This is a genomic window from Acidovorax sp. MR-S7 (assembly GCF_000400995.2).
In the GTDB taxonomy this organism is placed as follows: domain Bacteria; phylum Pseudomonadota; class Gammaproteobacteria; order Burkholderiales; family Burkholderiaceae_C; genus MR-S7.
The window spans coordinates 55,887-111,462 of record NZ_DF238999.1 but is presented as its reverse complement, the minus strand read 5'-3'; the positions used below and the strand labels follow the sequence as shown (position 1 = coordinate 111,462).

58 protein-coding genes and 5 pseudogenes (2 of these 63 only partly in view) are annotated in these 55,576 nt (G+C 62.7%); 47 read left to right on the top strand and 16 right to left on the bottom strand.

Going from position 1 to position 55,576, the window contains the following annotated elements:
* The 17 genes and pseudogenes from AVS7_RS21520 to AVS7_RS21445 form a co-directional block, all read left to right on the top strand.
* Positions 1-527: the 3' portion of a TlpA disulfide reductase family protein gene (locus AVS7_RS21520; protein ID WP_020230118.1), read on the top strand. Its footprint begins 313 nt before the window's first position; the window shows 527 of its 840 coding nt (coding positions 314-840); its start codon lies beyond the left edge, outside the window; the stop codon is at positions 525-527.
* A gap of 2 nt (positions 528-529) precedes the next feature.
* The gene (gene dsbG, locus AVS7_RS21515) at positions 530-1,297 is read left to right on the top strand and encodes a thiol:disulfide interchange protein DsbG (RefSeq protein WP_020230117.1); all 768 of its coding nucleotides are present in this window, start codon (positions 530-532) and stop codon (positions 1,295-1,297) included.
* 61 nt (positions 1,298-1,358) lie between these two features.
* Entirely contained in the window at positions 1,359-2,162 is an 804-nt protein-coding gene (locus AVS7_RS21510) for a sulfite exporter TauE/SafE family protein (RefSeq protein WP_024002062.1), read from the top strand.
* A 245-nt stretch (positions 2,163-2,407) separates the two neighbouring features.
* A complete protein-coding gene (locus AVS7_RS24140; RefSeq protein ID WP_159402801.1) occupies positions 2,408-3,382 on the top strand; it encodes a tripartite tricarboxylate transporter substrate binding protein in 975 nt (324 codons plus the stop codon).
* Between the two features lie 204 nt (positions 3,383-3,586).
* Positions 3,587-4,954 (top strand): dihydrolipoyl dehydrogenase, encoded by a 1,368-nt coding sequence (locus AVS7_RS21505; protein WP_034691346.1) that lies wholly within the window; start codon positions 3,587-3,589, stop codon positions 4,952-4,954.
* Between the two features lie 26 nt (positions 4,955-4,980).
* Positions 4,981-5,304 (top strand): hypothetical protein, encoded by a 324-nt coding sequence (locus AVS7_RS21500; RefSeq protein WP_024002059.1) that lies wholly within the window; start codon positions 4,981-4,983, stop codon positions 5,302-5,304.
* Between the two features lie 445 nt (positions 5,305-5,749).
* The gene (locus AVS7_RS21495; protein ID WP_020230113.1) at positions 5,750-6,655 is read left to right on the top strand and encodes a DUF3577 domain-containing protein; all 906 of its coding nucleotides are present in this window, start codon (positions 5,750-5,752) and stop codon (positions 6,653-6,655) included.
* A gap of 56 nt (positions 6,656-6,711) precedes the next feature.
* Positions 6,712-7,398, top strand: a complete 687-nt coding sequence (locus AVS7_RS21490) for a DUF3275 family protein (protein WP_020230112.1) — start codon at positions 6,712-6,714, stop codon at positions 7,396-7,398.
* Between the two features lie 93 nt (positions 7,399-7,491).
* Positions 7,492-7,815 carry a hypothetical protein gene (locus tag AVS7_RS21485; RefSeq protein ID WP_024002058.1) on the top strand — a complete coding sequence of 108 codons (324 nt, stop codon included), beginning with the start codon at positions 7,492-7,494 and terminating at the stop codon, positions 7,813-7,815.
* A 99-nt stretch (positions 7,816-7,914) separates the two neighbouring features.
* Positions 7,915-8,304, top strand: a complete 390-nt coding sequence (locus tag AVS7_RS21480) for a hypothetical protein (RefSeq protein WP_020230110.1) — start codon at positions 7,915-7,917, stop codon at positions 8,302-8,304.
* A 76-nt stretch (positions 8,305-8,380) separates the two neighbouring features.
* Positions 8,381-8,722: a hypothetical protein gene (locus AVS7_RS21475; RefSeq protein WP_020230109.1), complete on the top strand. Its 342-nt coding sequence runs from the start codon at positions 8,381-8,383 to the stop codon at positions 8,720-8,722.
* Between the two features lie 109 nt (positions 8,723-8,831).
* On the top strand, positions 8,832-9,482 hold the full coding sequence (locus AVS7_RS21470) for a hypothetical protein (RefSeq protein WP_020230108.1): 651 nt from the start codon (positions 8,832-8,834) through the stop codon (positions 9,480-9,482).
* Positions 9,483-9,522: 40 nt separating this feature from the next.
* Positions 9,523-10,656, top strand: a complete 1,134-nt coding sequence (locus AVS7_RS21465; RefSeq protein WP_255352408.1) for a DUF6094 domain-containing protein — start codon at positions 9,523-9,525, stop codon at positions 10,654-10,656.
* 51 nt (positions 10,657-10,707) lie between these two features.
* Entirely contained in the window at positions 10,708-11,025 is a 318-nt protein-coding gene (locus AVS7_RS21460; protein ID WP_020230106.1) for a hypothetical protein, read from the top strand.
* A 100-nt stretch (positions 11,026-11,125) separates the two neighbouring features.
* Entirely contained in the window at positions 11,126-11,425 is a 300-nt protein-coding gene (locus AVS7_RS21455) for a hypothetical protein (RefSeq protein WP_020230105.1), read from the top strand.
* Between the two features lie 27 nt (positions 11,426-11,452).
* Positions 11,453-11,758 (top strand): hypothetical protein, encoded by a 306-nt coding sequence (locus AVS7_RS21450; protein ID WP_020230104.1) that lies wholly within the window; start codon positions 11,453-11,455, stop codon positions 11,756-11,758.
* A 111-nt stretch (positions 11,759-11,869) separates the two neighbouring features.
* Positions 11,870-13,000 (top strand): annotated as a pseudogene (locus AVS7_RS21445) (DEAD/DEAH box helicase family protein); the annotation flags it as partial.
* A gap of 72 nt (positions 13,001-13,072) precedes the next feature.
* Here AVS7_RS21445 and AVS7_RS25500 read toward each other — a convergent pair.
* From AVS7_RS25500 to AVS7_RS21410, 8 genes are all read right to left on the bottom strand, one after another.
* Positions 13,073-13,462: a DUF6527 family protein gene (locus tag AVS7_RS25500; protein WP_369799134.1), complete on the bottom strand. Its 390-nt coding sequence runs from the start codon at positions 13,460-13,462 to the stop codon at positions 13,073-13,075.
* A 77-nt stretch (positions 13,463-13,539) separates the two neighbouring features.
* Complete coding sequence (locus AVS7_RS21440; RefSeq protein WP_020230102.1) at positions 13,540-14,721, bottom strand: ThiF family adenylyltransferase; 1,182 nt, start codon at positions 14,719-14,721, stop codon at positions 13,540-13,542.
* A complete protein-coding gene (locus AVS7_RS21435) occupies positions 14,696-15,445 on the bottom strand; it encodes a multiubiquitin domain-containing protein (protein WP_020230101.1) in 750 nt (249 codons plus the stop codon). Before AVS7_RS21435 ends, AVS7_RS21440 begins: the two co-directional genes overlap by 26 nt.
* 84 nt (positions 15,446-15,529) lie before the next feature.
* Positions 15,530-18,928: a UvrD-helicase domain-containing protein gene (locus AVS7_RS21430; RefSeq protein WP_034691343.1), complete on the bottom strand. Its 3,399-nt coding sequence runs from the start codon at positions 18,926-18,928 to the stop codon at positions 15,530-15,532.
* A 2-nt stretch (positions 18,929-18,930) separates the two neighbouring features.
* Entirely contained in the window at positions 18,931-19,494 is a 564-nt protein-coding gene (locus AVS7_RS21425; RefSeq protein ID WP_020230098.1) for a hypothetical protein, read from the bottom strand.
* Complete coding sequence (locus tag AVS7_RS21420; protein ID WP_024002054.1) at positions 19,494-20,267, bottom strand: RNA polymerase sigma factor; 774 nt, start codon at positions 20,265-20,267, stop codon at positions 19,494-19,496. The genes AVS7_RS21425 and AVS7_RS21420 overlap by 1 nt, the downstream gene beginning before the upstream one ends.
* A gap of 172 nt (positions 20,268-20,439) precedes the next feature.
* Positions 20,440-20,811, bottom strand: coding sequence for a hypothetical protein (locus tag AVS7_RS24125; protein WP_024002053.1), 372 nt, complete (start codon positions 20,809-20,811; stop codon positions 20,440-20,442).
* On the bottom strand, positions 20,808-22,625 hold the full coding sequence (locus tag AVS7_RS21410) for a site-specific integrase (protein ID WP_024002052.1): 1,818 nt from the start codon (positions 22,623-22,625) through the stop codon (positions 20,808-20,810). The genes AVS7_RS24125 and AVS7_RS21410 overlap by 4 nt, the downstream gene beginning before the upstream one ends.
* On the opposite strand from AVS7_RS21410, the gene AVS7_RS24640 reads away from it, so the two are divergent.
* From AVS7_RS24640 to AVS7_RS21390, 4 genes are all read left to right on the top strand, one after another.
* A complete protein-coding gene (locus tag AVS7_RS24640; RefSeq protein WP_144425163.1) occupies positions 22,583-23,233 on the top strand; it encodes a hypothetical protein in 651 nt (216 codons plus the stop codon). The two genes, AVS7_RS21410 and AVS7_RS24640, sit on opposite strands and share 43 nt — an antisense overlap.
* Positions 23,234-23,643: 410 nt before the next feature.
* Positions 23,644-24,393 (top strand): electron transfer flavoprotein subunit beta/FixA family protein, encoded by a 750-nt coding sequence (locus tag AVS7_RS21400; RefSeq protein WP_020230094.1) that lies wholly within the window; start codon positions 23,644-23,646, stop codon positions 24,391-24,393.
* Between the two features lie 28 nt (positions 24,394-24,421).
* Positions 24,422-25,354 carry an electron transfer flavoprotein subunit alpha/FixB family protein gene (locus tag AVS7_RS21395; protein ID WP_020230093.1) on the top strand — a complete coding sequence of 311 codons (933 nt, stop codon included), beginning with the start codon at positions 24,422-24,424 and terminating at the stop codon, positions 25,352-25,354.
* Between the two features lie 129 nt (positions 25,355-25,483).
* Positions 25,484-26,374 (top strand): LysR substrate-binding domain-containing protein, encoded by an 891-nt coding sequence (locus AVS7_RS21390; protein WP_034691390.1) that lies wholly within the window; start codon positions 25,484-25,486, stop codon positions 26,372-26,374.
* Here the strand turns inward: AVS7_RS21390 and AVS7_RS24115 are convergent.
* From AVS7_RS24115 to AVS7_RS24110, 3 genes are all read right to left on the bottom strand, one after another.
* Positions 26,364-27,194, bottom strand: a complete 831-nt coding sequence (locus AVS7_RS24115) for an IclR family transcriptional regulator (RefSeq protein WP_024002049.1) — start codon at positions 27,192-27,194, stop codon at positions 26,364-26,366. The genes AVS7_RS21390 and AVS7_RS24115 overlap by 11 nt on opposite strands.
* A gap of 43 nt (positions 27,195-27,237) precedes the next feature.
* Positions 27,238-28,206, bottom strand: coding sequence for an NADPH:quinone oxidoreductase family protein (locus AVS7_RS21385; protein ID WP_159402800.1), 969 nt, complete (start codon positions 28,204-28,206; stop codon positions 27,238-27,240).
* Positions 28,207-28,404: 198 nt separating this feature from the next.
* A complete protein-coding gene (locus AVS7_RS24110; RefSeq protein WP_024002047.1) occupies positions 28,405-29,559 on the bottom strand; it encodes an acyl-CoA dehydrogenase family protein in 1,155 nt (384 codons plus the stop codon).
* 419 nt (positions 29,560-29,978) lie between these two features.
* Here AVS7_RS24110 and AVS7_RS21375 point away from each other — a divergent pair, with 419 nt between their 5' ends.
* From AVS7_RS21375 to AVS7_RS24100, 7 genes are all read left to right on the top strand, one after another.
* Positions 29,979-30,986, top strand: a complete 1,008-nt coding sequence (locus AVS7_RS21375; RefSeq protein WP_034691340.1) for an acryloyl-CoA reductase — start codon at positions 29,979-29,981, stop codon at positions 30,984-30,986.
* Between the two features lie 427 nt (positions 30,987-31,413).
* Positions 31,414-32,373, top strand: a complete 960-nt coding sequence (locus tag AVS7_RS21370) for a tripartite tricarboxylate transporter substrate binding protein (RefSeq protein ID WP_082176608.1) — start codon at positions 31,414-31,416, stop codon at positions 32,371-32,373.
* Positions 32,374-32,443: 70 nt separating this feature from the next.
* Positions 32,444-33,466, top strand: coding sequence for a D-cysteine desulfhydrase (locus AVS7_RS21365; protein WP_024002044.1), 1,023 nt, complete (start codon positions 32,444-32,446; stop codon positions 33,464-33,466).
* Positions 33,467-33,564: 98 nt separating this feature from the next.
* Positions 33,565-34,794: a MalY/PatB family protein gene (locus AVS7_RS21360; RefSeq protein ID WP_034691338.1), complete on the top strand. Its 1,230-nt coding sequence runs from the start codon at positions 33,565-33,567 to the stop codon at positions 34,792-34,794.
* A 124-nt stretch (positions 34,795-34,918) separates the two neighbouring features.
* On the top strand, positions 34,919-35,692 hold the full coding sequence (locus AVS7_RS24105) for a sulfite exporter TauE/SafE family protein (RefSeq protein ID WP_082176607.1): 774 nt from the start codon (positions 34,919-34,921) through the stop codon (positions 35,690-35,692).
* A gap of 105 nt (positions 35,693-35,797) precedes the next feature.
* The gene (locus AVS7_RS21355) at positions 35,798-36,049 is read left to right on the top strand and encodes a hypothetical protein (protein ID WP_159402799.1); all 252 of its coding nucleotides are present in this window, start codon (positions 35,798-35,800) and stop codon (positions 36,047-36,049) included.
* Positions 36,050-36,453: 404 nt separating this feature from the next.
* The gene (locus tag AVS7_RS24100; RefSeq protein ID WP_024002041.1) at positions 36,454-37,425 is read left to right on the top strand and encodes a tripartite tricarboxylate transporter substrate binding protein; all 972 of its coding nucleotides are present in this window, start codon (positions 36,454-36,456) and stop codon (positions 37,423-37,425) included.
* 301 nt (positions 37,426-37,726) lie between these two features.
* On the opposite strand, the gene AVS7_RS24635 is transcribed toward AVS7_RS24100, so the two are convergent.
* Both AVS7_RS24635 and AVS7_RS21345 read right to left on the bottom strand, forming a co-directional pair.
* Positions 37,727-37,897 carry a hypothetical protein gene (locus tag AVS7_RS24635; protein WP_020230083.1) on the bottom strand — a complete coding sequence of 57 codons (171 nt, stop codon included), beginning with the start codon at positions 37,895-37,897 and terminating at the stop codon, positions 37,727-37,729.
* A gap of 156 nt (positions 37,898-38,053) precedes the next feature.
* Positions 38,054-38,932, bottom strand: a complete 879-nt coding sequence (locus AVS7_RS21345; RefSeq protein WP_020230082.1) for a LysR family transcriptional regulator — start codon at positions 38,930-38,932, stop codon at positions 38,054-38,056.
* Positions 38,933-39,007: 75 nt separating this feature from the next.
* Here AVS7_RS21345 and AVS7_RS21340 point away from each other — a divergent pair, with 75 nt between their 5' ends.
* From AVS7_RS21340 to AVS7_RS21300, 9 genes and pseudogenes are all read left to right on the top strand, one after another.
* Positions 39,008-40,039 (top strand): YeiH family protein, encoded by a 1,032-nt coding sequence (locus AVS7_RS21340; RefSeq protein WP_024002040.1) that lies wholly within the window; start codon positions 39,008-39,010, stop codon positions 40,037-40,039.
* A gap of 36 nt (positions 40,040-40,075) precedes the next feature.
* A pseudogene (locus AVS7_RS24630) lies at positions 40,076-40,233 on the top strand (IS630 family transposase); the annotation flags it as partial.
* A 212-nt stretch (positions 40,234-40,445) separates the two neighbouring features.
* Positions 40,446-41,024 (top strand): PilL N-terminal domain-containing protein, encoded by a 579-nt coding sequence (locus tag AVS7_RS21330; RefSeq protein ID WP_024002039.1) that lies wholly within the window; start codon positions 40,446-40,448, stop codon positions 41,022-41,024.
* The gene (locus AVS7_RS21325) at positions 41,021-41,662 is read left to right on the top strand and encodes a hypothetical protein (protein WP_024002038.1); all 642 of its coding nucleotides are present in this window, start codon (positions 41,021-41,023) and stop codon (positions 41,660-41,662) included. The genes AVS7_RS21330 and AVS7_RS21325 overlap by 4 nt, the downstream gene beginning before the upstream one ends.
* A 14-nt stretch (positions 41,663-41,676) precedes the next feature.
* On the top strand, positions 41,677-42,402 hold the full coding sequence (locus AVS7_RS21320; protein ID WP_020230077.1) for a TIGR03759 family integrating conjugative element protein: 726 nt from the start codon (positions 41,677-41,679) through the stop codon (positions 42,400-42,402).
* Positions 42,384-42,974, top strand: a complete 591-nt coding sequence (locus AVS7_RS21315; RefSeq protein ID WP_020230076.1) for a transglycosylase SLT domain-containing protein — start codon at positions 42,384-42,386, stop codon at positions 42,972-42,974. Before AVS7_RS21320 ends, AVS7_RS21315 begins: the two co-directional genes overlap by 19 nt.
* Positions 42,971-43,510 carry an integrating conjugative element protein gene (locus AVS7_RS21310; RefSeq protein ID WP_020230075.1) on the top strand — a complete coding sequence of 180 codons (540 nt, stop codon included), beginning with the start codon at positions 42,971-42,973 and terminating at the stop codon, positions 43,508-43,510. Before AVS7_RS21315 ends, AVS7_RS21310 begins: the two co-directional genes overlap by 4 nt.
* Before the next feature lie 4 nt (positions 43,511-43,514).
* The gene (gene traD / locus AVS7_RS21305; protein WP_024002037.1) at positions 43,515-45,707 is read left to right on the top strand and encodes a type IV conjugative transfer system coupling protein TraD; all 2,193 of its coding nucleotides are present in this window, start codon (positions 43,515-43,517) and stop codon (positions 45,705-45,707) included.
* Complete coding sequence (locus tag AVS7_RS21300) at positions 45,704-46,465, top strand: TIGR03747 family integrating conjugative element membrane protein (protein WP_020230073.1); 762 nt, start codon at positions 45,704-45,706, stop codon at positions 46,463-46,465. Before traD ends, AVS7_RS21300 begins: the two co-directional genes overlap by 4 nt.
* A 232-nt stretch (positions 46,466-46,697) precedes the next feature.
* On the opposite strand, the gene AVS7_RS24095 is transcribed toward AVS7_RS21300, so the two are convergent.
* Both AVS7_RS24095 and AVS7_RS21285 read right to left on the bottom strand, forming a co-directional pair.
* A protein-coding gene (locus AVS7_RS24095) for an IS5 family transposase (protein ID WP_200405946.1) occupies positions 46,698-47,509 on the bottom strand; the annotation gives its coding sequence in 2 pieces (ribosomal slippage) (positions 46,698-47,179 and positions 47,179-47,509; 813 coding nt in all).
* A gap of 74 nt (positions 47,510-47,583) precedes the next feature.
* A pseudogene (locus AVS7_RS21285) lies at positions 47,584-48,015 on the bottom strand (transposase); the annotation flags it as partial.
* Between the two features lie 67 nt (positions 48,016-48,082).
* Here AVS7_RS21285 and AVS7_RS21280 point away from each other — a divergent pair.
* The 3 genes and pseudogenes from AVS7_RS21280 to AVS7_RS21270 all read left to right on the top strand — a co-directional run.
* Positions 48,083-48,364: pseudogene (locus AVS7_RS21280) on the top strand (transposase); the annotation flags it as partial.
* Between the two features lie 62 nt (positions 48,365-48,426).
* Positions 48,427-49,587, top strand: a complete 1,161-nt coding sequence (locus AVS7_RS21275; RefSeq protein ID WP_034691335.1) for an IS30 family transposase — start codon at positions 48,427-48,429, stop codon at positions 49,585-49,587.
* 9 nt (positions 49,588-49,596) lie between these two features.
* Positions 49,597-50,514, top strand: a pseudogene (locus AVS7_RS21270) (IS3 family transposase); the annotation flags it as partial.
* 36 nt (positions 50,515-50,550) lie between these two features.
* On the opposite strand, the gene AVS7_RS24090 reads toward AVS7_RS21270, so the two are convergent.
* Complete coding sequence (locus AVS7_RS24090; protein WP_020230065.1) at positions 50,551-51,288, bottom strand: transposase; 738 nt, start codon at positions 51,286-51,288, stop codon at positions 50,551-50,553.
* A gap of 449 nt (positions 51,289-51,737) precedes the next feature.
* Here AVS7_RS24090 and AVS7_RS21260 point away from each other — a divergent pair, with 449 nt between their 5' ends.
* The 7 genes in view from AVS7_RS21260 to AVS7_RS21230 are tightly spaced (at most 12 nt apart) and all read left to right on the top strand, a layout consistent with a single transcriptional unit that may run on beyond the window.
* Positions 51,738-52,133, top strand: coding sequence for an RAQPRD family integrative conjugative element protein (locus tag AVS7_RS21260; protein WP_020230064.1), 396 nt, complete (start codon positions 51,738-51,740; stop codon positions 52,131-52,133).
* Positions 52,130-52,363, top strand: a complete 234-nt coding sequence (locus AVS7_RS21255; RefSeq protein ID WP_020230063.1) for a TIGR03758 family integrating conjugative element protein — start codon at positions 52,130-52,132, stop codon at positions 52,361-52,363. Before AVS7_RS21260 ends, AVS7_RS21255 begins: the two co-directional genes overlap by 4 nt.
* An 11-nt stretch (positions 52,364-52,374) precedes the next feature.
* Complete coding sequence (locus AVS7_RS21250; protein ID WP_020230062.1) at positions 52,375-52,734, top strand: TIGR03745 family integrating conjugative element membrane protein; 360 nt, start codon at positions 52,375-52,377, stop codon at positions 52,732-52,734.
* Positions 52,735-52,746: 12 nt separating this feature from the next.
* Complete coding sequence (locus AVS7_RS21245) at positions 52,747-53,145, top strand: TIGR03750 family conjugal transfer protein (protein ID WP_020230061.1); 399 nt, start codon at positions 52,747-52,749, stop codon at positions 53,143-53,145.
* On the top strand, positions 53,142-53,834 hold the full coding sequence (locus AVS7_RS21240) for a PFL_4703 family integrating conjugative element protein (protein ID WP_020230060.1): 693 nt from the start codon (positions 53,142-53,144) through the stop codon (positions 53,832-53,834). Before AVS7_RS21245 ends, AVS7_RS21240 begins: the two co-directional genes overlap by 4 nt.
* Positions 53,831-54,757: a TIGR03749 family integrating conjugative element protein gene (locus tag AVS7_RS21235; RefSeq protein ID WP_020230059.1), complete on the top strand. Its 927-nt coding sequence runs from the start codon at positions 53,831-53,833 to the stop codon at positions 54,755-54,757. Before AVS7_RS21240 ends, AVS7_RS21235 begins: the two co-directional genes overlap by 4 nt.
* Positions 54,747-55,576 carry the 5' portion of a TIGR03752 family integrating conjugative element protein gene (locus AVS7_RS21230; RefSeq protein ID WP_020230058.1) on the top strand. 601 nt of this gene lie beyond the right edge of the window, so the window shows 830 of its 1,431 coding nt (coding positions 1-830); it begins with the start codon at positions 54,747-54,749; its stop codon lies off the right edge, out of view. The genes AVS7_RS21235 and AVS7_RS21230 overlap by 11 nt, the downstream gene beginning before the upstream one ends.

Sequence of the window (55,576 nt, the reverse complement as noted above, 5' to 3'; positions counted from 1 at the left end):
AGCGCGCGCCCGTGCTGGCAGGTGCCACCGTGGGCGTGCTGATCTGGCTAGCTGCGGGCAGCACGCTCACGCTGATGCAGCGCTCCGCGCCACCCCTGCCTGCACTGGAGCTGTCCACACTGGACGAGCGTCCTATCACCCTGAACGCCGCTTACGCCGGCCGGCCCGTGGTGCTCAATCTTTGGGCCAGCTGGTGCCCGCCATGCCGCCGCGAGATGCCCGTTCTCCATCAGGCGCAGACAGAGTTCCCCGACGTCGCATTCGTCATGGTCAATCAGGGGGAGCGCGCGCAGCAGGCACGCACGTTCCTGGAACGGGAGGATCTGACGTTCAAAGACGTGCTGGTGGACCCTTCATCCAAGGCCATGCAGACGCTGGGCACCCGCGGTTTGCCGACCACCTTGTTCTTCGATGACCAAGGGCGGCTTGTGGACACCCATCTGGGGGAACTTACCAAAGCCAGCCTCAAGCACACCCTCTTGCGCAACGTCCTCTCTTCGCACCGAACCAACACCGACACGGAGTAGCCATGTTTCCACAGCGTTCACGCTTTTCCTTTGCCGCGGCCAGCTTCATGCTATTGGCCACCGTCAGCCAGGCACAAGCCGCCGACTACCCGCCCGCGGTCAAGGCGCTGGAGAAGCAGGGCCTGACCGTCATGCAGGAGTTCAAGGTGGGGGGCGGCCTGCGCGCGTTCGCCGCCGTCGCAGGCGACCGGCCGATCGCCGTCTACGTGACGAGCGATGGCAATGCCATCCTCGGCACACGCTTGGACAGCAAGGGCGAGCCGCTCGACGAGGCGTCCCTGGAGAAACTGGCCGCCAAGCCGATAAGCGACAAGACCTGGGCACGGCTCGAATCGTCGAAGTGGGTGCGGGACGGCAAGGCCGATGCGCCCCGCGTCGTCTACACCTTCAGTGACGCGAACTGCCCCTATTGCCACCGCTTCTGGGAGGCCGCGCGCCCCTGGGTCGATGCCGGCAAGGTGCAGTTGCGGCACATCATGGTCGGGATCATCAAGGAGGACAGCCCGACCAAGGCGGCAGCGATCCTGGGCGCGTCTGACCCGGCAGCCGCGCTTCTCGAAAACGAAAGGAACTTCGACAAGGGCGGCATCAAGTCCGCCAAGAGCGTTCCCGCTGATGTGCGAAAGATTCTCGATGAGCACCAGGTGCTGATGCTGGAGACTGGCTTTCGGGGTACGCCGGGCATCGTGGTGCGAGAGGGCGACGTACTCAAGAAATACAACGGCATGCCCCAGGGCACCGCCATGAACGAAGTGCTCGGACCGCGCTGATGAGCCTGTCGAAGCAGCTTCCACCCCCCCGCAGCGCAATGGCCGCGGTTGCCAAGGACACATGATGCTCATAGGGGCGTTGCTGGGCCTGGTGATTGGCGCCGTGCTAGGCCTGACCGGCGCGGGCGGCGGCATCTTCGCGGTGCCGGCGTTGGTGTTCGGCCTGGGAATGGGCATGCGCCAGGCCGCGCCCGTGGCGCTGGTGGCCGTGGGCGCTGCGGCGCTTGTGGGCGCGCTGCAGGGCTTGCGCGAGGGCATCGTCCGGTACAAGGCAGCGATGCTGCTCGCGGGCGCCGGCGCGCTGACGGCGCCACTGGGCATCCGGCTGGCCCACTGGATGCCTTCGCGGGAGTTGAACCATGTGTTCGTCGCCGTCATGCTGGTGGTCGCCTACCGCATGTTCCTGTCCTCGCGGCGCACGCCGGAAAACGGCGGGCCGCCCATGGAGCCCGCCCGGGCATGCAGGATCTCCCGGGAAACGGGGCGCTTCGTGTGGAACCTGCGGACCGCCGCCACGCTCGGCAGCGTTGGCGTCGTCTCGGGCCTGGCCACCGGGATGCTGGGGGTCGGCGGCGGCTTCATCATCGTGCCGGCCCTGGCGCACTTCACCGAACTGAAGATGCACAGCATCGTGGCCACTTCCCTGATGGTGATTGCGCTGCTGTCCGCCGTGACAGTCTCCATCGCCTGGAGCCAGGGCCTGGCCCTCGGCGCACCGGCATGGGCCTTTGTCCTCGCCGCGCTGGCGGGCATGACGGGTGGTCGCGTCCTGGCGCCCAGGATTCCCGCCCGGATGCTGCAGCGGATTTTCTCCATCACCTGTGTCGCCGTGGCGGCACTGATGCTCATGCGCGGCGGAAAGTAGCGAGCGCTGGAAATATCAAATATTAATAGACAGCTTGGTCAACCCATGCGTTAGCGAGCCGTACTTCAATGACAAATTGATCAGATGAAACTCCCACCGCGCCTTCGGTATTTCCAAACGACGCGTTCGGAAAAAATCGATTCAACAACCGTTGCTTGCATTGTAGATTGCATCGCGCGAGCGTTCGCACCTTCGCGTCCTCAAGAGGGCGAGATGTTGTCAATATATACGAAATGGAGACGGTCTTGAAAATATTTTCTAGTTTGGTGGCGCCGTTATTGGTACTTTCTGCACTTGCCAGTCATCCGTCAAGAGCTGAAGAAGTGTTTCCAACGAGGCCTATCCATGTAATTAATCCATATGCTGCTGGTGGCATAGTTGACAATATATCTAGATTACTAACCAATAAACTCAGTAAGCAAATGGGGGTTCCTTTTGTTGTCGAGCCCAAGCCGGGAGGTGGTAGCAGTATAGGAACGGAGTACGTTGCGCGTGCGCCGGCGGACGGATACACATGGTTAATAGCGACGACAAGTAATGCGGCCAACATGGCTCTCATGCCTGCTATTCGCACAGATCTTAAGAAGGATTTTGTCCCTGTCGCTCAATTTGCGGTATCTCCCAATTATCTGGTGGTTCCAGCATCGTCGCCAATTTCCAGTGTCGATGAATATGTGAAATTGGCAAAATCAAAGCCCGATGAACTAAGTTACGGCCATGCGGGAGTTGGTTCTACGCCGCACTTAGGGTTTGAGCTTTTCAAGCATGTCGCAGGCATAAGAGTTGTTGCTGTTCCATATAAGGGCGCCCCGCCAATTATTCCCGATCTGCTTTCTGGTCAGTTGTCTGCAGCTTATATGCCTTCCTCCTTGGCAATTTCATTGGCCAAGTCAAAGAAAATCAAAGTGTTGGCAGTTGTTGGAGAGACTCGTACGCAAGAATTCCCGAGTGTGCCGACCATGGGAGAAGCGGGATATCCCAAGGCAGTAGTTACGCCTTGGTATGCAATTCTGGTGCCGACGGGAACACCCTTGGTAGTTGTAAAGAGGATTGAAACTGAGATTCGCTTGGCTCTCGAGTCGCCTGAGGTGTCGACTGGCATAGCCTTTGCCGGAGCGATGCCAAGGTTCAGAAACGGTATTGATACCGAACGAATGATTGATGCAGAAATAGAGAGTTGGCGTACTCTTGTAAAAGCGGCTGGACTCAACATGGAGTAAGTGCATCGAATTGTCGATTTATCAAGCGCTGTGCACGTGAGAGTTTTATCTAAGTCAGTTCGACTGACTATGAATGAGAATTTTTTGGATCAGGGCTATCGCATGCGATCTTGAAAATTCATGCGAGATTGCATGACGGTCGTGCTAGCCTTCTCAAAAACTCGGTTGGTATTTTTTCCATTGGAAGTCGTTTGGAGAGGTTAAATGCAGAAAATGAACGTTGATGCTGTAGTAATCGGCGCAGGGACCGCAGGAATTAGAGCTTTTCAAGAGTTGAAGAATGCCGGCCAGCAGGTAATATTGATCGATCGCGGGCCTTTAGGAACGACATGTGCGCGTGTAGGTTGTATGCCGTCGAAGGCAGCACTGCACGCTGGTATGCGGTGGCGAACTGCGATGCAACTGCCAGCAGGGGCTGTACTCTCCTCTGAAGGACCTCAGGCCCTTTGGGCGCACGCACGCCAAACGCGCGATGTGCTGGCCGGAGCGGCAGCGCAACGCACGCGCGATGCGGCCAGTGGCAACTTGATCATGGCGGAGGCGCGCTTCATCGCCCCAGGCGTAGTGGAGGCCGGCGGCCACCGCATTGAGGCTGGCGCGTTTATCGTGGCAACAGGCTCTCACCCGGTTGTACCTAAGGCGCTCGATGCGATAGCCTCGCACATCCTGACCACCGACAGCCTTTTCGAGCTGGCGGAGCTGCCGCAAACCCTGGGCATACTGGGCCTGGGCGCGATCGGTTTGGAGCTTGGGCTCGCGTTGTCGCGGCTGGGTGTACAGGTGGTCGCGGCCGATCAGAGGGGCGTCATTGGCGGCATCCAGGATCCCGAGATTCAGAAGCGTGCATTTTCACGGTTCGTTGAAGAGTTTCCGATGTGGCTAGGTACCTCCGTCGATATCGGCCTGGAGAGTGGCAAGGTGAGCATGCGCGCTGGCGAGCGGCAGGCTTTCGTGGATCGCCTGCTGGTCGTCACGGGGCGGCAGCCCAACACCGAGGCGCTGGATCTGGCGGCGGCCGGCATTCCATTGGACGGATCCGGCAGGCCTGTCATCGACACCGTCACCATGCGGGCATCGGATGCGCCAGTGTTCTTTGCGGGGGACGTGCAGCCTGATCGTCCCTTGATGCACGAGGCGGCGGACGAAGGCCAGATGGCCGCACAGGCCGCTCTGGCATGCCTGCGCGGCCAAGCATGGCAGGCACCAGCGCGGAGCGTCCCGATCTCGATTCTGTTCACCGACCCGGACGTGTGTGCGGTGGGCCTGCAGCACGACGCCGCGACACAGCAGGGCGCCGTTGTCGGCATCGCCGAGGGCAGTGGCAACGGTCGCTCCAAGGTGCTCGGCGCACCGGAGAACCTGCTGCGGGTCTATGCCGCGCGCGACACGGGCCTGGTGCTGGGTGCCAGCATGCTGCTCACGAAGGGTGAGCATTTGGCGCATCAGCTCGCTTGGGCGATCCATGCGAAGCAGACCGTGAGCGACTTGCTGGCGATGCCCTTCTACCACCCCTCCATCGAGGAGATGCTGCAAAGTGCGCTGAAGTCGGCAGCGCAGCAGCTTCGTACCTGAACCAGACTCCAACGGATTTTGCGACCATGAACCAAAACAACCGTCCTCTGGTGTTGAAAGTGATCCTCCACGCGCCTACCGCGACAGCGCTGGAGCGCGCTCGCAACAACGCGGCGAACCTCAGGCGCGGCGCGCCGGATGCCGACGTGCGCATCGTCGTCAACGCCCAGGCCGTCGCCGCCGCCCTGGATACCGCGCACGGGGAGCTTGACTCGATCACCTGGGTATGTCCCAACACCCTGGCGCGGACCAAGAGGGAAAACCGGGAGCCGCTGCAGGTGCTGAGCGGCCCAGCCGTGCTGGAGATCGCCCTCATGCAGCAAGCGGGGTGGACATACATACGAGCGTAGCCAGGCACTGATCCGGAGATCAGTACGATCGATTTCCGAAGTCTCACCCGCCACGCCGAACGTCTGCAACTGCTCTGCGGTGTCATCAGGAAGGCCGTCAGCAACAGGCTGCTCACACCTTGTCACCCACGCCGACTCCGGGAGGTGCTGCACAGACAAACGGAAATGCCCGGATGCGGATTGATTGCTGCCGCACGCGCGAGCCCCGCCCATGCTGCCCCCATGCCTTGCTGACAGCCGTCAGCAGCATCCCAGGTAGCCACGATCTTCGAGGCTACGGCGCGGTTCCGCCGCGTTGATCACCCAGCTCGCTCCGCATCCGTCCGCGAGCGGCCACCAGTCCTGGTGGCGGATGCTTTCGCCTTATCAACCCACCGCGGGGTTACGCACCTTTCCCCGCATGCGTGGGCCGGTGTGTCTCCGCTCGTTCCAATGGAGACTCACCATGAGCACTACGTCCAACGAGAAATCGTATTTCGACATCCATACCGCGGGCATCGGCTACATCCACCGTGCCCGCAATGTTCCGCCCAAGCCCGGTCGGCGGGGGCAGCCTTTCCTGGCATGCAAGATCGCCGCATTGGTGGGTTCCGCCAAGGATCCCAAGTACCGCTACTTCGATGTCAAGGTCTCGGGTGCCGAGGCCAAGAAGCTGGTCGAACGCTACATCGGCGTTGACGATCCCAAGCAGCGCCCGCTGGTGCGCTTCCGCCTCGGAGACCTCTGGGGCGACGCATACATCGGTGACAAAGGCGAGTACGCCGGCAAGCCGGCCGCTGGCCTCAAGGCGCGCCTGCTCAAGGTCGAGTTGATCGACCGGGCCGAACTGGCTTCGATCGAGCAACACGAGTTGATCACCCGTGGCATCGGCTACCTCAGCCGCGCGAAGGACGTCAGTCCCCCGGACGGTGACCCGTTCCTCGCATGCAAGATCGCTGCACTGTCCGGGCCTGTCGGGGAGCCGGAATATCGGTACTTCGACACCATCGTCGCTACCCCTGAGGCCGAGCACCTGGTTCGCCGGTGCGTACAGGCCATCGAAGGGGACCGCAAAGTGTTGATCGGCTTCAAGCTGAACGACATGAAGGTGGATCCGTACATCCGTACCAAGGGCGAGGATGCGGGAAAACCAGCCGCGGACCTGAAATCCAACCTGATCCACATCGGCCTGATCAAGATCGATGGCAAGAAGGTCTATCCGCTCACTCCCGATACCGGCGAAGCGCAGCAGCCCGACGACGCACCCGCGTCCGAAGCGGAAGCTACCGCCGGCACCGCGGCCGATCCCATCGAGCGCGAGCCCGCAGGCGACATCGAAGAGCACGAGCCGGCGATGGCCGAGTCGTTCTGATCCGGCATGGCCCCTCACGGGGCCTTGCCTCATTCCTATTCCCAAGGAGAACCATCATGGACGCCACATCGGCACCTACGAGATCCGTCCTGCCCATCGTCGTCCCGGGCCAGCTCACGTTGCGGACCATCCGCGGCAAGAACGGCCCGTTCACCGTTGGTCGCCTGACCACTCCCATCGGCGAGTTCGCCGTCAAGGACGCGGAGCTGGAGCAGTACCCCGAAGGCAAGTATGAGGGGGATTTCGTCATCCGCTACATCTTCGCGAAGTCCTACCCGGTCGCGGGCGGCGCACGGTTTGAAGTCCGGGCCAGCCTCGACGGCATGACGCTGAATGGCATCGACAAACTGAGCCGCGACGAGGCCCGCAGCTTCGCCCCGCAGGAAGTCGATCCGCTCGATGAAGAGCAAGGGGCGCAGCCAGCGGCAACGCCGGCCAAGCCGGCCAAAGCATCCAGGCCTGCCAAGTCCGCACCCGTGCAGGCGTCCACGGACCCACTGGTCGATACCACGCCCTTCGGCGTGGATGCGCCGACGCCCGCTGCGGCCGCTGCCCCCGGCAGCGCCGAAGAAGGCGACGCCGCGCTGTTCGGCATCCTGTGGCCGCTGGGCGAGTCCGTGCGGCTCGATTCAACGATCGACCGTCGCGCCCTGCGCGCGCAGATCGCCCGCCTGGGCGAGCTGGGCTACACGCTGGACTTCAAGACGCAGGAGTGGAGCCAGTCCGAGCCGCAACCTGCGTGATTGCGGCCGCCGCATCCGCGGCGCCCTTCATCCACCCGCCGGGGTTCTTCACCCATGCGGGGAGACCCTGGCCTTTTTTTGGAGGTCTCCATCATGTCCACCGTCGCTTGCGACCCATTCCATTCCGCGCTGGACGAGCCCGCCTGGCAGGCTGTCTGCGAGACGGCCGCCGAGCACGCCCAGCGCGGTTGCGGCCTGTCCTGGGACCACTGGGTCACGCTTTTCAGCTCGGAGATCGACGCGCAAGCCAGTCGGTTGCCAGCAAGCCAGCGCGGTCGCGCCCTGGAAATCGCTGCCCAGGAATGGGACTACGCAACACCTGCCGAACGGCAGGAAACCCGGGAGTGGCTCGCCGACAACGGCTGCTGCTCACACGGAATCACCCTCGGCTGTTGCCCAGCCGGTTGCGGTTCCTAGTCCGCACTGAGTTCCATCGCCGCACACGCGGCATTCCATCACCCGCCGGGGGCCTTCCCCACGGGGAGGCCTCCGGCTCCACTTTCCAGGAGGCCTCTCATGGGCTGGTACTTCTCGTCCCAACCGCGATCCGAACTGATCGCGGAACTCGTCGCACCCCAGGAGACCGAGCGCGTCAGCGCGACGGTCATCGCCCACACCCTGCGCGGTAACGTGCTGTGGTCCGTGGTCGAAATGACCGCCAAGGTCGAAGGCGTGCATTGTGATCTCTCGCCGGGCCAGTCCCTGCGCTACATCCGCTGCGACCTGCTCGAATGCAGCGGCGGCCAGTGGGGCTACAAGCCGCTGGACGAATCCATGCACCCGTACTACTACTCGTGCCCGCTGTCCTATCTGGATCTCACACCAGAGCAGTCCGCAGCCTGGCGTGAAGGCGTTCGCACCTACCACGCACATCGGCGTCTGAACCCGGCATCCGCCGAGGCCTGAGCCTATTCCTTCCACCCGCCAGGGCAGCACTGGCCCACGCGGGCGGTGCTGTTCCAGCTCATCCAAGGACACCTCCATGAGCCAGCACTACTTTGAGACCCATCACAAGGGATTTCCCATCACCGTCATGCTCGGCTGGGATCGGCCGCTGCGCTATTTCTTCATGACGATCCGCAAGCCTGCCGAGCTGATCGACAACACCATGAAGGTCGAGGACGAGGATTTCCTCTACAGCAACCTGCACGAGGAAGACCCGTTCGGCCACGGCCTGGACTACTACCGTGCAGTACTGGGCCATTTCCACATCGACGTGCCGAGCAGCATGTTCACCGAAGCCCAGAAGGACTACGCGGGGAACGTCGGCAATCGCGTCGTCAAGCACAAGGCCGATGGTTCGTTCGCAGAACTGGGAGCCTGACGTCACCAGCGGCGCAGCCGGGCATTCGCCTTTGGTACTGCGCTTTTCATCCCTAACGGGGCATTCACTGCCCCTGCGGGCGGTGCGCCCCCACATCGAGGAAACCACCATGCCTGCCATCTCATCCGACCAGCCCCTGTACCGCATCGACGAATGCCCCGACCTCATGTCCGATGCCTGCGTCTGCAGTGATCAGGGCGACCTGATCTTTCTGTCCGTGTGGGCCCGCGATACTGCCGTCCAGCAGTTCATCGGCCGGCTCAGCCTGGGCCGCAGCGAAGACGGCCTGGACCAGTTCCACGTCATCACCGACCAGGGCGGCTCGCTGCCCGTGTTCGTCGGCTCGGTCGAGCGCCTGGAAAAGCGCCTGACCCGCAGCTACCGCCGCACGCTGTTCGGCTCGATGGTCAACCTCTGGCTGTTCGACCGGCGCTGCATCCGGCCCGACAAGAGTTCGGCCAGCGCCTTGGCGCTGCTGCCGCGCTCCGCGGCCGATCCCACGTCACGCCTGTGGCAACTGGTCAAGGACACGTGCCCGCTGCCATTGCTGGACCACTGGCAAACGCCAGTCCTGTCGCTGCTGCGGGAACGCCAGATGCTGTGCTCCTCGCCCGTGGCCCTCGGGCCGCTGCAGGGGTTCCGCCTCTCCATCGACGTTCCGGCGCTCACCGAGGCGCTGGGCGACCTCATCCGCCAGGGCGTGCTCCCCGCCTATCCCTATCCGGCCCGGATCTGGACGCCGGAAGTGGCAGCGGCCTGACGCCACCCCGGAGGCACGCCTTGGCGTGTTTCCGCCCTTCATCCCCGCCAACCAGGAGATTCCCATGGCACTCATGTTTCCCAGGCTCGCTCGGAATTTCGCCAAGAACGGCTACTACCCGACCGACGAAGCCACCCTCGAAAGAACCCTCGGCGCACTGGCACCCGATGCCGGGCCGATGTGCATCCTTGATCCCTGCGCTGGCGAAGGCGTTGCCATCGCCGAGGCCGCCCACGCCCTCGGGCCTGAGCGGGCCATCGCCTATGCCGTCGAGTTCGACCAGGAGCGGGCGGCTCACGCCCGGCTGCTGGTCGATCACTACATCCACGGTGACCTGATGGAAACCATGATCTCGCGGCAGGCCTTCGGCCTCCTGTGGCTCAACCCGCCGTATGGCGATCTCGCAAGGGACACCAGCGGCAACATGGGCTACGAAGGCAAGGGCCGCGCCCGCCTCGAAAAGCTCTTCTACCAGCGCACGCTGCCCCTGCTGCAGTACGGCGGCATCCTGGTCTTCATCCTGCCGTCCTACGTGTTGGATCAGGAGATGGTCGGCTGGCTGACACGCCATTTCACGGATCTGTCTGTGTTCCAGGCGGTGGACAAGCAGTTCAAGCAGGTCGTGGTGTTCGGGCGCCGTGTCCGGCAACGCGACCAGGAGGGCGACGATGCGAAAGCGTCCCGCGCCCGGCTGCTGCAAATCGGCTTGGCCGAGTTGGAGCCGGACGAGCTGCCGTCCGAATGGACGCTGCTGCCGTATGTGGTCCCCACGGCCCTGGCCGAGCCGGAGTATTTCTACCGGGTCAGCATGGAGCCGGAGCAGTTCGCCGACGAAGTGCGGCGCCTCAAAGGCCTGTGGCCCGCGTTCGAGACCCACCTGGGCGCGACCCAGCAGACCTTGCGTGCTCCGGCACGCGCCTTGTCCCAATGGCACCTGGCACTGGCCCTCGCGGCCGGTGCGATCTCGGGTGTCGTGCAGTCACCCTGCGGCCGCACCCTGGCCGTGAAGGGCGACACGTTCAAGAAGAAGGCCTCCGCCGTGGAGTACCGCCAGCGCGACGACGGCTCCCACGCCGAGATCCGCATCCTCACGGACAAGTTCGTACCGGTGATCCGGGCCTGGGACCTCACACCGAGTTCTCCCACGCTGGGCCAGGTTCTCACCATCCACTGATCCCGAAGGCGGCTTGCCGCCTGCGCTTCATCACCCGCAAGGAGTATCCCCATGCTGTCCATCTTCCAGGGGCGCAAGCCCCAGGTTCCGCCGCTCTTCGCACCAGGCACGCTCAAGCTGAGCGAGAAGGTGCATTGGCTGGCGAGCAAGAGCCTCATCGACCCCTTGCCCTACGTGCAGCGCCATGTGCGCGGCGACTGGGGAGAGGCCAGTGAGGCCGAGCGCCAGATGAACGACGTCGCGCTGGAGCAAGGCGCTCCCATGACGTCGCGCTTCCAGATCACGCCGCGGCTGTTCCTGATCGTCACCACCAGTGACGACCAGGGCACCACGGTCGTGCAACTGCCCGAGGAAGGGGCGGTGACCTGATCGACCAACGTCCGCAGCCGCGGCGCTCTTTTCTGTCCACCCACCGGGGTTTCTCGCCCCGATGGGGCGAGGTGCCTCTTTTCCTGAAGGAGTTACCTCCATGTCCACCGTTGTCCAACACGCTTTTCCCAGGTTCAGCCCCGGCCAGGTCGTCATGACCTCGGGCATCGCCAGCCTGGTGCAACAAGGCCAGCTCAATCCCCGTCCGTACCTGCTGCGGCATCTGTCCGCCGACTGGGGCGACCTCGACGACAGCGACCGGCGCCAGAACGACGCCGCGCTGAAGTCGGGCGAGGATCGCCTGTTCTCGGCCTACGAGGTCGGCCCGGACCTCAAGGTCTGGGTCATCACCGAATGGGATCGCAGCGTCACCACGGTGCTGCTACCCAGCGAGTACTGATCTTTTCCAACCAGCGAAGGAATCGCCATGTCATCGCCTCCGCAAGGCTGGCACCGTCGCAAGCGGCTATTCGAGATCGGAGCGCTGGAGTTCAGCGAAGGCGTCGAGCGCCTCATGGACGAAGGCTGGCTTGATCCCATGCCCAGTTTCGAGCGCCACATGCGCGGCGACTGGGGCGACGTCGAGGATCGCCGATGGGTGCAGAACAACGCTGCACTGAAGTCCGGCGGACGCCTCGACTCGTTCTACGTCATCACCCGTGACCTGAGCATCCACATCTTCACCGCGGCTGATCGCAGCGTCACCCGTATCGAACTGCCACACGAGCACTGACCTCACGGTCTCACGGCGGGCCGCCAGTGCCCGCATTGTCCAACCACGGTCGGCCGCGCGCCGACCTTTTCTCCCACCTGGGGCATGTCACCGCCCCTTGGGGAGTGGTGCATGCCCCGTTTCTTTTGGAGCATCACCATGAACACGCAAGCCACCGAAGCGGCCCCGGCCGCCGATACCTCGTCTCCCGAGGGGGATCTGCTCGAACAGGAACCGTCCGAGCTGTCCATGAGCCTCCAGGATTTCGTCTCCGAGTTCGGGGACGAACTGCTGGAATCCCTCAACCGGGCGAACCCGCCTGTCTACGACGGCACGCCGCGCCCGCACCGGCAACTGGTGCTGGCCGGGCTCAAACGCCAGTTGTTCCCCGCCCAGGCCGAGGTCGTGCATGCGGCCTCGGAACTGCTCGTCAACCAGGGCGAGCGGGCCGTCTTCGTCAACGGCGAGATGGGCACCGGCAAGACCACGATCGGCATTGCGCTGGCCGCGGTCCTGCATGCCGAAGGCTACCGCCGCACGCTGGTTCTCTCACCGCCGCACCTGGTCTACAAGTGGCGCCGGGAGATTCTCGACACTGTCGCGGGCGCGAAGGTCTGGGTGCTCAATGGCCCGGACACGCTGCTCAAGCTGATCAAGCTGCGCGAACAGCTCGGCGTGCCTTCGTCGGCGCAGGAGTTTTTCGTCCTCGGTCGTGTCCGCATGAGGATGGGGTTCCACTGGAAACCCGCCTTCGTCCACAAGCGCACCCGTCTCGGCACCGTGGGGGCCTGTCCGCACTGCGGGGAGGTCGTCACCAACCTGGATGGTGAGCCGCTCAGTGCTCAAGAGCTGGAGGCGGAAGAGTTCCGCCGCAAGTGCAGCGGCTGCGGCGGCGCGCTGTGGACGCTGATGCGCCCGCGAGCGCTGTCGGGCAGCGATCAATCCTCGGCCGTGCTGCGCGCCCTGAAGCGCATTCCGACCATCGGCGAGGCCACCGCGCAGCGCCTGATGAAGACCTTCGGGGACGGCTTTCTGGCCTCGATGCTCGGCGACAAGCTGCACAACTTCATCAACCTGATGGACGGGAGCGGGAAGCTGGTCTTCTCCGACCGCCAGGCGCACCGCATGGAGCGGGCCATGGCGAACATGGAGTTCGGCTTCGGTGAAGGCGGCTACCAACCCTCGGAATACGTGAAGCGGTATCTGCCGCGCGGCACGTTCGACTTGCTCATCGCAGACGAGGGACACGTTAGGCGTGAAGGGACTGTATGTCCGCGTGCCCGATATACGCAACTTCACCTTCACGAACGGCGGCAACACCGCTGTCGTTGGCTGTTATCCCGTCAGCCACGATTTCAGGCGCAACCAGAGGCTGAGCGGATGGCGAGCCTTCGCCTGAGTCGCGGTGTTGGTCACGGGCTCCTCCGCTGGCAACGTAGCCTCAGGCTGGTCACTCCTCGGCTTGCTGTAGTGCGCAGCTTTGGCCTTCTTGTCTCGGCGGCGCTCCGCTTCGACCTGTGCCTCCGACCAAGGGCCGGCCTCCAAAACCCGGCTATGCTGGATCACGTAATGGGACCGGCACTTCTGGTTCCAGTTGCCCACGGACGGTTTAAGCGAGATGGATTCGCCGTCAAACGTCATGCGCCAGTCGGTGGGTGTGAACGGCGTCACCACGCGGTCGCCGCAACCACAGCAGCACGAGTGAACCGCAGTCGCGTAGTCCATCGAGATGTACAACACGCCCGGGTCCAGCTCGCGCGGAACGTTGCGGACGAAGCGATGCTCTAGGGTCTGGTGGCGCATCATGACTGGTCTCCATTGAGCAGCATGCCGCCATCGGTCGTGTACGTGCTGTGGTGCTCGTTCTCCAGATCGCGGTAGAACTCGCGGAGCTTCTTCCACCTCACGACCGCCAAACAGGCATTCAGGGCGTTCAGGTCCGCCACCTGGATGTTGGACGCGTAGACGTCCTGACCGCCACCGCCCTCAAAGGAGATGCGACCGGCGTGGATATGATCGCGCTTCGCCGGCGTGCTCGTCGTCACCCGCAGGATGCCCCCAAGGCTGCCATTGGACGACAGTTCCAGCCCCATCCCGACGTCGATGAACGACACGCCCAGGGCTTCCAGCTTCGCAACTACGGCCCGCTTTTCCTCACCGGCGTCCATGCTGATGAACGCAAACGTGATGCCATCAAGCAGACCCAGCGTCTCCGCCTTCAGCTTCACCGGGTGCGCCACGATGCCGCGGTGCATCCGCTCGTAGATGCCCCTCAGGTAGTGCACCTTCTTTGGGGCGTCACGCAACTCTTCCAGCGACGGCGCTCCGGGTGCGCGGAACGCGTTGTGCAACAGGAACTCATCGTCGTCGAACAAGCGGATTTCCTTCACCGGCGTCTTGGCCACCAGGTCAAGGATGTAGCCTCCAGTGCCGCCGGCGCCCAGGATACCCACCACCTCGTTTTCCAGCTTGCTGGCAAGCGCGCCCAGGCCAACCCGGCTCGAGGCGGTGTCGAGGTAGTTGAACACGCTGAATTCGTCTTCATCATCAGCACCACGGATCAACCGAGGGCTGATGCCGGGCTGCAGGACGGCGGCAGGCCCCGCCAAGATGGTCGCGTAGGTAGACATCTTGGCGTAGTAGTCCGCATAGCCCTCGGGAGGCTTGTTGGAGAAGCTGTGCCGTGCCGTGAGTCCGTGGCCCAGGTCAGTGTTGGGTGACTGATGCGAAATCGCAGGCAAGGGGGTCCCATCCGCGTTGCACGGAAAGTCACCGTCCCAATGGATCACGTGATTTTCCGGCTTGCGGGTACGATCTCCGGCCAGGTCCAAGGGAGACACCAGCGTGCCGGTACGCACGCGGCGCTGAGCATCGACGTAGGGGACCTCCCGCATCACCAGGAGGCTGCCCTGGATGCGGACGAAATACCCCTCGGACCGCAGGCGGGCCAGGTCGGGATTAAGACTGAACAGTTCGCGTGACATTGAAGATGGTCCCATGCTTCTTGACTTCCACAGAGCCGCCCTCCCCGAGTTCACCGGCGTGGGGGTGCGAGGCCGCATTGCGATACGTCATGGAGAACTTGACGTTGGTCTCAGCCGGAGCGTTCGGATGAGACAGCTTCACGACCTGTTCGAAGGTGACATGCTTGTCCGGCACCGTTTCATCGACGGCATTGACCGTGATGACGTACCCCTTGTGCGGCCGCAGGGCAGTGATGAAGCGCTCGATGCCGGGCTCATCGAGGTTGATCCGATCGTCCGGCTCGATGAGACGGTCCTCGCCCCCCCGCACTTCGAGGAAGACAGCCTCCTCGGGAGAAGGGTCTGCCAAGTCGTACAGTACGCTACCCCGCAGTTCTGCATGGCCCCAGGCCATCTGGCGGTCGTTCAGCTTGAACTTGAAGTCGCGGTCGGACTTGAACGCGATGAAGCGCTCAGCGCCCTTGCCGCGCAAGTCCACCGTCTCGTCGAGCCGGATGTCCTCGAAATCGCCCGAGTCCAGGAGTGCAAAGAGCAGGTAGTCCGCGCGGCGGTCGAGGCCCGCGCTATCGAGAATCTGCCGACCGGTGGGAACCGGGTCCGGCACATCAATGTTGCGGAAGGTCAGACCTTCCAGGCCGAAGCGGATGCGGTAAGCAGCGGCTGCCTTCAGGGGGCGGCCCTCACGGATCGCCTCGCCAACGTCGTCGAAATCAGGGGGGGTCATATGGTCCTTTCGGTTGTTGAGGCGAGGTTTTTCTCGCCTACAACTCCCTAATCGAACCCACCAGCCTTCGCCGGTAAAATTTTTTCAAAAATTTTTCGACAGCGTGCCTGACGGCACAGCGCCGCATACGAAAAAGGCCGGGCAGTTGGGGCAGACGGCGGGGTCCGACACGTCTGCTCTGAACTGGCCGGCCCGAATGCTACGGAAGATGTCACTCAGTTTGCCCTGGCGGTTGCTCAGCACCCTGGCAGAGATGGTCAGCGGTTTGGATTCGGCATCAGCCAGATACACGAGTTCGACGCGAGCGTCTGGAAAGGCGGCCTGAGATGCCAGCAGGAACGCGGCCACTCCTACATCGTTACCGTCGTCGCGGGGCGCGTGGCCGGTTTTCACCCTGCGCAATGTGCGAACGCCATCTCGAACAAGGACTTCGTCCGGCCTGACCTCCACCACATGGTTGTCGAACGAAATGCGGAGCGCGGTCGGTGCCTCGATCACTGCACCGGCTCTGGACTCCAGGAAGTACCGGAGCATGTCCATGGCAATCGACCGATAGTCGTCGACGTAGCCGTGGTCGTTCAAACCATGGGTCACGAATGCCCTCGAGAGCAAGCCGTCAAGCTCGCCAGTGGGCGCACTACCTTGCGCTACGACCGCACGGTAGACCTCTCGAATGGCCTCATGCATCTGTATGAAAGAGCTCATCCGGCGACGGCCGCCTACCTGAAGCAGATGGGTGTAGAGAAACCGCCGAGCACAGGACTCGTAAAGTGCGACCTGGTCAGAGCTAAACCGGGGTGTGCCGACGAAAACGACGGGAATGACCGCGTCGTCCGGAGCCGGTGGTAGCACTGTCGCTGGCGTCACCGCGCGCCGGTCAAGCGGTCCGATTCGCTCCAGGAACGGCGAAAGCGGTCTGGCCCGACCGTTCGTCGTGGCCGTTGCCGTCGCCCCATAGAACGCCAAGCGATTCCGAGCGCGAGACATTGCGACGTAGAACAGACACTCCTGCTCCTCGTTATGTGCCGCCCGCGCTACTTCCTCAGCACTACCCTGTCCTCCGGTGACCATGCCAGCAGGCGGAGGACACTTTGGCATCCGCAGAGACCCTGGGATAGAGTCCTTGTTGACGCCGGCAATGTGCACCACCGGGAACTCCAGCCCCTTCGAGCCGTGGATCGTCATGAGGCGGACTGCGTCGATACCTTGGGCTGCCGCGGGCAGTTGCCTCAAGTCTCTGTCGTCTCGGAGGCGCAGCAGCCTCCTGACCCTGTCGGCAAGTCTTTGGATGGGGAGGCCTTGCCCTTTTGGCTGTACCCTTACGAAGTTCATGAACTGCCAAATCGCGATGCCTTGGGCCTGCTCAGCCACACTCGTTGCCGAGGCAATGCGGGCGGCCTGTCGGGTGCGATCCAGCAGCAGGGTCGCCAGCACAGTCCATGGCTGCGAAGTTGCATCGAAACCAATGAGTGCGGCATGGAGCGCCGACAGCGCGGCCTGGCCACCATCTGTCATGTCAGTTGGTGGACCAATGCCCCAGGCGCCCGGCTCCGCGTTGGTGCCCCGTAGATGCTCGAAGACACGAACGGCGTCCTCCAAGCCCATGGCAAATTCCGGCCAGCAGGCGGTTCGAATCAACCCCATCGCGCGACGGTCGATGAGGAGCGTCAGCACCGCCACCAGGTCCTTCACCTCTGGCCGCTCGAATAGGCTCCCCAGGAAGAGCACCGGGATGCCTGCGCGTTCGAGTTCTTGCCCGATAGAAGACAGACGGTCGTTTCCACGGCAGAGGATCGCTTGGTCGCAATACCGATAGCCGTCGTCCAGCATCTTTTTGATGCCGTCGGCGATTGCTGGCGTGACCAAAGCAGTGCCGCCCACCGTGATGAGCTCTGGCAAGCTGCCACTCGGCCCTCGATCCGCCTCAAGCGCCTTCTTGTCGTCGTCGGCAGCGGACATACCCTTCGCAAAAGTCGAGAAAGCAGTGACCACTTCCGAAGTGGAGCGGTAGTTGACTTCTAGGCCGTCGCGTACCGCGCCAGGAAAATCTTCCCGGCCGAAGCGGGACATGTTGAACGAGGAGGCTCCGCGAAACCGGTAGATGGACTGCTTGGCGTCTCCAACTACCCACAAGTTGATGCCCGTGGGCTTCAATGCCGCCAGGAGCCGCACGCTGCTGCGGTTCACGTCCTGGTACTCGTCGACCAGGATGTGGTCATAGTCACTCTGCAGTTGAACTCGAACTGCTTCGTCGCTTTCCAGGAGCAGCACAGGGCGCATGACCAAATCACCGAAGTCCACACGCTGGGTGGCTGCCTTCAGTTCTTCATAGCGCGCATAGACCTTGGCGACCTCTGCAGCCTTCTCTGCAGCCTCCACAGCGCTTTGGTCAGTTGCCGCCGCGCGCATCGCACCGGCCAGAGCCTGATACCCGGCAGCATCGACGACCTCGTCTTTGGCGCGTGACACCACAGCGAGGATGTCAGCGACCGTCTGCGAAGGGTCGTAAACGTTGCGGTAGTGGGTCAGGCCGAGCCGCGGGAACTCGTTCTCGAGAAGCTCGACAGCTTCGGTCCTGTCCATCAGATGGGGATCGGCCGGCAATCCACACCGATCGTTGAAGCGTCGGAGGATGTCCAAGCCAAAGCTGTGGAAGGTGCCGATGCACAGTGCGGCAGCGTCGGCAGGACGTTTCTGCGCAATTCGCTCCGCCATCTCTCCCGCCGCCTTGTTCGAGAAGGTCAGAAGGAGGATGCGCCTTGGGTCAACCCCCTCGTCGAGTAGGCTTTCGACGCGGGCTACCAGCGTGCGCGTCTTGCCAGTACCAGGCCCGGCTTGAAGGAGAAACGCAGACCCTCGGTGTAGGGCGGCGGTTCGCTGCTTCTCGTTCAGCGGAATCTCAACGGGGGCGGCGGCAGCGGCGGTGGGTATAGCGGGAAGCAGCAAGGCATCGAGCATCTGCTGAGCAACGACCTCAAACGGCGCCCCTAGGCGTTGTGCAATCGCGGAGCATGTCTGACCCTGATCCACATGGAGCTCCACAACCACGGGTCGAGGAACGAGAAGCTCACGCGCAAACAGGTCCATCTGGACCTCACGTCGCTGCCTGCGGCTATAGTCGACGACACGATCCATCCCGACGGGCGCAGCTTCCGCTGTTCGCGCAGGGTCGACGTTAACCGCTGGCTCGACGTCCTCTTCACCGTCGCCAAGCTGGGAATGCCCGATTTCATGGGCTACCAGAAACGCTTGGTCGAATGCGGTTCCTGCTGTTTCATGGAGGATGGCAGGGATGTCAGGGTCAAAGAATGCTCGACCGCCATCAAGCATGGCGGCACCTGACACGCAGGGCTGCACGCGGATGCCAAGGTCTTTAGCGATCCCGACTACGAACTGATATGGGGACCACCGGTGCTGTCCCCGCTGAACTGCTTCATCATGCAACCGCCTTGCATGTTGCCGAGCCAGTTCTATGGGGTCCATCGCTACTCGTCGCGGAGGAGGTTCGATATGAACTGCTCATCCACACCGGCATCTCGCAGGACCTGTTCGAATGACACCTTCTCAGGTGCTGTGGGCTTGACGTTCGACTTCCTCGCACGAAGCGGGGATGCTTGCGGAGCCAGTTCAAGGTACGACACAAGCGTTTCAATTGACGCACGCAGTTCGCCAGCCAACCTCACAACTAGACGCCGAGGCAAGGAGGCGACATCTATCCGGCGCTCTCGGAAGGCAATGCCGACAAGCATCGGCAGCGACAGAGCCTCTGCCGCGTGAATGAACTGGGTTGCCGGAGCGGCTTGAAGGGACTCCAAAGATACCGTGTCCTCACGCAACCGTGACATCCGCGAGGTCACCAGGGCAAGGTCTGCGGCGCTTGGCGTCTCATCGTCAACCTCTCGGGACAGTTCCCTCGACAGGTCCACGAGCTTGGTCGCATGCTCAGGGTACTGAGCAAGGTACCGCTTCAGGGTGCCGGCGCCCGGCTCGAAATCCATAGCAAAGGCTTTCAAGACGTCCCCGGCCGCGATTTCAGGATGCTTGACCATCACACTCTCTCCTTGCCTTCAAGGCGCCGTCTAAGAGACTCAAAGGCAATGTCGCGATACTTGGCAATGGTCTTCGGAGTTTTACCCAGCACCTCGCTGATGGATCTCACGGAGGGGTTACTTGATTCAATGGGAATTTCTTCGCGCCACATGACAACGATCCTTCTTTGCAACTCAGGTAGGCTGTCAATCGCATCATCGAGAAGCAACCGGTAAACTTTTTTGTCGAGTTCTTCCGGGTCGAATGGGTCGGCGCTGCCGACGGCCGCCTCGACCTGCTCCGAAACCTCAGCGTCTTCGGTGCCCAGTTCCTCGGTCCTATTTTCGTGCTTCCAATGACGTCTGCTGGCGTCTAGCCGATCACTTGCAATAGCGTTGTTGAAGTTGACCTCGTAGTAGTCGAGCCCTACTACATACTCCTTCCGGTCGGCGAGCACCAAGTCGATGAAGTGGTCGACAACATCCTCCTGGATGTTCATCTGCGTCAGCGATGAACTTGTGCTCCCCGCTGAGGTGGGCCGTGCTTGGCGGGAAACGCGATTGAGAAGCAGCTCTGTAAGCTTATTCCGTTGGGCTTCATCAGCAGTGTTGCGAACGAAGTACAACAGTGCTTCTGGCGAAATATACCCAGGCGAGCAGCTTGTCCATACGGCGGCCCGGGCCTCCAGCTCGGCAGCGCCGATTAATGAGAGAGCGTGAATCTCGGCGGTAACCGCATCCCGCCTGGTATAGGTGGTGCCCTCAGGCCTAGTCTTGCGAAGGGAACGTAACACGGCATTCCTCGTTCTAGTGTGCGTGTAACCCATGTTATAGATTGCGCCAAAATGTAGCATGAGGAGGCGGTATGTGCCATACCGAAAACCTGCTGCCCGCGCCGCCATCTTGGATGCAACATGCGAGGTTCAAGACCTACTTGAGTGCCAAGCCGTAAGACTTTGCGCCGACTCAGCGCTGCCTAGGCCGTTTCATGGGTGCCAAATGCGCACGTCGCGCATACTTGCGCTGCAGTTCTGCGCGAAGTTCAGTCAGCAGATAGACTAGAGCGCGGTTTTTGCGTACTTCTGCTGCCAGTTCTTCACGTAGCTTTTTCATGACAGTCGGCACGGACGCAGGTTGTGCGTGTGGGGAAGCAGCAGGTACTTCCCGGCGCAGGCTTTCAACTACATCTTGGTGCGATGTGTACAGATTCGCTCGACTGACGCCCGCAATCCGGCACAGTTCACTAACCGTGATTCTCGCGCGCGGGTTATCCCGGCGCAGCAGGATCAGGGCAGCATCCACGCGTTCGCGTACTGAAAGTGTGTAACTCTTCTTCATGATGGGCTCACACGTCGGCCACTGTTGTCCGCTACCAGGTCCCGCAAGATCCTCCGGGAATCCTCCAACCTTTTCTCCACCAGTTCCTTGGCCTGCGCCGACAGCCCCTTCTGTGCCAGGAAGGCCCCCTCACGCCGGACGCGGTCGTTCCACCACGCAAGGTGCTCTGAGGTGACAGCCAAGTTGGCGCACGTTGCGCACACGTCGGGGGCTCTGAGGATTTCATTTGGGCCAATGGCATCGCCTTGGCAGGCCGAGTGGCTTTCCGAGTAGACGCAGTACCCCCAACTGCACGGAGCCATCTTGATGCCCTTGGCGATCAAGCTTTCCACCAGTGTGCGGAGTCCGGCCTTTCCTGCGAAGGATGGATCGCTTGAATGCGTTTGTCTGTATTCTTCGATGCGCACGGCCGCCTTGCCAGCCGTGCGCGAGCTGCTCAGCAAGTTCGTCAGCGTCCGCGCCAGGTCCTCGCGATCCTCCTCTTCCAGTAATTGCATTAGCTCGAAGTCCGTGCCGACGTAGACGCCGTCCGTGAATTCGCGGTAGGCATGGCCGTAGTGAGCAGAGAGCGCCTCCAAGGCTTTCTTGTCCCTCTTCACGACGAACTTCGCGAACGTCTTGCGTGCGGCATGAGGGTGTAGCCTCACCGCAACCGGCCTGCCCGCGCGGAATGGCGCTTGAGCAAACGCCTGCATCAGGATGATCGGCATCGTTCTCCCCAGGCGCCGGGCTGTGGTCGTGGGATCGGGCACCATCGAACCTTGGGAACGGGTCAACAACAGCGCAACGCTGTTGCTCTCTGTTCTTGCGAGGTGGAATACTGATCGAAGCCACGCGATGACCGATGGCAAGGGCTCGCCCGCCACCCAGCGACGCTTGCGCCCGGATGCCTTGGCTGCCACGCCCTTGATGTAGGTGATCGGAAGCCCTATGGGGCTCTCCTGCTCCTCCAGGCAGTCCACATCAAGTCGGACCAGTTCCCCCACCCGTAGGCCGACCATGAACAACAGCACGGTGACCGCGGCGCCGAGCGTGATAGTCATGGCCCGGCAAAGTTGGCGATAGTCGACTGGGCCCGGCATGTTGCACAGCGCACTTGCCAGCTCGCTGGCTTCGGGCGTGCTGCACAACCGTTCGTAGACCGCTCGGATGCGTTGGGTGCGCACCCGCGGCGCCAGGGGTGCGGCAAGCCGCTTCTCCTGCCACAGTTCCTCGGCAGCTCGGGCCATGAAGGGACCCATCCGCTGAAGCCATTCAATGGCGTCGTTGATCAGCGGCAGAGCGACCTCCTCAGGGATCGCCTTGAACGGACGGGCCGCTCGCCCCCGAAGTAATTCGGCATCCGCCTCGATCAAGCCCGGATTGACACTCAGCGGCAAACTGTACTTGCCGCGAAGCTCCCACATCCGTCGGTACAGCAGGATGTACGCGTGCCACGTCGCGCCGCTCGGCGCACCTTGGCCGTGCCGCTCGCGACGGGTCATCAGAAACTTCAACAGGTGGTCGGGCCTGAGCTTGTCGAAGCTCCAGATGTCCTGCGTCGCCATCCAGCGCACCAGGTAGCGAAGCTGCCGACACCACAGCAGCACGGTGGAATGGGCCAGGCGTGCCCGGCCCTTCGTGACGGGATATTCGATCAGCGCGACGACAAGTTCCTTAAGGCTCTTGAGCAGCGCCGAGCGCTCGGCAGGCGTCCCGTCCAAAGGCAGTATCTCGCGCCAGTCGATGACCGCTTCCCCGTCTTCATAGAAGTCCGACGTGGCCAAATACCATGCGTACCGCGTCCTGCGGCGAATCAGCGTGGACATCGGCATGGCTATTCGATCCACGCCAGGCGTTTTACATCGACCAGCAGCGCGGCTTTCTCCCGCACGGCGCTGGACACCAGCGGGCGGTTGGCCGCGAAACGCTGGAAGCCGAGATCGCCGCCTTCATGCAACAGCGCATCAAGGACGGCAACCTCGGTGCAGAGGATATTCCATTGCGCCTGGCGCGCTATGGCCTGATGGCCCCCGAGGCATTCGCCGACGAGATGCGCGAGCGCATGGGCATGGACGACGACGCCCCCATGGGCCAAGCCGTCATCCCCTCGACCGAACCTGCCGACGGCAGCGAGATCGAGATACAAGTCGCGGTTGCGTGCATCGGTGCCTCCGGCAGCTGGAGGCCAACACGCGCCCGTTCGATGACCGTCGCTCACTACACGAGCGCATCGCCGGTGAAGGCCTGGGGCTCGGCATGGCCGCGCTCACCTAGGCACTCAGCAGTCCAGTGGCGCTGGCCTGCCTGCGTGCGTGCCAGAGTACTCAACTGCGTTCGCTGGCCACTGACCGAAGTGCTGGATATCCTGCCGATGGGCACGCTGTTGGCTGAACATCGGTATTCATGGCGCCTTCGGTGTGTCGGTCTTGGCAGGCGCTAGGTAGGTAGCGCATGCATCATGCAGCGACGATGGTTTTGCCGGGGACAGAAGTCTGTAAGGTGGCGGCTCGCTGGTCCGCTTGCGTGCATGCAATGCAGGACGCAAAAATGTCTATTGCTAGGCCGGTCTTGACAGCGCTAGAGTCATAGAGGCGTCAGGCTCGTCCTTAGCTGTGCTGCGTTTAGTCAGCGGTCCGTCGCATCAAGGTGCGTACCGGATGCTCTCGTCCGTTCTGTTTGGGAAAACGATTGAGCAAGTCGGACGTCAAAGCGGTCTGAAGTTGCACCGCCTGCCTCACGTCGCTCCGATCTCTTCTGAAGCTCAGGCTGCTGAGGCAGTTGCTTTATGCCCGTGTGAATGAGCCGTCAGATTTAACCACGTGTTCACCCTTGGATTGAGGAGTTTTGTGTATGAAGATTCTGGTCGCCGTCAAGAGGACGATCGACGCCAACGTTAAGCCCCGCGTGAAGAGCGACGGGGCCGGCGTCGACATTGCCAACGTCAAGATGAGCATGAATCCTTTCGATGAAATCGCGATCGAGGAAGCAGTGCGATTAAGAGAGAAGGGCGCCGTGGCGGAGGTGGTCGCTGTGTCTTGTGGCGACGCAAAATGTCAGGAAACCCTGCGCACGGCCCTGGCTATCGGCGCGGACCGCGCGGTCTTGGTCGAAACCGACGTCGAGTTGCAACCCCTCGCAGTCGCCAAGCTACTCAAGGCTATGGTGGACAGGGAACAGCCTCAACTCGTCATCTTGGGTAAGCAGGCCATTGACGACGATGCGAACCAGACCGGCCAGATGCTTGCGGCACTCGCCGACCTGCCCCAGGCCACATTCGCTAGCAAAGTCGAGGTGGCTGATGGCAAGGCCAGCGTCACCCGCGAGGTAGACGGCGGTCTGGAAACCCTCTCACTCACGCTCCCCGCAGTCATCACCACCGACCTGCGCCTCAATGAGCCTCGCTATGTGACGCTGCCCAACATCATGAAGGCCAAGAAGAAGCAGCTCGACACCGTCAAGCCCGACGAGCTGGGTGTGGACGTGGCCCCGCGCCTGAAGACTCTGAAGGTCAGCGAGCCCCCGAAGCGCAGCGCCGGAGTCAAGGTGCCCGATGTGGCCACCCTGGTGGACAAACTGCGCAACGAAGCCAAGGTCATCTGAGGCCGGCGAACAAAGGAAGACACAGACCATGACCGCACTCGTCATTGCCGAACACGACAACCAATCGCTCAAGGGAGCCACCCTCAACACCGTCACGGCCGCTGCGGCCTGCGGCGGGGACGTGCACGTGCTGGTGGCCGGCCACAACGCCGGCGAAGTGGCCAAGGCGGCCAGCCAGATCGCGGGCGTCGCCAAGGTGATCCACGCCGACGGCGCGAGCCTGGCCGACGGGCTGGCCGAGAACCTGGCGGCCCAGGTGCTGGGCCTGGCCGGCGACTACAGCCACATCCTGTTCCCCTCGACGGCCGGCGGCAAGAACGTGGCCCCGCGAGTAGCGGCCAAGCTCGACGTCGCGCAGGTCAGCGACATCACCAAGGTGGTGAGCGCCGACACCTTCGAGCGCCCGATCTACGCGGGCAACGCCATCGCCACGGTGCAGTCGGGCGACGCGAAGAAGGTGCTGACGGTGCGCACCACGGGCTTCGACGCGGCGCCGGCCACGGGCGGCAGCGCTGCCATCGAAACCAAGGACGCGGTGGCCGACAGCGGCAAGAGCGCCTTCGTGGGCCGGGAGGTGAGCAAGAGCGACCGCCCCGAACTGACGGCGGCCAAGATCATCGTCTCAGGCGGGCGGGCGCTGGGCAGCAGCGAGAAATTCCAGGAAGTGCTCACGCCGCTGGCCGACAAGCTGGGCGCGGCCATCGGCGCCAGCCGCGCGGCGGTTGACGCGGGCTACGCGCCCAACGATCTGCAGGTGGGCCAGACGGGCAAGATCGTGGCGCCACAGCTGTACGTCGCGCTGGGCATCTCAGGGGCCATCCAGCACTTGGCGGGCATGAAGGACTCCAAGGTGATCGTGGCGATCAACAAGGATCCGGAGGCGCCGATCTTCAGCGTGGCCGACTACGGCCTTGAAGCCGACCTGTTCGTATCGGTTGCTGAGATGCTTGAATTACTGTGAAGAAGACTCCGTACGACTTGGCTAAGTGAGACGCGAAAAATTGAAGATGTTGAGTTCGCCATGAATCCCGAAAATTAAGGGGGGTAATAAGGGTACTCTCTCGTCTGCGTCACAAATCGGGAGATCGTGTTGCATTTCGAACTGGCTGATCTTAGATTGGTTTCTCACATTGCGGAGATGGAGAATCTCACGCGAGGGGCAAATAAGGCTGCGTTATCCCCTGCCGCGGCAAGCGCGCGCTTGAAGGCGCTGGAAAATCAGCTTGGAAGTCGGCTTTTTTATCGAAGTTCGAAGGGGCTGACGTTAACGTCAGCTGGCGAGACCTTGATGCGACACGCTCGAATCATTCTTCAGCAGGTCGATTATATTAAGTCAGAATTCACAGACCAGTCCGGTGGACAAGCGGGACATTTGAGAATTTACGCCAACACGACGGCAGTCATATCGGTATTGCCGACGGTGTTGGCGGAATTCATGAGTTCCAGGCCTCACGTGACTGTGGACTTGCAAGAAAAAAGTACCAGGGAGGCCGTGCGTGGGATTTTGGACAGTGCTGCCGATTTTGCCATCGTGGCCGGACCTGTAGAGGCGGACGAACTTCAATCCATTTGTTTCAGCACCGATAGATTGGTGCTTGTTACACCTCTCGGTCATCCTCTCGCCAACAGCCAATCCCTAGAGTTCGTCGAAACATTGGAGTTTCCACATATCGGTTTGAAGGATAGCACTCTGCACGCTTTTTTGAATCAGATAGTCGCGAGGCTCGAAAAGTCCATGCGTATTCGCGTTCTGATGTCCGGATTCGAGGCCATGTGTAAAATGGTAGAGGCCGGAGTAGGGATAGGAATCGTGCCGGAGTCTACAGCTAGAGGCTATCAGAAGACGATGCAATTCGCTATTATCCCACTGAGAGACGAATTCATGCAAAGAGAGCGAAGAGTATTATTCAGGGAAATGGAAGCCCTCCCGGCAGCAGCTCGCGCATTCATTGAGTTGCTTCTCGGGCATTCTATGCAATAAATTGCTGAACTTGGCCTGGAGTGCCATCCCAGTTCTTGATCGGTGTTTTGCCAGAAAATCCCATTCGCTGCGATATGTCCGCCGCAGCCTGCTTTACTAAGGGAACTATGCTCTTGATCGAGTGTTGTGACATTCGGAAGATCGGCATTGCTACGCCAACTGATGCGATAACCTCACCTGAGTGGTCGCGAATGGGTGAGGCTATTCCTCCCATTTCCGCGACGTTTTCTGCGCGGGCCAGTACATAGCCATCTGCCCTTGTTTTCTGAAGGATGTGCCACAGTTCCTGTGGGTCAGTCGTTGTATGGGCAGTGCGTCTTTCTAGATTGCCTGCCAGCACTCGCTCAGCTATTTCGTGGTGGTATGCGAGCAGGGCGCGCCCGGTGGCGGTACACCAAGAAGGGCTAAGTTGACCCAATCGTGTTTGCACGCCAATAGACTTGGGACTTGCAACTTTGGCCACATAGACGATGTCGCCTGTCGGCTCCAAAACTGAAAGGTGGACTGTTTCACCGGTTTCGGCGCTGAGTCTCTCAAGCGCCGGTTTGGCAGCTGAAGCAAGGTCGAAATTCTGTAAAGCTGCCGACCCAATGCGCCATGCCTTCAGCGTGAGGGCGTAGGTGCAAGTCTCCTTAGAGTAACTTGCGAAGCCTGTGTTCACAAGGGTCGAAACCATCCGATGCACTGTTCCCTTAGGCTTCCCGGTCAGCCTTACGAGTTCAGCCAGCGACTTCGAAGGCGAACCAGATCCCAGGGCTTCCATAACCTCTAACGTGCCTGCCGCAGACGCGATGAACTGGTTTCTTGAAAATGGCGCCATACAGAGTGAGCCTCCGCGATAGACCTAAAACACCCAAAGGAGTTCAAGGGGTCGCCGGGCATTGGGTGACATCACGGGGACACAAAACGATTTTCCCCATCATGTGTCGCCCTGCGATCGCTTGCAAAGCGTCCCGCACATCTTCCAGGGCGTAACGCGCGCCCACAAACGGGGTAACGCTCGCTCGGTCGTATAACGTGATCACCTGCTCCAGGTTCTGCTTGGCCGTAGGCCATTCCCGGCTTCTCCATACGTCATAGCGAACGCCTTGAACGTCGAAACTCTTTAGCAGAGGACGGTTGACGGCAAGACTTGGAATTCTTCCGCTGGTGAAGCCTACGACCAAGTACCGCCCCATCCATCCGACGCAGCGAATTGCCTCATCGAACATGTCACCACCCACGGGGTCAAACACAACATCTACTCCATCACTGCCAGAGATTCGGAAGACCTCTTCCCGCCAAAGCGGGTTTGAATAGTCAATGACGGCGTCGGCGCCAAGAGCCAGCACAAGCCTCCGCTTTGGTTCGGTGCTGGCGGCCGCAAGTACTTTCGCTCCCAAGGCCTTTCCCAATTGCACGGCCGCCATTCCAACCCCGCCGGAGGCACCGAGGACGAGAAGGACGTCCCCTTGTGAAAGCTGTGCGCGCTGCTTCAATGCGTGAAAGGCGGTTCCATAGACGTTCGGAATTGCAGCGCCTTCCGCATAGGTCATTCGATCCGGAATGCGGATGACGTGGTCGACTGGAACGCAGGCCATTTCGGCAAAAGCTCCTCCGGAGTTGCCTGTAACCGCCAACACTCGATCGCCGATCGACAATGAGGTTACCCCCCGTCCCAGTTGACTAACCACACCACTCAGCTCACCGCCGGGAATCCATGGCAGATCAGGCTTCTCTTGGTACAGCCCCTGAACCTTCAACGTATCGGAGAAGTTAACGCCTGCGGCAGCGACCTCGATCTGAACTTCGTCGCGCGCAGGCTGCGGGGTTGCCACTTGTTCGACCTGCAAGTCCCTAATCCCGGTGAATGATCGGCAAACAACTGCTCTCATTGACAGTACCTCTTCAACTCAACGGTGCAGGGCCAAGCCACTTCATGCACGCCCCCGCGAACTCTTGATCGAGTGGCGCGCATCTTCACTGCAGGGCTGCGGGAATAGCGGGGCACGCGGAGTGGTGGCTTCAAGCCGGAAATGGATTCTCGAGTTCTATCTAAATGCATCGATACCAGTCAGCTCTCTACCTTGAATCAGCGAGAGAATGCCGGGCGTTCCATCAGGCATGGTGAGAGTTCTGACGTCACGTGCCAGTTGCTCCAAGCCAAGTTCGCGGCTAAGGCCCATCGCGCCGTGAATGCGCATCCCGATTGCAATGGCTTTCTCGCTCGCGTCTACCGCATAGCGTTTTGCCATTGCCGAGAGACCGTTGGCTCGCTCGCCCCGGTCGATTGCAGCTAGCGCGTGATAGCACGCAAGGCGCGCAGTGACTATGAGTGTCTCCATTTCCGCCAAGTCACTCTGAATGAGTTGGAAGCCGCCGATCGCCTTCCCGAACTGCTTGCGGACGCCGGCGTATTCCCGGGCCATGTCTAGTGCTCGCTGCGCCAAGCCAACGGCCATGAGACCTACCGCAGGTCGATTTGCCAGCCAAGTGATGGTCAGGAGACGTGCGGTATCTTCGCTCTCAGGGCAGACGTTCTGGGCGGGCACCATGCAGTTGTCGAAATTAACCTCACCAAGAGGCGCTTGGCATAGGCCATGCATTTCCAACTCGCGAGTTTCGAATGGCGACTCCGTTCTATCCACGATGACACGGGCCATCCTGTAGCCGCCATCGCCGACAGGCATGCGGCAGGTTACGTAAATGACATCGCATGTAGGCGCGTTGGAGATCCACTGCTTGCGGCCGTTGAGAACCACGTTGCCGCGTTTGTCTGGCGTGGCAGTGGTCTTGATCCCTCGAGGGTCTGAGCCGTGATCTGGCTCGGTGCTACCTGTGGCACCGATGAGATCCCCGGATATCAATCTATTCACGAACCGGTTCTTTTGTTCAGTCGTACCACCAAAATGGATTCTCGTGGTGGTCGCCTCATGAGGTTGCACCATCAGCATGATGCTTGGTGGCAACTGCTCTACGATGAGACCGTAGTCAAGCATCTTTAGGCCGGCTCCGCCCTCGTCTTCGGGAATCCGAGCGGACGTCAAACCTAAGTCAGCGACCTTCTTCATTACGCTTTGCACAGCTTCTTTCGGCAGACCCTTGAGGCGCTCGTGAGATGCGAGGAGTGGTTGCACGAATCTCTCGTTTAGCTTTCGTGCAGCGTCTACAAACATCTGTTGATCATCGTTCAATGCAAATTCCACGACCACTCCTTAGTAACTGAAATCAAGCGACGGAAACCGTCCTGCAATGCAGACCTGGCTGTTCAAGGTAGATAAATGGCATGCTAAGACGTGCCTCGTTGGTGCTAGTGCGGGTCTACCCCTACATTGGCAGATGGCACTTTGCAGGCTGGTCCGCTATGCAGACCACCTGCTTGCGCATCGGATGTCGGGCTAGGGCGCTGCACCGAGCTAGTACTCGGATGTGGACAAAGGGTCGAACAAGGTTGCGTTCGAAGTGACCGAACGCTGCCTTTTGGAATTCGAGATTCCCGCGATGGGCCGAGTGCTGAAAATCAGCTCCGCAGGCAGTTGTTGCCTTCACCCATCGTTGCCGAGAAGCGGTCGCCTACGCCAGATCGCGAATCGGTATCTGCTTAACCTCAGCCTCTTGGTGCGATATGGAAAAATTCAAAGCGTTTCGCGTTCACACTGTCGACGGAAAGCCAGTGTGCAAGTATGAACAGCTCACACTGGAAGACATTGATCAGGGACCTGTGGTGATTCGTAATGCGTTTGCTGCGATCACGTACAAGGATGCAATGGCTGCACGCGGCGTTGGCAAGAACGTGCGCACAGACCGTCCTGCAGTGACGGGGACGGATCTATCAGGCGTCGTCGTCCGATCGGAGGATCCCCGGTTCAAAGAAGGGCAGAAGGTCGCGGTTACCAACTATCAGTTGGGCAATCAGCACGATGGCGCATACGCGGACTTTTCCCGTGTGCCCGGCGATTGGATTGTCCCGCTACCCGACGGGCTATCTCTTTACGAGGCGATGGCGCTTGGGACGTCGGGGCTGACCGCCGCGCTCGCAGTCGATCGCCTAGAAAGGGCTGGCTTGAAGCCGGACGATGGGCCGGTGGCTGTGTCAGGCGCAACAGGAGGCGTGGGAAGCATCGCTGTTGACATGCTATCGAAGCGGGGCTATGAAGTCGTCGCGATCTCGGGTAAGGCCGAGCAGGTGGAGTTTCTTAAAACCCTGGGAGCGTCTCGCGTGGTAGCTCGCGACGCCTTCATGGCCGACAAGTCTCCGCTGGTAAGCGGACCAGCCTACGCGGCTGCGCTCGACAATGTCGGCGGGGCCATACTGGACCGGCTCGCGGCAAACATGATGCCCCACGGAAAGGTTGCAATTGCTGGCATGGTGGACACCAATCTGACGACGAGTGTCCTGCCATTTGTCCTTCGTTCCGTCGACATTTTGGGCATCAATGTATCCCGGCAGCTCAATATGGCAGAGCGCCGAAGGCTTTGGGAACGCATGGCGAATGACCTAAAGCCAAATCACATTGATCTGATCGCCCGTCCTATCCCGTTCTCCGAACTTGATGCCACCATGGACAAATTCTTCAGCGTGTCCACGGTCGGGCGGGTGGTCGTCGAGGTGGGGGCTTCCGCACCGCATTGAAGGAGAGTCGCTCGCACAGGCTGAGCGCAGACGTAGCTGCGGAGGGAGCCTCGGCGCGCACGCTATGAGCGTCGCCGCAGCTCCGTTGCCTCAGTAGGGCGCATCGAACCCAAAGTTTGCGGGGAGGGACACCCAGATCATGGTTCGCCGCGTGAGAAGCCCGCCCATGGAACTTGCTCCTATGAGGCATGCTGGTCCGCCACCATTCGTGTTTAAGGGTCTAGGCAACCGCGGAGCAGGGCGGTGGTTGCATTCACAGCCAGTGAACGATTTCTTCAGGAATGCCGAATTCCTGAAATTTGGTCGGCGAGATACAGTTTCTACGAGTCCCTTGTAGGACGACGCTCGGTGGCAGGGATGCTTAGCAATCCGCTGCGAGCGTAGAGGACTACTGGTACAAAAAAAAGGAGATGCAGTTGTGATCAAGATGGTAAAAAAAGTCCTGGCTCTGGCCACTCTTCTGGCCGCTTCCATAGCGGCGCATGGTCAGGCGCAGAAGCGTCCAGTCACGATCGTCGTGCCGTTCGGCGCAGGAGGAAGCACGGACGTGATGGCGCGCGTCGTTGCCGCACGAATGGCGATAGCTTTGAATCGTCCCGTTGTTGTGGACAACAAGCCCGGCGCAGGCTCTCGCTTGGCTGCTGGGCAAGTAAAGAACATGGCAGCAGACGGAACCAATGTGCTGCTTGCTCTGACGACGACCGCTTCCATCGCCCCCACCCTCTACGCGGGGCAGGTGAACTACGATTTCAAGACCGACTACGTCCCAGTGGCCCAGATAGCCAAAACCCCGGTCGTGATCTCCGTCGGGGAAACCTCAAAGTTCAAAAGTGTTCATGACCTGATTGCCCAGGCGAAGGCTGCTCCCACCCATCTCAACATCGGAACGTCGGGCGTAGGAACGATGTCCCATCTGACGTTGTACCGGCTGGAGCGGGCAACGGATACGAAGACGACGATGATTCCATTCAGGGGAGGGTCTTCAGTTGTGACCGACCTGTTGGGCGGTCAATTGGATGCTGCAGTGGATGCGATAGGTGATCACGCAGAACATCATCGTGCCAAGAAGATGCGCATCCTCGGAGTTTTTGGCTCGCAACGCTCACCTCTAGTGCCCGACGTGCCGACAATGAAGGAGCAGGGCGTTGATCTTGAGTCAGAAAGTTGGTATGGACTGTTTGTTCCGGCCAAAACACCCAGCGCTGCCGTCATGGAACTCCAGAGCGCTGTCGAGGTGGCGCTCAAAGACGCTGAGGTGCAGACGCGTCTGAATGGCATGGGCATGCGCCCAAGCTATTTGAGTGGTCAAGACTTCGGCAAGACGCTCGCCGTTGACGCAGCTAGCTGGGGGGCAGTGGTTCGGGAGTCGGGTATCAAGCCAGAATAGGGCCCGGCCGGAGCAAGGGCCGAAGCATAGAAGAAGACGATTTCTACCGTGACTTTTCTGGATTTGAGCGATGGCCTTGCTGGAAGAGCGTCTGTCTGCATTTCCCCGTGTCGACCTGCTTGGAGGAGTTACTCCAATCCAGCAACTCGTGGGGCTCTCAGAAGCAGTGGGTCGAGAGATATTCGTTAAACGAGACGACACCGCACCTCTTGCGCTCGCATTTGGCGGGAACAAGCTCCGAAAACTAGAGTATCTCGCGGCAGACGCATTGCGGATGGGTGCCGACACGTTGGTTACGGCAGGGGCCATTCAATCAAACCACGTGCGTCAAACGGCGGCGATCGCTGCCCATCTCGGGATGCGGTGTGAAGCTGTGCTGACGGTGCCGCCAGGTCTAGCGAAGATTGACCATTTCGCAAGTGGTAATCGCTTTCTCATGAATCTTCTGGGGGTCTCGTGCGAGTTCTCGCAGTCGCTTGACTCCATCGACGTGCAGCTTGAGGGCTTAGCAGCGCGCGTGAAGTCCGTCGGCCGGCGCCCGTACGTTGTGCCAGTGGGAGGTTCTAGCCCGGTCGGCGTGATGGGCTACCTACGAGGCGGCATAGAGTTGGGAAAGCAGGTTGCAGCGATGGGCATCGACCTCTCGGCCATTGTTCTTGCCTCCGGTAGCGGCGGGACTCACTGTGGCATTGCGATGTCCTTGGCGCAGTGCCTTCCCTCAACTCAGGTCGTTGGCATTACTGTTTCTTGCGGAGTTCAGGAGCAGGCGCGCAAGGTGAGCGATCTGGCTGTGAGGACGGGTGGGCTATTGGGTATGAGCGAGTTAGGCGCCCCTCGAATAGAGCTATGGGATGACTACTTCGCGCCCGGGTACGGTCAATGCAGCGCTGATGGCATCGAGGCTGTGCGCCTGGTTGCAAGAACAGAGGGAATGCTGCTGGATCCGGTTTACACAGGAAAAGCAATGGCTGGCCTTTTGGATGGAATCGAGCGTGCTCGGTTTTCGAACGACGGTCCGATCCTGTTTCTGCATACGGGCGGTGCACCAGCGCTTTTCGCGTACCAGGGGGACATTCTTCCTGCAGCCGCCTAGGCGATTGCTCACATTCTTGCTCGCTGCAGCTCGGATTGCCGCGTCACCAAATTGCGCGAACTTCAAGTTATCAGAATAGAACTGTCTTTAGGGGAACCATGTCCGATCGGAACGCATTCAGCTTTGATGAGATCGTTGATCGGCGAGATTCGAACTCGCTGAAATGGAACGCTGCGAAAGTTCTGTTGACCAGCAGTCAAGCAGAAGCGACGCCTTTGCCAATGTGGCTTGCTGATATGGACTTCAAGGCTCCGCCACCAGTACTGGACGCGCTCACCGATGCGGTAGAGCACGGCGTGTTCGGCTACCCGACCGGAGCTACAAAAAGCTATCTTGAAGCAGTTACCCGGTGGCAGCATACGAGGTTTGGATGGGATGTCGACCCTGAATGGGTACTCCCGGTCTCTGGAGTTATCACCGCGCTCAAGACCATCATTCAGGCATGTTCCGCGCCAGGGGATTCAGTGCTGATTCAGCCACCCGTCTACGTGCACTTTCACAACGATGTACTGATCAATGGGCGGCACTTGGCCCGGGCGCCGCTCAAGTTTGATGGAAAGCGGTATGAGTTCGACGCGGCGGCTTTCAAGGCAGCTGTTCGTGAGGATACGAAGCTCTTTATTCTGTCCAATCCGCACAATCCGACCGGCAATGTGTGGACAGCAGATGAACTGCGCACGATGGGCGAGATCTGCTTCGAACACGGTGTCCTGGTTATTTCCGACGAGATACACCAGGATTTCGTATTGAATCCAGAGAAGAGACATATCCCATTCGCATCGCTGGGGCCCCAGTTTGCTTCCAATAGCATCACTTGTGCTTCTGCAAGCAAGACTTTCAACTTGGCAGGGCTCCAATGTGCCAACATGTTCATCCCGAATCCGAGGCTCCGGTCTGAGATTGGCAGGCAAATCGACCGCAACCTCATGAACAAGGTGAACGTACTGGGGATGGTCGCAACCGAAGCTGCCTATGCGCAAGGAGAATCTTGGCTTGAAGCGCTTCTCGCGTATGTCAGGGCCAATCATCGCCACTTTGCTGATCAAGTAAACACCAGCGGACTAGGTCTCAATGTCCTCGACATGGAATCGCTTTACCTTGCATGGATCGATTGCCGATCTCTGGCGAAATCCGGAGACCTCGACGATGCCTTGCTCAAGCAGGGGCGAGTGTGGTTTGACAAGGGACTCAAGTTTGGCGTGGAGGGAGAAGGGTTTGTGAGGGCAAATCTGGGCTGTCCCCGCTCCGTAGTCGACGAAGCTATTCAGCGCCTTCGCTACGGGCTGGCCGGCAAGAGCGGGGGCGTGCACAGATTGTCGAGCGTCTGATGTGAGGGCCGCGAGACAACACCACCCTTCAATCTACTGCGCGCCTGTGCGATATCGATCCACGCAGCGAGCGCGGACGATCAGCACTCCGGGGCAGGCACGTCCCGTCTGAGGTCACTTCTTGATGCCATCTCCCGAAGCACTCGCGTACTTTGTAGCTTGCGTGGTGGTGGCGTCCTTTCTGCAAAGCCTTACTGCCTTCGCATTCGGTCTTGTTCTACTGAGCTTGGTGGAGCTTTTCCGTATCGTACCCATCGCAGATGCCGCAGACGCCTCAATGGTTCTCGCACTGGTCAACTCCCTCACATTTCTGGTGCAGGACAGGAAGCCTCTCTTATGGGCCGAGGTCAAGCACGTCTTGTGGGCAAGCGGTGTTGGTGTCGCTGCAGGTCTCGTGGTTCAGCAGTGGCTCAGCGCGAACGCAGCTGATTGGCTGCGACTCTTACTTGGCGTCGCCGTGCTCTTGAGCGCGGTAAATCTCATGTCGATGAGACGTGTCAAGTCGGCGATATCACCGCCCCATACCTTTGCGTTCTATGGAGCACTTTCCGGCCTTATGGGGGGGCTGTTTGCAACATCGGGCCCACCGATCGTTTACCACCTGCTTCGTCAGCCATACGATCCCATCTATGCACGTCGTTGCTTGGTTCTTATCTTCGCGATGAACAACACACTACGACTATCCCTGGTCGCGGGAACTGGCCACTTCTCGCAGCAGTCTTTGCTGCTTTGCGCCGTCTCCTTGCCAGTGGCAATATGTGTGAGTGCCCTATGTGTACGCTATCCCCTCAGCATCTCGCGTACTTCGCTGCTGCGTGTAACTGGGCTGCTCCTCACGATCGCTGGAATATCACTCGCTGCCTCTGCGGCGATGCAGATCCTTGGATCTCGCACCTAGATCGCGCATTCCGCTATTCGCATCCTCAAAGTCGTGAACGACTCTATTTCCCATTCTGCAAAGAAAGTGTTGACGAGGGCGCAGATTCGGCATCTTAAGAAGGAGATGAACCGCGCCATCGTCGTAAGCAGAGCCGAGGTTGCGGCAGATTGTGCGCGACAACTGCTCCAACGAAGCGTCGACATGGGACACCGGCGTCTTTCGGTGGCTCGCGCGCGAAGCGCCTTGGCCTTGGGTGTTGTCCTCACCGCTGAGCAGGTGGCCTTTTGCTTATCGGCCGCGCGGGCGATTGACGACACGGAAATGATCGATGTGCTCGCCGGCGCAATCAGTAGCAGCGGTGTGCCTTGTGGCTGAGCCGGATACCACGCGCCGCTCCAGCATTGATGGTTGTTCCAGGAGAGCTACACGCCAGTTCAGCTGGCAGTACTTGGCGGCGAGGGCCGCGCGTCCGCTAAGGCAACTGTAGTGCAACAAAAGGCCGCCTTTCCGGCGCGCAAGGTCGGCGGGCTTCAACGATCCCGTGACAAGTCGAGGTAGGAGTTCCCCCTAGCCATTGGGCTGTGGTCTGCAATGCGGACCCGATGAGTGCATCCAGGAGGGAAGTTTCCGAGCGAATAAAGGAGAAGTCCACCTGTGGAAGGCGCTTCTGACGGGGACGACGTTCGCGCCAGCCGAATGCTACCTTTGTGTTAGGCGGATTCACAGGAGGGTGGAGAGGTCGAAGAATAGTCTTGGCAACGACTACATGGAGACATGGAATGAAAAAGGTGCTTTGGGTTGCTGTGGCTTTTGCAGCTCTCACAGGTTTAGCGAATGCTGAGACCTATCCGGCTCGTCCGGTGACTTTTGTGGTGGGTTACCCTGCCGGAGGCGTTGTTGATGCTCTGGCGCGGGTAGTTGGCAAGAAGTTCTCGGACAAACTCGGGCAGCCGGTCGTTGTGGACAACCGGCCAGGTGCAAGTGAAACGCTAGGCGCACAGTTGGTGGCGAAGGCCAAGCCGGATGGATATACATTTCTTGTATCGACCGAGGCGCCTATTACGCAAAACCAGTTCCTCTACAAGTCGCTGGCCTATAACCCTGATACGGAGCTGCTTCCAATAAGCATTCTTGTGAAGGTACCGGTGGCACTTGCAATTTCGTCACAGTTTCCGGCCGATTCATTTGGGGCGTTCTTGGCAAGTGCCAAGAACCGAAAGGGAGACAACGAAGTGAAGTTCGGCTCGGCTGGAATCGGCGGCGTGACGCATCTCCCCGCGGCGATGTTGGCCACCAAGGCGAATTTTGGGTGGGTCCACGTTCCCTACAAGGGGTCGCCTCCAATGCTGCAGGATCTGATTGCTGGGCGGTTGGACGCAGGCTTCACAGGCTTCTCAAACGCACTGCCGCATCATCAAAGTGGCAAGCTTCGGATAATTGCAGTGGGCGGTAGCTCTCGCATCAAGAGCATCCCGGAAGTACCGACGTTCAAGGAACTTGGACTGCAGGAGATTGGTGCCGAGTACATCATCATGCTGTCGGCGCCGGCTGGGACACCGCGCGAAATTGTCAATCTCGTTTCGAACACAGTTAAGTCCATCTTGCTCGAGAACGGCTTCTACGAGAAGAACCTCGAGGTTCTCGGATTGGAGCCGGTTGGTTCGACCGCGGCGGAGGCCACCAGCTATGTAGCCGCAGATCGTCCTGTTCAGCGCGAGCGTATAAGAATCTCCGGCGCAAAGCTTGACTAGTGAATTGCCGCGCGTCTTCGCCCATTGAAATAGCTTTGCCTTGTAGCTCGGCGAAGTCAATGCAGCAGAGAGGCATCGTGCTCCGGAGGGGCGACTGGAGCGACGGACATAAGCCGGAGTCTTGCGGCCCGGGGCCCGCTGACACATCGCTCGCGGATATGGGTGCCGGTCGCGAATTGCCTTGGCGTGCGCTGGACCAAGGCTTTCGGTGGGATGCGGCCGTGCCTCGCTGCCTCGCTTGGATGCAGGCAATCACAATATGTGCGACGTCCGAAAGATCGCCGATCATGGCGGGGCCGCCCTAGTCCACGGGTTGCCTCAGGGTGGGCAACCGAGCCCGGGAGCGGACATGGACCACGACGTCATGGCCCTGGGACAGCAGCGTTTCGGCCGCGGCATGCCCCGACCCGTCGGCCGAGCCGGTGATGAACACGCGGGCTTTGCCGCCCAAGCCTCGTTGCGCGTCAGGCATGGCAGCGTCCCTTCTGGGAGAGCGTGTAGGCGGCAGGGCGGGCGTGGCGGTCGACGTAGCGACAGCTAACGTTCGGCCCACAGGCGCAGCGTAGCCTGCAGACGCGGTCGCGCGGCCTACTACACCATGCGAGCTCCCTCAGACTTGAGTGGGCCTTCAAGGCGTGCCGATCAACTGCATGAAGGCGGCCACTGCCCGGCTTTCCCGCCGCGCTCGGTGAGTGATAACGCGGAAATCTCGGGGCGGCAACTCATAGTCCAGCCGCACTACCTGTCCGGCGGCCAACCGCGACGCTGCGGCCAGATCGGACACTACGGCGATCAGCCCGCCAGCGCCTACCGCTTCCAGCACGGCACCATTCGACGGCAGCACGAGCCGCACGGTGAGCGCGTCCAGATCCAGCCCGTGGCGCGCCAGGTCCGCCTGCAGATGCTCGCGGGTGCCCGATCCGGGTTCGCGCAGCACCCAGGCCGCCCGCTGCAGGTCGGCTGCCTCTACCGGATTTCCCGCCAGCGGATGGCCGGGCGCGGCATACAGGCCGAGCCGGTCCCCGCCGATGAGCCGCACGCGCAGCAGGTCGCCGTCCACATTGCCTTCGACAAAGCCCAGGTCGGCATCGCCCGCGAGCACCGCGGTGGAAGCTGTTGCGCTGTTGCCGGCGACCAGCGGCACGCCGATGCCCGGATAGGCCTCGACGAAACGCGCCATGCGCGACGGCAGCCAGTACGTGGCCACGGTCTGGCTGGCTACGATGCGCACCTCGCCACGCACCAGCCCGGACAGGTCGGCCAGCACGCGCTGTGCGTCCCCGGCACGCGCCAGCACGGCCCGGGCCTCCGGCAGAAAGCTACGGCCTGCCGCGCTCAGCTCCAGCCCGCGGCCCACCCGGTCGAACAGGCGGGTGTCGTGCCGCGTCTCCAGCGCCGTGATGGCCGCGCTCACGGCGGGCTGGGTGAGGTGGAGAAGCTCGCCGGCCTGCCGCATGTTCAGCGTCTCGGCCACCGCCACGAAGATGCGCAGCTGATCGAAGGTCATTCAATAAGAATATCTTGTTGAATAAACTTATTCAATTCATTGGATTTTTTGATGGCGGCATTTGAAGATGGCGCCATGAGCACACGAAGACCTCTGGTCCATCTTCTTCCCGGCCTGGCGCTGTGCGGCGCCGTCACCCTGGTGTCGCTGGGACTGGAGCATGTCGAGGCGGCGCTGACGGGCCGGGCCTGGCTGGAAGCGCTGGTGCTGTCCATCGTCATCGGCACCTTGCTGCGCACGGCGTGGAAGCCGCCGGCGTCTTTCGAGCCCGGCATCCAGTGCGCCGCCAAGACGCTGATGGAGGCCGCCGTCATGCTGATGGGGGCCACGGTGAGCTTTGGCGCCATCCTCCAGGCGGGCACGCCTTTGCTGGCGGGCATCGTGCTCACGGTGTTCGCCACCATCGCCGTCAGCTTCTCGCTCGGCCGGTTCTTTGGTTTACCAGCCAAGATGGCGGCGCTGGTCGCCTGCGGCAACTCGATCTGCGGCAACTCCGCCATCGCGGCGGTCGCCCCGGCGATCGATGCCGACAGCCGCGACGTCACCACCGCCATCGCCTTCACGGCCGTGCTGGGCATCGTGGTGGTGCTGCTGATTCCCGTCATTGCCCACGTCCTGCACCTGAACGCGGCCGCCAGCGGCGTGCTGGCCGGCCTGACGGTCTATGCGGTGCCGCAGGTACTAGCCGCGGCGGCGCCGATGGGCGCGGCCGCCGTCCAAGTGGGCACGCTGGTCAAGCTGATCCGGGTGCTGATGCTGGGCCCAGTGGTCGCCACGCTGTCCATCCTGTACGCCCGCAGCCGCCGCAGCGAACCTAGGCAGGCCGCGCCGCGCCGATCGCTCACGCAGTACCTGCCGGTGTTCATCCTCGTGTTCCTGGCGCTGGCGCTCATTCGCTCCATCGGCCTGTTGCCCCAGGCGCTGGTGGCGCCGGCCAGCAGCCTCAGCGGCCTGCTCACCATCGTGGCCATGGCGGGCCTGGGCCTGGGCGTCGACCTGCGCAGCGTGACCGCCGCAGGCCCGCGCGTGTCGATCGTGGTCACGCTCTCGCTGGTGGTGCTGGGTGGCTTCGCCATGCTGGTGCTGCACGCGTTGAAGCTGGCTTGATTTGTGGATGCCCCACGACGCTTCGCGTTTTTCCAACTCAAGCCGCACCGAGCGGAGAGCTTCAAGCTATTACCAGTCTGCTGTTCGTCAAGAAGCTGCGCGACGTGGTGGCGCTGTATCTGAATCCATTTGAGAGCACGCTGGTGCTGTGCGTGGACGAGAAGAGCCAGTGCCTGGCGCTGGAGCGCACGCAGGTCAGGAATGTGGAGCGGAAGTCCGCGACCGCGCCCCGGATGGCAGGCAGCGAGCTCGCGAAAATCATCAAGCGGATGAATTCGTGGCTCGTCGTTCTGTTCAGATAGTGCACGCATTGAGGAAATGCGGGCAACCGCCAGTTCGCATTTTTGGCTGACCGTACCGCGGCGCACCGCCAAGGTATTGGCATCGCAACAGACGAGCCGATGCCATGCCCGCAATCCACCCATACCGTCGCCTGCTGGGTGCCGGCCTGCTGACCACAGCCCTGGCCAGCGGCTGCACAACGACCTCGACGCCGCTCGCGCTCGATACCGCAGAGGAAGCGCCAGCGGCGCTTGAACCCGCGGCGCCCGGGTACATCCCCGTCGTGCGCTATGGCCGCTACACGCTCGTGGAACTCGCACCCACGGCGGCGCAAGGCGACCTGCTTCTACAGACCATCGATGTCGCCATGCCGGAGGACGCCCGCGCCACGGTCGGCGACGGGCTGCGGCATGTCCTTAAGCGCAGCGGCTACCAGCTCTGCGAGACCGCGCACGCGGTGATCGAGCTGTACGCATTGCCGCTGCCGGCGGCGCACCTGCGCATCGGCCCCATGACCCTGCGCGATGCGCTGCTCACCCTGGCTGGTCCAGCCTGGGAACTGCACGCGGATGACCGCGCGCGGCAAATCTGCTTCGAGCGGCCCGGCGACAGCATGACCGCCGACAACGTACCCGCGCCGCCCGCCACCGAGGCGGTGCAGACGTTCCCGCTGGCGCCCGCGGCATCGGGAGGCCAGCCATGAACGGCCCGCAGCTCGCCCATCGTTCAACGGCCGCCGTGGTGGTGCAGAGCCTGATGTGGCTCTGGCTGATCGGCCTCAGTGTCCTCGTTGCCCTCGGCTACCAGGCGATGAACGACCAGGCCGACCAGGAACGCCTCGATTCCCGCCTGCAACGCCTCGAAGCGCAGGCAACAGGCCTGGCCGAGACCGTCGAGGCCATCCAGCAGCGTCCGGCCGTCGCCACGGCGGCAGACCTCAAAGACACCCGCCAAATCCTGGAAGCACGCGCGGCCCAGGTCGAGCAATCGCTGAGCGCCTATGCCGCTGCCGACGACCTTCAGGCACTGCGCGCCGAAGTCGAGCAAGTCAAGGCGCGGCAGGCTGTTGCACGCGCAGCGGCACCCGCCCAGCCACGCGCAGCGAACAAGGCCGCCGCCAAGCCCGAACCGCCGCCGCTCCCGTTCCGCATCGTCGGTGCCGAACTGCGTGCCGGCGAGCGCAGCGTGTCCGTCGCGCCGAGCAATGGCGACTTCACGCCCGACCAGCTTCAGGTGCTGCTTCCCGGCGATGCGGTCGGCCCGTGGCGCTTGCAGGCCGTCGAGGGCAACACCGCGGTGTTCCAGGCCGGAGACCAGACCCGCCGCGTGGCGATTCCCTGACCGGAGCAGATCGCATGAAGCCATCGATCCTCCTTTCCGCGCTCCTGCTGGCGTCCACCCAGTGGCCCGCTTGGGCGCAGCAGCCCGCGACGGCTCCCGCCCGCAACGCGCAAAGCCAGGAGCGCCCGCTGGTCGCCCGCATTCTGGACGACCGGGTGGCGAGCGACTGGGGCCTGCAACCGCAGGAGTGGGCGCGCTACCGCGAGCTGATGGACGGGCCGCTAGGCATCTACTCGCCCAACCTGGATCCGTTGTCGGCCCTGGGCATCGAAGCTCGCACCGACGAGGAACGGCGCCGCTACGCAGAACTGCAAGTGCAGATCGAAGCGCGCCGCGTGGAGAAGCTGCTCGCCTATCAGCGGGCCTACGACGAGGCCTGGCAGCGCCTGAACCCCGACATGCAGCGGGTGAGCTTGCCTGACGACAAGCCGGTCGCCGCAGCCACGCGCGGCTCCGGCCGCACGGCGGTGTTCGTCAAGGACGGCTGCGTGGCCTGCGGGCAGCTCGTGCAGCGCCTGCAATCGGCGGGCACCGAGTTCGACGTGTACGTAGTGGGCAGCCGTCAGGACGATGGTCGCATCCGCGATTGGGCCAAGCGCGCGAACGTCGATCCAGCGCGTGTGCGCCGCGGCACCATCACGCTCAACCACGACGGCGGCCGCTGGCTGTCGCTGGGCCTGCCCGGCGACTTGCCCGCGGTCGTGCGCGAGGTGAACGGCCAATGGCAGCGCCAGCCATAGCTGCACCCCTGCGCGCACTGGGGCTCGCCGCTGGCCTGTGCGCCTGCGTCGCACAGGCCCAGGAGGTTCCGCCACCGGCCTACCAGCTCGCCGCGCAGCACGCAGGCATCCCCTCGACGGTGCTCTACGCGGTGGCGTTGCAGGAGAGCGGCATCCGCCGCAACGGGCGCATCGTCCCGTGGCCGTGGTCGCTCAACGTTGCCGGCCAGTCGCGCCGCTACGCAACCCGCGCCGACGCCTGCACTGGCTTGCAGCAGGCAATGCGCTCCACTCCGCACACGCGCATCGACGCGGGCCTGGGCCAGATCAACCTCGGCTACCACCAGCAGCGTTACGCCAGCGCGTGCGACTTGCTCGACCCGTACCGCAACCTCGCCATCGCCGCTGAGATCCTGAAGGAACAGCACACCCCCGGCGAGGACTGGCTGCTGGCGATCGGCCGCTACCACCGTCCTGCTGGCGGTGAGCCCGCTGCCCGCTATCGCCGCAGCGTGTCCCGTCACCTTGCCCGCGTGCAGGGCACGCGCCCAACCGCCGCGGTCCTCGCCGTGCGCCAGGAGACATCCCCATGACGACATCCCATCTGGCCTTGCGGGGCCTGCTCGTGCTGCTGGCGGGTCTGCCGCTGGCCTCGCTTGCCGGCGAGCCGCTGATCGTGGTCGAAGACCGCGGCGGCGCGTCGGCGCTGCCGTACTACGAAGCCCTGAACCTCCAGCCGCGTGCCAACGCGCCGGCCCGGCCGCCGACCCCGACACCCCAGGTTCCCGCCACGCCGGCGGACGAGGCCGCGATGCTGCCGGTGCGCAGCCGCGCGCTCACGCCCGGCACCGTCGCGCGTCGGGTGATCGAGGCCCCGGGCCTGCGGCCTTTCGTGGTCGTCGGCGACGACGCGGCGTCCCAGACCTGGCTGCGCCGCCATGCGGCCGCGCTGCGCGAGCGCGGCGCGGTCGGCCTGGTAGTCAACGTCGAGACCGTGCAGGGCCTGGCGAGGCTGCGCGCCCTGGTGCCCGGTGTGCCGCTCGCGCCTGTGTCCGGCGACGACCTGGCCGAGCGTCTGGGCCTGCGGCACTACCCGGCGCTGATCACGGCCACCGGCATCGAGCAATGAAGCCATGTCGGGGAAACAGCCGGTCGAGGTACTGCTACGCCCAGCGGTGGAGCTATACACCGTTGCCGCATGCGCGGGCGCCGCGTTTCTGTCCCTGGTGGCCCCATGGTCGCTCGCGCTAAGCCCGTCCATGGGCGCCGGCAGCGCGCTGGCTTTCGGCGCCTACGGCGCGATCCGCTACCGCGATGCCCGCGTCATCCTGCGCTACCGGCGCAACATCCGCCGCTTGCCTCGGTACGTGATGACCAGCAAGGACGTGCCGGTCAGCCAGCAGCGGCTGTTCGTGGGGCGCGGGTTCCTGTGGGAGCAGAAGCACACCCATAGGCTGATGCAGACGTACCGGCCTGAATTCCGCTGCTACGTCGAGCCGACACCCGCATACCTGCTGGCACGAAGGCTGGAAGAACGGCTGGAGTTCGCACCGTTCCCGCTGTCCCGGCTGCCTGCGCTCACCGGCTGGGACGTGCCTTTCAACCCGGTGCGGCCGCTGCCGCCTGTGGGCGGTCTGCCGCGCCTGCATGGCATTGAACCCGAGGAGGTGGACGTCAGCTTGCCGCTCGGCGAGCGCGTCGGCCACTCCCTGGTGCTGGGCACCACGCGCGTGGGCAAGACGCGGCTGGCCGAACTGTTCGTGACCCAGGACATCCGGCGCGTGAACGCCGCGGGCGAGCACGAGGTCGTGATCGTCATCGACCCCAAGGGGGACGCGGACCTGCTCAAGCGGATGTACGTCGAGGCCAAGCGCGCGGGCCGCGAAGGCGAGTTCTATGTGTTCCACCTGGGTTGGCCGGACATCTCCGCGCGCTACAACGCCGTGGGGCGATTCGGGCGCATATCGGAAGTCGCCACCCGCGTCGCGGGGCAGCTTTCCGGCGAAGGCAACAGCGCGGCGTTCCGCGAGTTCGCCTGGCGCTTCGTCAACATCATCGCGCGCGCGTTGGTGGAGCTGGGGCAGCGCCCGGACTACATGCTGATCCAGCGGCACGTCATCAACATCGACGCGCTGTTTCTGGAGTATGCCCAGCACTACTTCGCCAAGCATGAGCCGAAGGCCTGGGAAATCATCGTCCAGCTCGAAGCGAAGCTGAACGACAAGAACATCCCGCGCAACATGATCGGGCGCGAGAAGCGCGTGGTGGCGCTGGAGCAGTACCTCTCGCAGGCGCGCAACTACGACCCGGTGCTGGATGGCCTGCGCTCGGCCGTCCGCTACGACAAGACGTATTTCGACAAGATCGTCGCATCGCTGCTGCCGCTGCTGGAGAAGCTCACCAGCGGCAAGATCGCGCAGCTCCTGGCCCCGAACTACTCCGACCTGGCCGACCCGCGCCCGATCTTCGACTGGATGCAGATCATCCGTAAGAGGGCCATCGTCTATGTGGGCCTGGATGCGCTCTCCGACGCCGAGGTCGCCGCAGCGGTCGGCAACTCGATGTTCAGCGATCTCGTGTCGGTTGCCGGGCACATCTACAAGCACGGGATCGACGATGGCCTGCCCGGCGCATCGGCCGGTGCGCGCGTGCCGATCAATGTCCACGCCGACGAGTTCAACGAGTTGATGGGCGACGAATTCATCCCACTGATCAACAAGGGCGGCGGTGCCGGCCTGCAAGTCACCGCCTACACGCAGACCCTCTCCGACATCGAAGCCCGCATCGGCAACCGCGCCAAGGCCGGCCAGGTCATCGGCAACTTCAACAACCTGTTCATGCTGCGTGTGCGCGAGACCGCGACCGCTGAACTGCTGACCCGGCAACTGCCGAAGGTCGAGGTCTATACCACCACCATCGTCTCCGGTGCAACGGACAGCTCGGACATCCGCGGCGCGACCGACTTCACGTCAAACACCCAGGACCGCATCAGCATGTCCAGCGTGCCGATGATCGAGCCGTCGCATGTCGTCGGCCTGCCCAAGGGCCAGTGTTTCGCGCTGCTGCAGGGCGGCCAGCTTTGGAAAGTGCGCATGCCGCTGCCGGCGCCGGACCCGGACGAGGTGATGCCGGCGGACTTGCAGCAACTGGCCGGGTACATGCGCCAGAGCTACAGCGAAGCGACGCAGTGGTGGGAGTTCACCAGTTCCCCGGCCTTGCAGGACACGGGCCTGCCCGACGACCTGCTGGATGACGCCGCTGCGGCCGAACCTCCCGCGGTGGCCACCACCACCGGCGATGGCTCCGGCAACGAGGCCTCGCCATGAAGGACGCCGCCTCGACTGCGCAACGGGAGCAGAACCAGCGCCAGGGCCTGATCGTCGGCACTATCACCTTGCCGTTCCGGCTGCTCGGGGTGCTGATCGGCTCGCTGCTGTTCTCGATCGTGGTGGAGTGCGTCGGCATGCACCTGTTCTGGAAGGACCAGGGCTGGCGGCACTCGCAGCAGATGTTGCAGTACGAACTGGGGCACCTGTCCAGCCACTTCACGCGCAGCGTGGTCGTGCAGGAGCCGGGGCGCACGGCGCACGAGCTGGTGGACACCGGCTACGAATGGGTGTTCGTGCGTTCCGGGCTGCTGGAGCGCATGAGCCAGACCGCCGAGCGCGCCCGCGCGCCCAGCCACCGGCAGGACCAGGAAGGGGGCCGCAACTTCCGCTACTACATCAGCCAAGTCTATGTCTGGACTGAAAGCTACCTGATCGCCGCTGCCTTCACCACGCTCACGTTCCTGGTGCGCCTGCTGGTGCTGGTGCTCACGTTGCCGCTGATCTTCACCTCAGCGTTCGTTGGCTTGATCGACGGCCTGGTGCGGCGCGACGTGCGCCGGTTCGGCGCGGGCCGGGAATCCGGCTTCATCTATCACCGCGCGAAGGCCAGCCTGATGCCGCTGGCCGTGCTGCCGTGGGTCACGTACCTGGCCTTGCCAATCTCTGTGCATCCGCTGGTGATCTTGTTGCCGAGCGCTGCCTTGCTGGGGCTCGCGGTCTCCCTGACTGCGGGGAGCTTCAAGAAGTACCTCTGAAGGTAGGGCAAGCCGCGCAGCGCAGATGCTCAGGCCTTCAGCCGCTCATACACCTGTTCCCAGGCCTGCGCGGCGCGAACTTGCGCCGCCTGCATTTGAGCACGGATCAACTCGCCCATCTCGGCGTGGCCGGCTTCGGCCTCCTCTCAGATGAAGTACCGGCGCATCTCGTGGGTCACTCCATCCACGAACACCACCGTCTCAAACAGGAAGGGGTCGCCATTAAGAGCGGCTAACAAAACGCTGGCAAGGATCGCAAGCAGATGACACAGCATGCCAATGAAAGCAGTGCGACATGGATGTCGATGCGGCGCTCGAATCGAGTGCGCAGCTTTCCAAAGGCGGCCAGCCAGGCATGCGTGCGCTCAACTACCCAGCGATGGCGCCCGAGACGGTTGTTGCGCTCAGTACCCCTGCGTGCAATGCGGTCCTGGATTCCCCTGAGCCTGAGATGAGCGCGGCATCTGGGATAGTCGTAGCCCTTGTCCGCATGCAATTTCCTGGGCCGGCGACGTGGCCTGCCCCGCCGGCCACCCACCTGCGGCAGGGCATCTACCAACTCCTCGAAGACCACCGAGTCATGCCTGTTGGCCCCGGTGACGCAGAACATCACAGGGATGCCCTGCGCGTCCGTGACGATGTGGCGCTTGCTGCCGAGCTTACCCCGGTCCGTCGGGTTGGGGCCTGTGTGCGGCCCCCCCGGGGGCTGGGCACGCTGGCCCCGTCCATGCTGAATCGCTCGAAGTCCAACTTGTCGGCCATGCGCAAGTCACCGAGCAACTTCAGGTGCAACTCGTGCCATACACCTGCTGCCTGCCAGTCGCGCAGCCGCCGCCAGCAGGTCATGCCGCTGCCAAAACCAAGTTCTTGCGGTAACTCCTCCCAAGGAATACCCGTTCGCAGCACGAACAGGATGCCGTTGAGCGCCTGCTCGTCGCTCAGGCGAGGCCGTCCGCCCTTGGCGGACGGTTTCACAATCGGCAGTAACGGTGCTAGCTTCTTGTAGAGCGCCGCGCTGATTTCCCTGTTCTTGTTTTGCCCCATGCGACATCAAACGCATGATGTGGACTGGGCGATGACAAGGTTTTGTTAGTCGCTCTAAGAGGGTGTAGACGAAATCAACTGTCGAGAGCGATCCTGCTGAGCAGGATACGCGCCTCAGCGAGCCAGACCCAGGCAGCAGAGGTTGATGTCTTGCGGTCGTGGTGCATGACCATGCGACGCCAGCGCTCGTTCCAGGCGTGTGTTCGCTCGACGACCCAGCGCTTGGGCAAGATAACGAAGCCTCGAGCGGGCTCCTGCCAGAGCGAGCGTTGCGGATCGTGCAGGGTGCCGGTCGAGCGGTTGCCGGGCCGGCGCACGACCTCGACCCGGATGCCATGGGTCTGCTCGATGGCTCGGGCGCATTGCCCGCCGTGGGCCCCGTCGGTGTAAAGCCTCTCGATCGTGGGCGCCTTGCGGCACGCCTGAGCAACGACCTCGGCAGCGCCATCGCGGTCCTGCACGCTGGCGGCAGTCACCGTGACAGCCAGCAGTAGCCCGAGTGTGTCTGAGGTTGCCCCCGTTCCCTGGAGTGCATAGCCCCAGCCCCGGAGAATGCCGGGACGGGAGCAAGAATTGAACGAGAAGCAAACGAGAGCGAAGTACACGCAGGAGTTCAAGCAGGAGGCTGTGCGGCAGGTCAAGGCCGGACGCGCCGCGTCTGCCGTGGCCGCGACGCTGGGTATGCCCAAGGCGAGCCTGACGAACTGGGTTCGGGCCGATGCGAAGGGTCAGTTGGCAGTGGCGGGCGAAGGCAAGGCCACTACGCCGGCGGTCACGCCCGAGCAGGCGGAGATTGCCCGCTTGAGAGCGCAGGTGGCGCGGCTGACGATGGAGCGCGACATCGCAAAAAAAGCCGTCTTGGATTCAACCGGTGGCTGCAACACCTTTGATACAAGGACGCAGCGAGGTGGAAATTCATGGCGAGATTGGGGCGCCCTGGGCTGACGGATGCCCAAAGGCGGGAGTTGTGGGAGCGGTGGAAGGCCGGTGATTCGATCAGCGACATCGGTCGGGCGCTGTGCAAGCATCCCGGCTCGATTCACGGAGTGCTGGCGCTGGGCGGCGGCATCTATCGCCCAGAGCGTAAGCGAGCACCGGGTGCCTTGACGATGCCCGAGCGCGAGCACATATCGCGAGGGCTGGCAGCTGGCTGCTCATGCAGGCAGATCGCAGCCGAGATCGGTCGCTCGCCTTCGACAGTAAGTAGGGAAATCGCACGAAACGGCGGTATGTCGCGCTACCGAGCAGTGCCGGCCGACGAGCGTGCCTGGGAGATGGCGCGTCGGCCCAAGCAGTGCGCCCTGGCGCTGAATCCCGAGTTGGCTCAATTGGTCGCCTGCAAGCTCGCGCTACAGTGGTCGCCGCAGCAAATCGCTGGATGGCTGCGGCGGGAACACCCAGGAAGTGAGTCCATGCAGGTTTCGCACGAAACGATCTATCGCAGCCTGTTCGTGCAGGCACGTGGCGTGTTGAAGAAGGAACTGATGGCGCATCTGCGCACACGCCGCTCTATGCGCCGTGCTCGCGCCGGATTGGCCAAAGATTCGCCTCGCGGTCAAATCACGGATGCGGTGTCCATCCGTGAACGACCGGCTCAGATTGAGGATCGCGCGCTTCCTGGCCACTGGGAAGGTGACTTGGTCAGCGGCGCAAAGAACAGCCACATTGCCACGCTGGTGGAGCGTCACTCGCGTTTCGCCCTGCTGGTACAGGTCGATGGCAAGGATACGGCCAGTGTGGTGCAGGCCCTCACGCGTGAGGTCAAGCGACTGCCAGAAGGGCTGATGAAGTCCCTCACCTGGGATCGGGGCATGGAGTTGGCTCAGCATCGAACGTTCTCCATGGCAACAGACGTCGATGTGTTCTTCTGCGATCCGCGAAGCCCATGGCAGCGCGGAACGAATGAGAACACCAACGGGCTGGTGCGTCAGTACCTGCCCAAGGGTGCGGATCTATCGATCTACAGCCAGGCAGATCTGGACCCGATCGCCATGCGTTTGAACACGAGGCCTCGAAAGACGCTGAACTACGAAACGCCTGCAAGTAGACTCCAGCGAGCCGTTGCAGCGACCGGTTGAATCCAAGGCGGCGTACTTTGCGCAGGACGTGCTGCAAGGTACGCCTGGATTTTCTCGATGAAGGGGCGCTGGCCGATCACATTGATGTGCCAGGTGCTGCAGGTCAGCGCCAGCGGGTTTTTCCGCTGGGATGCCTCGACGCGCGACACCCAGCACGGTGGGCGCAGGCGGCATAGCGACGACGCCTTGCTGGTTCACATCCGAGCCATCCATGAGCAGTTGCGCGGCGAGTATGGCTGGCCGCGCATGCACCGTGAGTTGCTGGCCCGCGGCCTGCGTGTGGGCAAGGAGCGGGTGCGCCGGCTGATGCAACGCCATGGCATTCGGGCCAAGGGCAAACGCAAATTCGTGGTGACCACCGATAGCGCGCACCGCCTGCCGGTGGCGACCGATCTAGTGCAGCGCCGGTTCACCCCGGCAGCGCCCAACGTGGTGTGGAGCGGGGATATCACGTACATCTCCACCGACGAGGGCTGGCTGTACCTGGCCGCCGTGCTGGACCTGCACAGCCGCCAGGTGGTGGGCTGGAGCCTGCAGGCACACATGCAGACTTCGTTGGTCAAGGACGCCTTGCTGATGGCCTGCTTTCGGCGCAGACCGGCCGCGGGCCTGATCTTTCACAGCGACAGGGGCAGCCAGTATTGCAGCCAGGACTTCCAGGACACTTTGACGGCCTGGGGTGTGCGCAGTTCGATGTCACGCAAGGGCAATTGCTGGGACAACGCCCCCACTGAAAGCCTGTGGGGACGGTTGAAGACGGCCTGCGTGCACGGCCAGCGGTTTGCCACGCGCCAGCACGCAAGGCAGGCGGTCATGGACTGGATCGCCTTCTACAACCACTCGCGGCTACATTCGGCGCTGGGCTACCTCAGTCCGATGCAGTTCGAACAACGCTGGTTGGCGGCGCAGCGCAAATCTGCCGCTTGAAGATCGGGCTACGCACTCCGGTTTTCAGGGGCAACTTCAGTCCACCACGATGTGGCGCTTCCTGCCTTTGACTTTCTTGCCAGCGTCATAACCGCACTCGCCGCCCTGCGGTGATGCCCGATTGGACTGTGCATCGATGACGGCGGCGCTCGGTTCTGCACTGCGGCCCATGCGGTCCCGCCACTGCTGGCGTAGCCGGTCCTGCATCTGCTCGAAGGCATCGACCTCGACCCAGCGCACGAAGGCCTTGTAGACCGCCTGCCATGGCGCGAAGCTCGACGGCAGCAGCCGCCAGGCGCAACCTGTGCGCAGCACATAGCAGCAGGCGTCGACCAGGCGCCGACGCTCGTAGCGCGCCGGGGCACCACGGCTGCCCTCGGGGCGCTCGAACAAGTCGGATACCAAGCGCCATTCCGCATCGGTCAGGTCGGTGCTGTACTGGCCGGCCTCACGCCGATGCGCAGCGGTATAGCCATAGCGCTTGGCTACGGCGGCATGTGTTTCTGGCTGCACCGGCGCCCCCAGGGCATGCCGCTTTGGCAGCGTACGCACGATACCTTGTGCACGTAGCGTCCTGCGGATGGTCGCGGTGCAGACCTGCACCGCGCCGAGGTGATCGAGCTCGGCAGCCAGTTCATCAAGCGTCGCATGCGGCATCCGGGAAACGATCTCGCTCAGCAAGACAATGTGTTGTGGCGTCAAGGCCGCGGGTCTACCGCCTCGGTTGATCGTTTTCAACCCGCCGTCGCCATGCCTGTCTTGCGTCATCGTCATCTCCTGTCCACACGGAAGATGACTTGCAATGTTCAGGCCAGTTGATTTCGTCTACACCCTCTAAGTCCATGGTTATGGTCCAGCCCAAGAAAGACCATAGAGATACGGACGTCATCGATCCAGGTTTCCGCGACGCGCCGATCAGCTACTGCAAACCAAGACCCCCACTCGGCAACGCTCTCGCACGGCACGACGACCATCGAGCTTGTAGTGCATGTGGCGAGGGAATTTGGGAAGCGGCATACCGAGAGAGTACCCGAAGGCGCTTGAGCCCCCGAAGCCGACGCCAGTTTCCCGGCACGCTGACGCGGCGTTCTTTCCCGCTCTCCAGCCCCTGAAACTGCGCGCAAGCCCATGAATCCGGGCATGCGCGAGTTCCTATTGTTTGCGGCCTAAAAGCCCCTCGCTCCCCACGATCGAGCCATTGCTGATCACACAGGAATGGCGCGATGTTGGCTCCCATCTGGCAGCGCGCCGCGCATCGCGGCGTGCCCATTTTTCTCGTGACGGCCCTGCTGCTGGGGCAGTCCCCGATGGCGTTGGCCGAGTCCCCCGCACAGCGCCAAGAGCTGGTTGCCGCGCTGCGCCAGCTCGACGCCCTGGAGCGCACCGTCGCGAACAGCGCCGCGCATGCCGCCATCACACCGGGCGAGCGCTACCACTTCGACTTCCCGCGCCTGACTGACGACCTCAGCCGCATTCGCATCGGCTTGCAGGACTACCTCACGCCATCCCGCGCGCAACCACGCGACCCCTCCGAACTGGCCGGCGACTACCGCACGGAACGCGCTACAGCGCCGCCACCGGCCTCGACACAGCCGCCGACGCACGAGGCGCAGCGATGAACGGCGCTCAGGTCTCTGCTTTTCAGGCGAATAGCGGCATCACGCCCAACGCCATGGCGGTCGTACTGGTCGGCGCTGTGTTCGCGGTCCTGCTCGTCTGGGGTGTCTGGGCCATCCGAACCGCCTACGTCGGCTGGGCCGAGGCCCGGCTCAACCAACGCCAGTTCCTGGGCGTCGTCGTGCGCTTTCTCGCGATGTACCTCGTGCTGACTTTTTTCCTCCTGTCATGAAAGGCCTGACCATGCAAAACCGCATCCTCCATTCCCGCTTTGCTCGCCGCGCTGTTGCGGCCCTCGGCACCGCAGCGCTGCCCGCGCTGTCGTTCGCTCAAGGCTTGCCGCAGATCGAGAACCCCAGTCGGGGCACCGGCAACGGCATCATGGAGACGATCAGGAACTACGGCTACGACATCATCATGCTCGTGGCCCTCCTGGTGGTGGCGTCGATGTTTGTCGGCGTGTGCTACCACGCCTATGGCACCTACGCGGAAATCCACACCGGCCGCAAGACCTGGGGCCAGTTCGGCCTGACCGTGGCCATCGGTGCCGTCCTGCTCGTCATCGGCATCTGGCTGCTCACCGAAGCCACCGGCATCCTGTAAGGCGAGGCGGGTATGTCCGAGCAGCAGCACGTCCGTGCGGACGGGACCGTGACGTTCCTTCCGCACCGGCTCAACCGTCATCCCGTGGTCGTGCGCGGGCTCACCGCCGACGAGCTGTGGATCTGCTGCGGCCTGTCCGGCGCCGCCGGCCTGCTGGTCGGCGCGCCGCTGTCCTGGGTGTTCCGCACGATCGCCATCGGGCCAACGTTCATCGTCCTCGGCGTGGCCCTGGGCGTGTTCATCGGCGGCGGCATCTTGCGCCGGCTCAAGCGCGGGCGGCCCGACACCTGGTTGTACCGGCAGTTGCAGTGGCGCATCGCCACGCGCCATCCGCTGGCGGCAGGCTGGGTCGGCGGCCACACGCTCATCTCGCGCACGGGCTTCTGGACTACCCGCAGGAGCACGCGATGAGCCGCTTCAAGAACGAAATCGCCCATCTGCAGGCGCACATCAAGACGCTGCGCATGGGCGCTGGCGCGCTTGTTGTCGTCGCCCTGGTCATGGGCGGCGGCTGGTGGAGCGCGCCGCGCGACCTGACGATCCACGTCCCGCCCGACCTGCGCTCCGGCAGCACTCGCAAGTGGTGGGAGGTGCCACCCGAGTCGGTCTATGCGTTCACCTTCTATGTCTTTCAGACCTTGAACCGCTGGCCGACCAACGGCGAGGACGACTACCCGCGCAACCTCCACGCGCTCTCGCCGTACCTCACGCCATCCTGCCAGGCATTCCTCAAGGCCGACTACGACTACCGCCGCGCCACGGGCGAGCTGCGCCAGCGCGTGCGCGGCATCTACGAAATCCCCGGCCGCGGCTTCGCCGACGACCCGACGACCCGCGTGCGAGTGGTCTCGGACCGCGATTGGGTCGTGACGCTGGACATCACGGCCGACGAGTACTACGGGCCGGAACAAGTCAAACGCGCCCTGGTGCGCTACCCGATCAAGGTCACCAAGGTGGACATCGATCCCAAGCGCAATCCGTTCGGGCTGGCCTTGGACTGCTACGAGGGCGCGCCCCAGCGCATCACGGCGCCCGAGCCGACCCGGCCCGTTCCCACCCAGGGCGGCCTGGGTTTGCCGACCCAAGGAGGAACCCCATGAAGCATCCCGTCTTCTCCCTGCTGGCCCTGCTCGCCGTAGCCGCGGCGCCGATGGCCCATGCCGTCGAAATCCTGCGCTGGGAGCGCATGCCGCTGGCGGTCCCTCTGCGGGTCGGCCAGGAGCGCATCGTGTTCGTGGACCGCAACGTGCGCGTGGGTGTCCCCGCGGCCGTCGGTGAGCGCCTGCGCGTGCAGACCGCCGGCGGCGCGGTGTACCTGCGGGCCAGCGAGCCGATCGAGCCGACGCGGCTGCAACTGCAGGACGCAGACACGGGCGCGCTGATCCTGCTCGACATCGCGGCGGAAGCGCCCAAGGATGGCGAGGCAGAGCTGGAGCCGGTGCGCATCGTGGAAGGGAACCCCGCCCCGGCGCGCTACCCAGAGCAGGCAGTGGGCGGCGTCGATTCGCCAAAGCACCTCAACGCCCGGGAAGGCAGTCGGGCGGCCCGCCGCGAGACGCCGGTTCCGGTGGTGCTGACGCGCTACGCCGCACAAAACCTGTATGCGCCGTTGCGCACCGTCGAGGCACTCCCAGGCGTGATGCGCGTCAACCTGCGCAAAGGCCTGGCTCTCACGACACTGATGCCCACCGCGCCGGTGCGCGCCGTGGCGCTCGCATCATGGCGGCTGGAGGATCAATGGGTGACCGCCGTGCGCCTGACTAACACCGGAAACGGCTGGGTCACGCTCGATCCGCGCCTGCTGCAGGGTGATTTCCTGACGGCCACTTTCCAGCACGAGTCGATCGGCCCGCGCGGCACGCCCGAAGACACGACTGTGCTTTACCTCGTGACGCGCGGCCACGGCCTCGCGCAATCGCTGCTGCCGGCCATCAACCGCTTCGATCCCGCGGCCCACCTGCCACAACCAGAAGCCGAAGGCCGGGCGTCCGACACCGGCAAGGAGGCCCATCATGCGCAGTAACGGCCTGCTCAAGTGGCTGATGATCCCGGTGGCGCTGCTGGTCGTGTTCGTCGGCGTTCGGCTGTTCTCCGGCGGCAGCGCGCCCGGCCCGTCTACCGTGGACACGAGCAAGCTCACACCGGCAGAAATGAAGGCGCTGGGGATCGAAGGCGATACCCCGCGCGATACCGTGGCGACGCTGGTCGGGCAGGTGAAGCAGTTGCGCACCGAATTGCAGACCGCACTGTCCGACAACAAGTCGCAGCGCGAAGAGAACCAGCGCTTGCGCCAGCGCGAAAACTCCATCGATCAGCGTATCAACTCGGCCCTCGAATCCGAACGCTCCAACCTGCGCCGCGACCAGCAGCAGGCCGCCAGCGCGCGCCAGCAGACGGAAGGGTTGCTCGCGGATCTGCAGCGGCGCCTGGACAGCATCGGCGGACGGGGCGACGGCCACGCCGACCTGCCCGTGGGTCTGGGCCTGCGCAAAGGCGACGACGCGGGCATGGAAGGCGGCGTGCGCTGGGTGGAGCCGGACGATGCCCCCAAGACCGACGGGCGCGGCGGCTCCGGCGCCAAGGCGAGTGCGCCGACGACGTTCCCGACGAGCTTCGGCCAAGGCAAGACGTCGTTTGCCACCACCATCGGCGAGGGGGCCGATACCGCCGCCGGCGCTGGCGCCAAGGCCGCGGGCGCGGCCAAGGTGAAGCCAGTCTATACCGTACCGACGAACTCGACGCTGATGGGCTCGGTCGCGATGACTGCGCTGATCGGCCGTGTGCCGATCGACGGGACCGTCAACGACCCATACCCCTTCAAGATCTTGGTCGGGCCGGACAA

Coding starts and splice junctions, on each gene's coding strand:
- dsbG (WP_020230117.1), top strand. CDS start 530: ATGTTTCCACAGCGTTCACGCTTTTCCTTTGCCGCGGCCAGCTTCATG.
- AVS7_RS21510 (WP_024002062.1), top strand. CDS start 1,359: ATGATGCTCATAGGGGCGTTGCTGGGCCTGGTGATTGGCGCCGTGCTA.
- AVS7_RS21505 (WP_034691346.1), top strand. CDS start 3,587: ATGCAGAAAATGAACGTTGATGCTGTAGTAATCGGCGCAGGGACCGCA.
- AVS7_RS21500 (WP_024002059.1), top strand. CDS start 4,981: ATGAACCAAAACAACCGTCCTCTGGTGTTGAAAGTGATCCTCCACGCG.
- AVS7_RS21495 (WP_020230113.1), top strand. CDS start 5,750: ATGAGCACTACGTCCAACGAGAAATCGTATTTCGACATCCATACCGCG.
- AVS7_RS21490 (WP_020230112.1), top strand. CDS start 6,712: ATGGACGCCACATCGGCACCTACGAGATCCGTCCTGCCCATCGTCGTC.
- AVS7_RS21485 (WP_024002058.1), top strand. CDS start 7,492: ATGTCCACCGTCGCTTGCGACCCATTCCATTCCGCGCTGGACGAGCCC.
- AVS7_RS21480 (WP_020230110.1), top strand. CDS start 7,915: ATGGGCTGGTACTTCTCGTCCCAACCGCGATCCGAACTGATCGCGGAA.
- AVS7_RS21475 (WP_020230109.1), top strand. CDS start 8,381: ATGAGCCAGCACTACTTTGAGACCCATCACAAGGGATTTCCCATCACC.
- AVS7_RS21470 (WP_020230108.1), top strand. CDS start 8,832: ATGCCTGCCATCTCATCCGACCAGCCCCTGTACCGCATCGACGAATGC.
- AVS7_RS21460 (WP_020230106.1), top strand. CDS start 10,708: ATGCTGTCCATCTTCCAGGGGCGCAAGCCCCAGGTTCCGCCGCTCTTC.
- AVS7_RS21455 (WP_020230105.1), top strand. CDS start 11,126: ATGTCCACCGTTGTCCAACACGCTTTTCCCAGGTTCAGCCCCGGCCAG.
- AVS7_RS21450 (WP_020230104.1), top strand. CDS start 11,453: ATGTCATCGCCTCCGCAAGGCTGGCACCGTCGCAAGCGGCTATTCGAG.
- AVS7_RS25500 (WP_369799134.1), bottom strand. CDS start 13,462: ATGGACTACGCGACTGCGGTTCACTCGTGCTGCTGTGGTTGCGGCGAC.
- AVS7_RS21440 (WP_020230102.1), bottom strand. CDS start 14,721: ATGTCACGCGAACTGTTCAGTCTTAATCCCGACCTGGCCCGCCTGCGG.
- AVS7_RS21435 (WP_020230101.1), bottom strand. CDS start 15,445: ATGACCCCCCCTGATTTCGACGACGTTGGCGAGGCGATCCGTGAGGGC.
- AVS7_RS21430 (WP_034691343.1), bottom strand. CDS start 18,928: ATGGACCCCATAGAACTGGCTCGGCAACATGCAAGGCGGTTGCATGAT.
- AVS7_RS21425 (WP_020230098.1), bottom strand. CDS start 19,494: ATGGTCAAGCATCCTGAAATCGCGGCCGGGGACGTCTTGAAAGCCTTT.
- AVS7_RS24125 (WP_024002053.1), bottom strand. CDS start 20,811: ATGAAGAAGAGTTACACACTTTCAGTACGCGAACGCGTGGATGCTGCC.
- AVS7_RS24640 (WP_144425163.1), top strand. CDS start 22,583: ATGCGTACCGCGTCCTGCGGCGAATCAGCGTGGACATCGGCATGGCTA.
- AVS7_RS21410 (WP_024002052.1), bottom strand. CDS start 22,625: ATGCCGATGTCCACGCTGATTCGCCGCAGGACGCGGTACGCATGGTAT.
- AVS7_RS21400 (WP_020230094.1), top strand. CDS start 23,644: ATGAAGATTCTGGTCGCCGTCAAGAGGACGATCGACGCCAACGTTAAG.
- AVS7_RS21395 (WP_020230093.1), top strand. CDS start 24,422: ATGACCGCACTCGTCATTGCCGAACACGACAACCAATCGCTCAAGGGA.
- AVS7_RS24115 (WP_024002049.1), bottom strand. CDS start 27,194: ATGGCGCCATTTTCAAGAAACCAGTTCATCGCGTCTGCGGCAGGCACG.
- AVS7_RS21375 (WP_034691340.1), top strand. CDS start 29,979: ATGGAAAAATTCAAAGCGTTTCGCGTTCACACTGTCGACGGAAAGCCA.
- AVS7_RS21370 (WP_082176608.1), top strand. CDS start 31,414: ATGGTAAAAAAAGTCCTGGCTCTGGCCACTCTTCTGGCCGCTTCCATA.
- AVS7_RS21365 (WP_024002044.1), top strand. CDS start 32,444: ATGGCCTTGCTGGAAGAGCGTCTGTCTGCATTTCCCCGTGTCGACCTG.
- AVS7_RS21360 (WP_034691338.1), top strand. CDS start 33,565: ATGTCCGATCGGAACGCATTCAGCTTTGATGAGATCGTTGATCGGCGA.
- AVS7_RS24105 (WP_082176607.1), top strand. CDS start 34,919: ATGCCATCTCCCGAAGCACTCGCGTACTTTGTAGCTTGCGTGGTGGTG.
- AVS7_RS21355 (WP_159402799.1), top strand. CDS start 35,798: ATGAACCGCGCCATCGTCGTAAGCAGAGCCGAGGTTGCGGCAGATTGT.
- AVS7_RS24100 (WP_024002041.1), top strand. CDS start 36,454: ATGAAAAAGGTGCTTTGGGTTGCTGTGGCTTTTGCAGCTCTCACAGGT.
- AVS7_RS24635 (WP_020230083.1), bottom strand. CDS start 37,897: ATGCCTGACGCGCAACGAGGCTTGGGCGGCAAAGCCCGCGTGTTCATC.
- AVS7_RS21345 (WP_020230082.1), bottom strand. CDS start 38,932: ATGACCTTCGATCAGCTGCGCATCTTCGTGGCGGTGGCCGAGACGCTG.
- AVS7_RS21340 (WP_024002040.1), top strand. CDS start 39,008: ATGAGCACACGAAGACCTCTGGTCCATCTTCTTCCCGGCCTGGCGCTG.
- AVS7_RS21330 (WP_024002039.1), top strand. CDS start 40,446: ATGCCCGCAATCCACCCATACCGTCGCCTGCTGGGTGCCGGCCTGCTG.
- AVS7_RS21325 (WP_024002038.1), top strand. CDS start 41,021: ATGAACGGCCCGCAGCTCGCCCATCGTTCAACGGCCGCCGTGGTGGTG.
- AVS7_RS21320 (WP_020230077.1), top strand. CDS start 41,677: ATGAAGCCATCGATCCTCCTTTCCGCGCTCCTGCTGGCGTCCACCCAG.
- AVS7_RS21315 (WP_020230076.1), top strand. CDS start 42,384: ATGGCAGCGCCAGCCATAGCTGCACCCCTGCGCGCACTGGGGCTCGCC.
- AVS7_RS21310 (WP_020230075.1), top strand. CDS start 42,971: ATGACGACATCCCATCTGGCCTTGCGGGGCCTGCTCGTGCTGCTGGCG.
- traD (WP_024002037.1), top strand. CDS start 43,515: ATGTCGGGGAAACAGCCGGTCGAGGTACTGCTACGCCCAGCGGTGGAG.
- AVS7_RS21300 (WP_020230073.1), top strand. CDS start 45,704: ATGAAGGACGCCGCCTCGACTGCGCAACGGGAGCAGAACCAGCGCCAG.
- AVS7_RS21275 (WP_034691335.1), top strand. CDS start 48,427: ATGGCGAGATTGGGGCGCCCTGGGCTGACGGATGCCCAAAGGCGGGAG.
- AVS7_RS24090 (WP_020230065.1), bottom strand. CDS start 51,288: ATGACGATGACGCAAGACAGGCATGGCGACGGCGGGTTGAAAACGATC.
- AVS7_RS21260 (WP_020230064.1), top strand. CDS start 51,738: ATGTTGGCTCCCATCTGGCAGCGCGCCGCGCATCGCGGCGTGCCCATT.
- AVS7_RS21255 (WP_020230063.1), top strand. CDS start 52,130: ATGAACGGCGCTCAGGTCTCTGCTTTTCAGGCGAATAGCGGCATCACG.
- AVS7_RS21250 (WP_020230062.1), top strand. CDS start 52,375: ATGCAAAACCGCATCCTCCATTCCCGCTTTGCTCGCCGCGCTGTTGCG.
- AVS7_RS21245 (WP_020230061.1), top strand. CDS start 52,747: ATGTCCGAGCAGCAGCACGTCCGTGCGGACGGGACCGTGACGTTCCTT.
- AVS7_RS21240 (WP_020230060.1), top strand. CDS start 53,142: ATGAGCCGCTTCAAGAACGAAATCGCCCATCTGCAGGCGCACATCAAG.
- AVS7_RS21235 (WP_020230059.1), top strand. CDS start 53,831: ATGAAGCATCCCGTCTTCTCCCTGCTGGCCCTGCTCGCCGTAGCCGCG.